The 57,671-nt window shown below is 53.7% G+C and carries 51 protein-coding genes, 1 pseudogene and 1 riboswitch (2 of these 53 cut by a window edge); of the genes and pseudogenes, 31 read left to right on the top strand and 21 right to left on the bottom strand.

All coding sequences use genetic code 11. From position 1 onward, the window contains the following. The 3 genes from metK to metF form a co-directional block, all read left to right on the top strand. Positions 1 to 22, top strand: the 3' end of a protein-coding gene (gene metK / locus BLP78_RS01645; protein ID WP_090455796.1) for a methionine adenosyltransferase. Its footprint begins 1,160 nt before the window's first position; 22 of the gene's 1,182 nt are visible here — the last part of the coding sequence; its start codon lies off the left edge, out of view; the stop codon is at positions 20 to 22. 51 nt (positions 23 to 73) lie between these two features. Further along, positions 74 to 152: riboswitch (S-adenosyl-L-homocysteine riboswitch) on the top strand. Between the two features lie 17 nt (positions 153 to 169). Continuing rightward, positions 170 to 1,636 carry an adenosylhomocysteinase gene (gene ahcY / locus BLP78_RS01650; RefSeq protein ID WP_090455798.1) on the top strand — a complete coding sequence of 489 codons (1,467 nt, stop codon included), beginning with the start codon at positions 170 to 172 and terminating at the stop codon, positions 1,634 to 1,636. Between the two features lie 304 nt (positions 1,637 to 1,940). Next, a complete protein-coding gene (gene metF, locus BLP78_RS01655; RefSeq protein ID WP_090455800.1) occupies positions 1,941 to 2,786 on the top strand; it encodes a methylenetetrahydrofolate reductase [NAD(P)H] in 846 nt (281 codons plus the stop codon). A 220-nt stretch (positions 2,787 to 3,006) separates the two neighbouring features. Here the strand turns inward: metF and BLP78_RS01660 are convergent, their stop codons facing one another. The 7 genes from BLP78_RS01660 to BLP78_RS01690 all read right to left on the bottom strand — a co-directional run bounded on the left by BLP78_RS01660 (position 3,007) and on the right by BLP78_RS01690 (position 11,222). Continuing rightward, entirely contained in the window at positions 3,007 to 4,248 is a 1,242-nt protein-coding gene (locus tag BLP78_RS01660) for a pyridoxal-phosphate-dependent aminotransferase family protein (protein ID WP_090455802.1), read from the bottom strand. Between the two features lie 319 nt (positions 4,249 to 4,567). Continuing rightward, positions 4,568 to 5,680, bottom strand: a complete 1,113-nt coding sequence (locus tag BLP78_RS01665) for a septal ring lytic transglycosylase RlpA family protein (RefSeq protein ID WP_090455804.1) — start codon at positions 5,678 to 5,680, stop codon at positions 4,568 to 4,570. After that, complete coding sequence (rodA, locus tag BLP78_RS01670; protein WP_090455806.1) at positions 5,677 to 6,777, bottom strand: rod shape-determining protein RodA; 1,101 nt, start codon at positions 6,775 to 6,777, stop codon at positions 5,677 to 5,679. Before rodA ends, BLP78_RS01665 begins: the two co-directional genes overlap by 4 nt. Then, complete coding sequence (gene mrdA / locus BLP78_RS01675) at positions 6,770 to 8,680, bottom strand: penicillin-binding protein 2 (protein WP_090455808.1); 1,911 nt, start codon at positions 8,678 to 8,680, stop codon at positions 6,770 to 6,772. Before mrdA ends, rodA begins: the two co-directional genes overlap by 8 nt. Continuing rightward, positions 8,677 to 9,198 (bottom strand): rod shape-determining protein MreD, encoded by a 522-nt coding sequence (gene mreD / locus BLP78_RS01680; RefSeq protein ID WP_090455810.1) that lies wholly within the window; start codon positions 9,196 to 9,198, stop codon positions 8,677 to 8,679. The genes mrdA and mreD overlap by 4 nt, the downstream gene beginning before the upstream one ends. Beyond that, positions 9,185 to 10,090: a rod shape-determining protein MreC gene (gene mreC / locus BLP78_RS01685; RefSeq protein ID WP_090455812.1), complete on the bottom strand. Its 906-nt coding sequence runs from the start codon at positions 10,088 to 10,090 to the stop codon at positions 9,185 to 9,187. Before mreC ends, mreD begins: the two co-directional genes overlap by 14 nt. Positions 10,091 to 10,163: 73 nt before the next feature. Beyond that, complete coding sequence (locus tag BLP78_RS01690; protein WP_025041307.1) at positions 10,164 to 11,222, bottom strand: rod shape-determining protein; 1,059 nt, start codon at positions 11,220 to 11,222, stop codon at positions 10,164 to 10,166. Between the two features lie 111 nt (positions 11,223 to 11,333). On the opposite strand from BLP78_RS01690, the gene gatC reads away from it, so the two are divergent. The 6 genes from gatC (at position 11,334) to BLP78_RS01720 (ending at position 17,787) form a co-directional block, all read left to right on the top strand. Beyond that, a complete protein-coding gene (gene gatC / locus BLP78_RS01695; protein ID WP_090455814.1) occupies positions 11,334 to 11,621 on the top strand; it encodes an Asp-tRNA(Asn)/Glu-tRNA(Gln) amidotransferase subunit GatC in 288 nt (95 codons plus the stop codon). Positions 11,622 to 11,694: 73 nt separating this feature from the next. Then, the gene (gatA, locus tag BLP78_RS01700) at positions 11,695 to 13,155 is read left to right on the top strand and encodes an Asp-tRNA(Asn)/Glu-tRNA(Gln) amidotransferase subunit GatA (RefSeq protein ID WP_090455816.1); all 1,461 of its coding nucleotides are present in this window, start codon (positions 11,695 to 11,697) and stop codon (positions 13,153 to 13,155) included. Between the two features lie 412 nt (positions 13,156 to 13,567). Beyond that, positions 13,568 to 14,344: a hypothetical protein gene (locus BLP78_RS01705; protein WP_143002863.1), complete on the top strand. Its 777-nt coding sequence runs from the start codon at positions 13,568 to 13,570 to the stop codon at positions 14,342 to 14,344. Continuing rightward, complete coding sequence (locus BLP78_RS01710) at positions 14,341 to 15,414, top strand: hypothetical protein (protein ID WP_143002864.1); 1,074 nt, start codon at positions 14,341 to 14,343, stop codon at positions 15,412 to 15,414. The genes BLP78_RS01705 and BLP78_RS01710 overlap by 4 nt, the downstream gene beginning before the upstream one ends. 162 nt (positions 15,415 to 15,576) lie before the next feature. Further along, the gene (gene gatB / locus BLP78_RS01715) at positions 15,577 to 17,055 is read left to right on the top strand and encodes an Asp-tRNA(Asn)/Glu-tRNA(Gln) amidotransferase subunit GatB (RefSeq protein ID WP_090455822.1); all 1,479 of its coding nucleotides are present in this window, start codon (positions 15,577 to 15,579) and stop codon (positions 17,053 to 17,055) included. 198 nt (positions 17,056 to 17,253) lie between these two features. Beyond that, the gene (locus BLP78_RS01720; RefSeq protein ID WP_090455824.1) at positions 17,254 to 17,787 is read left to right on the top strand and encodes an REP-associated tyrosine transposase; all 534 of its coding nucleotides are present in this window, start codon (positions 17,254 to 17,256) and stop codon (positions 17,785 to 17,787) included. Positions 17,788 to 18,105: 318 nt separating this feature from the next. Here the strand turns inward: BLP78_RS01720 and BLP78_RS01725 are convergent, their stop codons facing one another. Continuing rightward, positions 18,106 to 18,846 carry a pteridine reductase gene (locus BLP78_RS01725; RefSeq protein WP_090455826.1) on the bottom strand — a complete coding sequence of 247 codons (741 nt, stop codon included), beginning with the start codon at positions 18,844 to 18,846 and terminating at the stop codon, positions 18,106 to 18,108. Positions 18,847 to 19,001: 155 nt separating this feature from the next. Here BLP78_RS01725 and BLP78_RS01730 point away from each other — a divergent pair, with 155 nt between their 5' ends. Beyond that, the gene (locus tag BLP78_RS01730; protein ID WP_090455828.1) at positions 19,002 to 20,216 is read left to right on the top strand and encodes a class I SAM-dependent methyltransferase; all 1,215 of its coding nucleotides are present in this window, start codon (positions 19,002 to 19,004) and stop codon (positions 20,214 to 20,216) included. Between the two features lie 176 nt (positions 20,217 to 20,392). Then, positions 20,393 to 20,836, top strand: coding sequence for a CBS domain-containing protein (locus tag BLP78_RS01735; protein WP_090455830.1), 444 nt, complete (start codon positions 20,393 to 20,395; stop codon positions 20,834 to 20,836). 15 nt (positions 20,837 to 20,851) lie between these two features. Here BLP78_RS01735 and BLP78_RS01740 read toward each other — a convergent pair. Continuing rightward, positions 20,852 to 21,420: pseudogene (locus BLP78_RS01740) on the bottom strand (TMEM165/GDT1 family protein). A 221-nt stretch (positions 21,421 to 21,641) separates the two neighbouring features. Here BLP78_RS01740 and BLP78_RS01745 point away from each other — a divergent pair. Both BLP78_RS01745 and coq7 read left to right on the top strand, forming a co-directional pair. Next, a complete protein-coding gene (locus BLP78_RS01745) occupies positions 21,642 to 23,033 on the top strand; it encodes a (Fe-S)-binding protein (RefSeq protein WP_090455832.1) in 1,392 nt (463 codons plus the stop codon). Positions 23,034 to 23,059: 26 nt separating this feature from the next. Then, positions 23,060 to 23,686 carry a 2-polyprenyl-3-methyl-6-methoxy-1,4-benzoquinone monooxygenase gene (gene coq7 / locus BLP78_RS01750; protein WP_025041298.1) on the top strand — a complete coding sequence of 209 codons (627 nt, stop codon included), beginning with the start codon at positions 23,060 to 23,062 and terminating at the stop codon, positions 23,684 to 23,686. 177 nt (positions 23,687 to 23,863) lie between these two features. Here the strand turns inward: coq7 and BLP78_RS01755 are convergent, their stop codons facing one another. The 5 genes from BLP78_RS01755 to ilvD form a co-directional block, all read right to left on the bottom strand. Then, positions 23,864 to 24,280 carry an OsmC family protein gene (locus tag BLP78_RS01755; protein ID WP_090455834.1) on the bottom strand — a complete coding sequence of 139 codons (417 nt, stop codon included), beginning with the start codon at positions 24,278 to 24,280 and terminating at the stop codon, positions 23,864 to 23,866. Positions 24,281 to 24,442: 162 nt separating this feature from the next. Then, on the bottom strand, positions 24,443 to 25,198 hold the full coding sequence (locus tag BLP78_RS01760) for a YdcF family protein (RefSeq protein WP_090455836.1): 756 nt from the start codon (positions 25,196 to 25,198) through the stop codon (positions 24,443 to 24,445). Positions 25,199 to 25,346: 148 nt separating this feature from the next. Then, positions 25,347 to 25,658 (bottom strand): c-type cytochrome, encoded by a 312-nt coding sequence (locus BLP78_RS01765; protein WP_090455838.1) that lies wholly within the window; start codon positions 25,656 to 25,658, stop codon positions 25,347 to 25,349. A gap of 48 nt (positions 25,659 to 25,706) precedes the next feature. Continuing rightward, positions 25,707 to 27,779, bottom strand: coding sequence for a thioredoxin domain-containing protein (locus tag BLP78_RS01770; protein WP_090455841.1), 2,073 nt, complete (start codon positions 27,777 to 27,779; stop codon positions 25,707 to 25,709). 420 nt (positions 27,780 to 28,199) lie between these two features. Beyond that, positions 28,200 to 29,873 (bottom strand): dihydroxy-acid dehydratase, encoded by a 1,674-nt coding sequence (gene ilvD / locus BLP78_RS01780; RefSeq protein WP_090455845.1) that lies wholly within the window; start codon positions 29,871 to 29,873, stop codon positions 28,200 to 28,202. A gap of 491 nt (positions 29,874 to 30,364) precedes the next feature. Here ilvD and lgt point away from each other — a divergent pair, with 491 nt between their 5' ends. The 7 genes from lgt (at position 30,365) to BLP78_RS01815 (ending at position 35,734) form a co-directional block, all read left to right on the top strand. Then, on the top strand, positions 30,365 to 31,231 hold the full coding sequence (lgt, locus tag BLP78_RS01785) for a prolipoprotein diacylglyceryl transferase (protein ID WP_090456015.1): 867 nt from the start codon (positions 30,365 to 30,367) through the stop codon (positions 31,229 to 31,231). 13 nt (positions 31,232 to 31,244) lie between these two features. Then, positions 31,245 to 31,865, top strand: a complete 621-nt coding sequence (locus BLP78_RS01790) for a class I SAM-dependent methyltransferase (RefSeq protein WP_090455846.1) — start codon at positions 31,245 to 31,247, stop codon at positions 31,863 to 31,865. A gap of 53 nt (positions 31,866 to 31,918) precedes the next feature. Further along, the gene (locus BLP78_RS01795; RefSeq protein ID WP_090455850.1) at positions 31,919 to 32,563 is read left to right on the top strand and encodes an SRPBCC family protein; all 645 of its coding nucleotides are present in this window, start codon (positions 31,919 to 31,921) and stop codon (positions 32,561 to 32,563) included. A gap of 134 nt (positions 32,564 to 32,697) precedes the next feature. Beyond that, on the top strand, positions 32,698 to 33,030 hold the full coding sequence (locus BLP78_RS01800) for a YnfA family protein (protein WP_090455852.1): 333 nt from the start codon (positions 32,698 to 32,700) through the stop codon (positions 33,028 to 33,030). A gap of 239 nt (positions 33,031 to 33,269) precedes the next feature. Further along, the gene (locus BLP78_RS01805) at positions 33,270 to 33,611 is read left to right on the top strand and encodes a DUF4156 domain-containing protein (RefSeq protein WP_090455854.1); all 342 of its coding nucleotides are present in this window, start codon (positions 33,270 to 33,272) and stop codon (positions 33,609 to 33,611) included. A 307-nt stretch (positions 33,612 to 33,918) separates the two neighbouring features. Next, positions 33,919 to 34,287, top strand: a complete 369-nt coding sequence (locus BLP78_RS01810) for a thiol-disulfide oxidoreductase DCC family protein (RefSeq protein ID WP_090455856.1) — start codon at positions 33,919 to 33,921, stop codon at positions 34,285 to 34,287. A gap of 166 nt (positions 34,288 to 34,453) precedes the next feature. After that, the gene (locus BLP78_RS01815; RefSeq protein WP_090455858.1) at positions 34,454 to 35,734 is read left to right on the top strand and encodes an NRAMP family divalent metal transporter; all 1,281 of its coding nucleotides are present in this window, start codon (positions 34,454 to 34,456) and stop codon (positions 35,732 to 35,734) included. Between the two features lie 170 nt (positions 35,735 to 35,904). Here the strand turns inward: BLP78_RS01815 and BLP78_RS01820 are convergent, their stop codons facing one another. Beyond that, on the bottom strand, positions 35,905 to 37,782 hold the full coding sequence (locus tag BLP78_RS01820; RefSeq protein ID WP_090456017.1) for a potassium transporter Kup: 1,878 nt from the start codon (positions 37,780 to 37,782) through the stop codon (positions 35,905 to 35,907). 525 nt (positions 37,783 to 38,307) lie between these two features. Between BLP78_RS01820 and BLP78_RS01825 the strand changes: the two genes are divergently transcribed. Next, positions 38,308 to 38,724: a response regulator gene (locus tag BLP78_RS01825; RefSeq protein WP_090455860.1), complete on the top strand. Its 417-nt coding sequence runs from the start codon at positions 38,308 to 38,310 to the stop codon at positions 38,722 to 38,724. 40 nt (positions 38,725 to 38,764) lie between these two features. Here BLP78_RS01825 and BLP78_RS01830 read toward each other — a convergent pair whose 3' ends face one another. From BLP78_RS01830 to BLP78_RS01850, 4 genes are all read right to left on the bottom strand, one after another. Then, on the bottom strand, positions 38,765 to 39,259 hold the full coding sequence (locus tag BLP78_RS01830) for a hypothetical protein (RefSeq protein WP_090455862.1): 495 nt from the start codon (positions 39,257 to 39,259) through the stop codon (positions 38,765 to 38,767). 183 nt (positions 39,260 to 39,442) lie between these two features. Continuing rightward, positions 39,443 to 41,251 (bottom strand): DNA helicase RecQ, encoded by a 1,809-nt coding sequence (recQ, locus tag BLP78_RS01835; protein ID WP_090455864.1) that lies wholly within the window; start codon positions 41,249 to 41,251, stop codon positions 39,443 to 39,445. Between the two features lie 126 nt (positions 41,252 to 41,377). Beyond that, the gene (pyrC, locus tag BLP78_RS01840; protein ID WP_090455866.1) at positions 41,378 to 42,436 is read right to left on the bottom strand and encodes a dihydroorotase; all 1,059 of its coding nucleotides are present in this window, start codon (positions 42,434 to 42,436) and stop codon (positions 41,378 to 41,380) included. A 261-nt stretch (positions 42,437 to 42,697) separates the two neighbouring features. Beyond that, entirely contained in the window at positions 42,698 to 43,876 is a 1,179-nt protein-coding gene (locus BLP78_RS01850; protein WP_090455870.1) for an NAD(P)/FAD-dependent oxidoreductase, read from the bottom strand. A gap of 334 nt (positions 43,877 to 44,210) precedes the next feature. Here BLP78_RS01850 and BLP78_RS01855 point away from each other — a divergent pair, with 334 nt between their 5' ends. The 10 genes from BLP78_RS01855 to rng all read left to right on the top strand — a co-directional run bounded on the left by BLP78_RS01855 (position 44,211) and on the right by rng (position 54,537). Beyond that, positions 44,211 to 44,867 carry a hypothetical protein gene (locus BLP78_RS01855; protein WP_090455873.1) on the top strand — a complete coding sequence of 219 codons (657 nt, stop codon included), beginning with the start codon at positions 44,211 to 44,213 and terminating at the stop codon, positions 44,865 to 44,867. 588 nt (positions 44,868 to 45,455) lie between these two features. Continuing rightward, positions 45,456 to 46,313 (top strand): bifunctional methylenetetrahydrofolate dehydrogenase/methenyltetrahydrofolate cyclohydrolase FolD, encoded by an 858-nt coding sequence (gene folD, locus BLP78_RS01865; protein ID WP_090455877.1) that lies wholly within the window; start codon positions 45,456 to 45,458, stop codon positions 46,311 to 46,313. A 50-nt stretch (positions 46,314 to 46,363) separates the two neighbouring features. Beyond that, positions 46,364 to 49,030: a pyruvate dehydrogenase (acetyl-transferring), homodimeric type gene (aceE, locus tag BLP78_RS01870; RefSeq protein ID WP_090455879.1), complete on the top strand. Its 2,667-nt coding sequence runs from the start codon at positions 46,364 to 46,366 to the stop codon at positions 49,028 to 49,030. 81 nt (positions 49,031 to 49,111) lie between these two features. Next, positions 49,112 to 49,288, top strand: coding sequence for a hypothetical protein (locus tag BLP78_RS15470; RefSeq protein WP_176752752.1), 177 nt, complete (start codon positions 49,112 to 49,114; stop codon positions 49,286 to 49,288). Continuing rightward, positions 49,264 to 50,640: a dihydrolipoyllysine-residue acetyltransferase gene (gene aceF / locus BLP78_RS01880; protein WP_090455883.1), complete on the top strand. Its 1,377-nt coding sequence runs from the start codon at positions 49,264 to 49,266 to the stop codon at positions 50,638 to 50,640. The genes BLP78_RS15470 and aceF overlap by 25 nt, the downstream gene beginning before the upstream one ends. Positions 50,641 to 50,710: 70 nt before the next feature. Then, a complete protein-coding gene (gene nadD / locus BLP78_RS01885; RefSeq protein ID WP_090455885.1) occupies positions 50,711 to 51,385 on the top strand; it encodes a nicotinate-nucleotide adenylyltransferase in 675 nt (224 codons plus the stop codon). Next, positions 51,382 to 51,864 (top strand): ribosome silencing factor, encoded by a 483-nt coding sequence (gene rsfS, locus BLP78_RS01890; protein WP_090455888.1) that lies wholly within the window; start codon positions 51,382 to 51,384, stop codon positions 51,862 to 51,864. Before nadD ends, rsfS begins: the two co-directional genes overlap by 4 nt. Before the next feature lie 12 nt (positions 51,865 to 51,876). Further along, the gene (rlmH, locus tag BLP78_RS01895; protein ID WP_090455892.1) at positions 51,877 to 52,347 is read left to right on the top strand and encodes a 23S rRNA (pseudouridine(1915)-N(3))-methyltransferase RlmH; all 471 of its coding nucleotides are present in this window, start codon (positions 51,877 to 51,879) and stop codon (positions 52,345 to 52,347) included. An 83-nt stretch (positions 52,348 to 52,430) separates the two neighbouring features. Beyond that, positions 52,431 to 53,054: a Maf family protein gene (locus BLP78_RS01900; protein WP_090456019.1), complete on the top strand. Its 624-nt coding sequence runs from the start codon at positions 52,431 to 52,433 to the stop codon at positions 53,052 to 53,054. A 31-nt stretch (positions 53,055 to 53,085) separates the two neighbouring features. Further along, positions 53,086 to 54,537, top strand: a complete 1,452-nt coding sequence (gene rng, locus BLP78_RS01905) for a ribonuclease G (RefSeq protein WP_090455894.1) — start codon at positions 53,086 to 53,088, stop codon at positions 54,535 to 54,537. Positions 54,538 to 54,588: 51 nt separating this feature from the next. Here the strand turns inward: rng and BLP78_RS01910 are convergent, their stop codons facing one another. Both BLP78_RS01910 and BLP78_RS01915 read right to left on the bottom strand, forming a co-directional pair. Next, positions 54,589 to 55,803, bottom strand: a complete 1,215-nt coding sequence (locus tag BLP78_RS01910) for an ammonium transporter (protein ID WP_090455896.1) — start codon at positions 55,801 to 55,803, stop codon at positions 54,589 to 54,591. Between the two features lie 243 nt (positions 55,804 to 56,046). Next, a protein-coding gene (locus BLP78_RS01915; protein ID WP_090455898.1) for a DUF1302 family protein crosses the window boundary here: on the bottom strand, positions 56,047 to 57,671 show its 3' portion. It continues 40 nt past the right edge of the window; the window shows 1,625 of its 1,665 coding nt (coding positions 41-1,665); the start codon falls outside the window, past its right edge; its stop codon occupies positions 56,047 to 56,049.

The raw sequence follows: 57,671 nt of genomic DNA on the forward strand, positions 1-57,671 counted from the left end.
CAAAACCGCGGTAGAGGCTTAGGCAATGACGCGTGCTCAGGCTTGAATTTTCAGATTAGCTTCATCCCTTCGCCATGCCGAGGAGCGCTGCAACGGGTACAGTCCCGCGAGGCTCGGCAGGGAAGGATCGTAACAAACGGCGCTCGTTCATCTTTCAGGAGATAATTTCATGAACGCTGTGCTCAGTCCTGCATCCGCATCTGCCTCCACAAGCAAGGGCAGTGAATTTACGGATTATAAAGTTGCCGATATGTCCCTCGCGGAATGGGGGCGCAAGGAAATTGCCATCGCCGAAACCGAGATGCCGGGTCTGATGGCGCTACGCGAAGAATACGCTGGCGCCCGGCCTCTGGAAGGTGCGCGTATTGCCGGGTCCCTGCACATGACCATCCAGACGGCGGTATTGATCGAAACGCTGATCAAGCTGGGTGCGCAGGTGCGCTGGGCGTCATGCAATATTTTTTCCACGCAGGACCATGCAGCCGCGGCCATCGCGGCGGAACGCATACCCGTATTCGCCTACAAGGGCGAGTCGCTGGACGATTACTGGGAATATGCCCACCGCATTTTCGAGTGGTCCGGTGATCAGGCATCGGATGCGAGCAGCGCCCCCAATATGATCCTGGATGATGGAGGCGACGCGACGTTGCTCGTTATCCTCGGCAGCCGCGCGGAAAAAGACCCTTCAGTCATAGCCAACCCGACCAACGAGGAAGAACGTGCGTTGTTCGCAGCGATCCGGAAACGGTTGAGCGTCAGCCCCGGTTGGTACTCCAGCAAGCGCGACGTTATTCGCGGCGTGACGGAGGAAACCACCACCGGTGTCCATCGTTTGTACGAGATGCAAAAAAAAGGCGAGCTGCCGTTTCCCGCTTTCAACGTCAACGATTCGGTGACCAAATCCAAGTTCGACAATCTCTACGGTTGCCGCGAGTCGCTGGTGGATGGTATCAAACGCGCCACCGACGTCATGATTGCCGGCAAAATTGCGCTGGTATGTGGATATGGCGACGTAGGCAAGGGATGCGCCCAATCCTTGCGAGGTCTGGGCGCCACGGTCTGGATAACCGAGATAGATCCGATATGCGCACTGCAAGCGGCAATGGAGGGCTATCGGGTCGTATCCATGGACGAAGTTTGCGATCAGGCTGACATTTTCGTCACCGCCACCGGCAATCTGCGCGTTATTACCCATGACCATATGCTGAGAATGAAAGACCAGGCTATCGTGTGCAATATCGGCCATTTTGATTCCGAAATCGATATTGCATCGGTCGAGAAATACCAATGGGAAAATATAAAACCACAGGTGGATCACGTCATTTTCCCCACAGGTCGCCGCATCATCGTGCTGGCGCAGGGGCGGTTGGTGAACCTCGGCTGTGCCACCGGCCATCCCTCGTTTGTCATGTCCAGTTCATTTACCAACCAGGTGCTGGCGCAAATGGAGTTATGGCAAAATGGCGCCAGCTATGAGAAAAACGTCTATGTGCTGCCGAAGTACCTGGATGAAAAAGTGGCACGATTGCACATCAAGAAACTGGGCGTCAAGCTCACCGAATTGACCGACGAGCAGGCAAGCTACCTGAACCTGGACAAGAACGGGCCGTACAAACCTGCAATGTACCGGTATTGATTTTCGGCTTTCAAGCGGGAGGAGGAGATGAAGCGAGTAGTTAAACCTTTATCTTCTTCGCCAGCGTAGTCTGGTCAAATACGCCAAACAAAAATGTCATAAGCCGGTATGAGTATCGTATCGGCCAAGGGCACCGGGATCCTGTTTCTATCCTCAGCGTGCTTGCATGCCACAGGCTATCCCGGATCCGTTTGCGCCCCGCTTCCTGAAAACACTATCCGATAGTCGACAATGTGCCGATAGCCGATAGGCTTGCAACCACCTTGCGTCACACTACCCCTGTGAATCATCCCGGCGAGTAAAAATGGAATCGCAAAAGAAATTTTCCCCCACCTTCAGTTTCGAGTTTTTCCCGCCGCAAACGCCGGAGGGAATCGAGAAGTTGCGCGCGACGCGCAAGCAACTGGCACAACTCAACCCGAAATTCTTTTCCGTAACCTTCGGTGCAGGGGGATCCACCCGCGACCGAACCCTTGAGACAGTTCTGGAAATTCAGGCAGAGGGTTATGTAGCGGCACCCCATCTTTCCTGTATCGGCGCGACCAGCGAAAACATCCGCAGCATGTTGCAAAAATACCGTGATGGCGGTATTCGCCATGTGGTCGCACTGCGAGGAGACCTTCCCTCGGGCATGGCACAAGGAGGAGAATTTCGTTATGCAAATGAACTGGTGACGTTTATACGTGAGGAATTTGATGACGCGTTCCACATTGATGTCGCGTCTTATCCGGAATACCATCCGCAGTCCAACTCCGCTCAGGAGGATTTGCAGAACTTCAAACGCAAGGTTGAAGCGGGGGCGGATTCCGTCATTACCCAGTATTTCTATAATGCGGACGCCTACTTCAGTTTCATTGATGCATGCGAAGCAATGGATATCCGTATCCCTATTGTGCCCGGCATCATGCCAATCAATAAATTTTCACAACTGGCAAGATTTTCGGATGCTTGCGGCGCGGAAATACCCCGCTGGATCAGAAAAAAACTGGAAGGCTACGGCGACGACAGCGCATCGATACGCGCGTTCGGACTCGATATCGTGACCGATTTATGCGACCGGTTGTTGAATGCCGGCGCGCCGGGATTGCACTTTTATACGTTGAACTCGGCGGGACCGACGACTACCATCTGGCAACGGCTGGGGTTGTAATTCAGTTTTTACCCTGTTTCAGATCAGCCCTCTTTGATCAACGAATGCATTGAGCTGAAAGAGAATCCCCTTTTATGGATGTCGCTACCTGATAGAGTAGCTTTTGCAGGATGAGTGAAGGCTGCCGAACCGCAACCCATCATTAAAAACCGATGGGTTGCGCTACGCTATGTTCCACCTATCCTGCCGCGGAGGATAGGATTCAGGTTCAAACGTTGAATCAAGCCGCCTGGGCAGCGTTTTTACTTTCCAGAGGTAATGGGTTAGCCGCATAAGCATAATGTGCGGCGGATTCTGCCGCGCCATGCTCAATTTTCTTGCCCATATCGGATAATACCGTTTCCAGCGCACCCAGGCTCAGCATGACATTTTCCATTCTGCTGGAATAACCCATCAGGCCGAAGCGCCAGATCTTGCCGGCGAAGTCGCCAAGGCCGGCACCAATTTCGAGGCTATAGTCGGCGAGCAGCCTGCGGCGCACCTCTTTTTCATCGATGCCATCCGGTACACGCACAGAATTAAGCTGTGGTAGGCGCGATTTCTCCTCCACAAGATATTCCATGCCCAGCGTTTCAAATCCCGCCCTGAGCGCCTCGTGGTTGCGTTGATGGCGCGCCCAGGAGTGTTCCAGCCCTTCCTCGTGCAGCATTACCAGTGATTCGTGCAGTGCATAGAGCGCGTTTGTGGGGGCGGTATGATGGTAAGTGCGGGCGCTTCCCCAATATCCGAGAAGCAAATTCAAATCCATAAACCAGCTTTGTACTTTTCCCTTGCGATTTTTGACCAGTTCCACCACACGTTCGGAAAAGCTGACAGGCGACAGCCCCGGTGGGCATGAAAGACATTTCTGGCTGCCGGAATAAATTGCGTCGATCTTCCATTCGTCAACCTTGAGCGGTGAACCACCCAGGGAGGTGACGGTATCAACGATGGTCAAGCAGTTGTGGCGATGAGCGATCTCGCAAAGGGTTTTTGCATCTGACAGCGCGCCGGTGGAGGTCTCGGCGTGAACAAAGGCGACAATCTTCGCGTCAGGATTCTGCTTCAATGCATCTTCCAGTTTTTGCGGATCAACCGGCGCTCCCCATTTGTCTTCAACCACCACTGCCGTACCGCCGCAGCGTTGCACATTCTCGATCATGCGTCCGCCAAATACGCCATTGCGACAAACAATCACCTTATCGCCGGGGCTGACCATGTTGACAAAGCACATCTCCATCCCGACCGAACCTGGACCCGAAACCGGAAAAGTCAACAGATTTGCGGTTTGAAAGGCATAGCGCAGCAAGCTTTTCAGCTCTTCCATCATGTCCGTGAACACTGGATCAAGATGTCCCAATGTGGGGCGGGCCATGGCAGACAATACGCGCGGGTGGGTATCGGATGGCCCCGGCCCCATCAAAGTGCGTTGTGGTGGATAAAATGTACTGATTTTTTTGGCTGGGCCGAAGTGTATTGTCATAGCTGATCCTGAGTTGGGTGGGCGGAATGATTGAGAAGGAAGACCGATTTTATCAAGTGAGCAGAGAATTGGCTATCAAGATGCCAGAACCGGCCCGTTTTTCTTCCCAGGACATTGTTGCGATTCACTACAGACCGCATGTCGGCGAGGCCCTTGAACCCAGATAATTCATTAGGCGGCTCTGCGAGCTTACCCGAGTGCTGGTGGTCAGTTTGCGGTCATTTTCGCCGTTTGCTCGACGTCCATAGACTAAGCTATGGATTTCTCTCAATCGGCAAAACTGTCTCGCAACCTGCCTCGCCATAGATAGATTGGGAATCTACCGCACCAGCAACATTGGCCTGATGGAAAGGCTGCGGGCGATCTTGTCGGCTGCCTGCCTGGCCACCACCTGATCCGGATAAGGGCCCGCATGGACCTTGAACAAGCCATCTTGCGGGACGATACCGAGCGCATCGATTGAGGGAAGCTCGCTGCGCATGCGTGCAAGGAAATTATCGGCATTATCATAGGCACTGAACGCGCCCAGTTGCAGATAGATGCCCCTTGCATCCGCGGTGGCGGGAGCGGCGGTGCTGCCGGATACGGATGCGCCTGACTCCATGGGTGAGTATGCAACTTCGAACAAGCCCGGTCCGGCCGCTGCCTCCTGTTGCCCTGCACCAGCAGGTGCATCTGTCTTTTCGCCGGCGACGGCGGATACTGGAACAGGTGCGGGGGGACCTGCGGCAAAGGTGCGGACCGTATTCGGGGCAACGGCAGGCGCCGATGCAACCCGCATGGCAGGATCGGAACCCGGCAGGATGGTTTCCACTTCGACCCAGGCGCTGCCGCCACCCAGTACATCGAGCTTATAGGCGACGGTATAGGAAAGATCGATGAGGCGATCCGAAAGGAAGGGTCCGCGATCGTTGACCCTTACTACTACGGATTTTCCGTTCCTGATGTTGGTGACGCGAACATAGCTGGGCAATGGCAAGGTGGTGTGCGCTGCCGTCATGCCATACATATCGTAGACTTCACCGGAGGCGGTTTTTTGCCCATGGTACCGCCGGCCGTACCACGAAGCGATTCCACGTTCCCTGTAGGATTCCAGGACAGTCATCGGCGCATAGGATTTCCCCAGCGCGACATAAGGGCGCATATTGGCCTGACGCAAGGGCTCGTCGCGGGGAACGGCATCGGGAATGGAGGCGAGATCAGCGGGTGGATTATCGCCGGGGCCATCGTCCAGGTAATAGCCACCTCCCTTTTTCAGGCCGATGCCGAATAACGTCGATGCGCCGGTCTTGTCTCTCTTATCCTGTTTCAGGATGGTGCCGCAGCCGCCAACGAAAGTAAGAATAAAGATCGCGATAATCCAGGCTGCCCATTGCCGAGTAGGGGGCAATGGATTCGACACGGATTCTGATCTCGAATCAATATTCCTCATGTCTTCACCAACTTGGGATGCGTCTGTATGCTCATCAAAATACCAAATCCCAGCAGCATTGTCACCATCGATGTACCGCCGTAGCTGATCAGAGGCAGCGGTACTCCCACCACGGGCAGAATGCCGATGACCATGCCTATGTTGACAAAAATATAAGTGAAAAATGTCAGCGTGATCGAGCCGGCGATAAGGCGCGTAAACTGGGTTGAGGCATTGGCAGCGATAATCATGCCGCGGCCGATAACCACCAGATACAGCAGCAACAGCAGCGAGTTGCCGATAAGCCCGAATTCTTCGGAAAATACCGCAAAGATGAAATCGGTGCTTCTCTCGGGAAGGAAATCGAGATGGGTCTGGGTACCATGCTGCCAGCCCTTGCCAAGAATGCCTCCGGAGCCAATAGCAATGGTGGATTGAATGGTGTGATAGCCTGCGCCGAGCGCATCCTGTGTCGGATCAAGCAAGGTCATGACGCGCCTTCGCTGATAGTCATGCATCGTCGACCATAGTATCGGCAGGCTTCCTGCCCCGGCGACGAACAAGGTGCCAATGATGCGCCATGACAGTCCTGTGAGGAACAGTACGTAGAAGCCGCTCGATGCGATGAGCAGTGCTGTGCCCAAGTCCGGCTGGCGTACGATCATCAGTACGGGAAGTATCAGCAGCAGCGTTGCAACCGCATAGTCCCTCAGCCGCAAGGTGGCTTCATGTTTATCGAAATACCACGCCATCATCAGCGGTACGGCTATCTTCATCAACTCGGACGGTTGAATACGGGTAAAGCCGATGTTCAACCAGCGCCGAGCGCCATTGTTTATCTCACCGAACAGCGCCACGCCAAGCAGCAGGAGAACGCCGGCTACATATATCGGCAGGGCAATGCGCATGATATGTTGCAATGGAATGTTGGCGACCAGCCACATGATGCCCAGTGCGACCAGCATATTGATTGCCTGATTGATGACGCGGCCGAGGTTGGCATCGGTTGCGCTATACAGCGTGAACAAACCGGTCAGCATCAGCAGCAATATTCCGCTCAGCAGGAAGCTGTCTACATAACGCGTAAGGTAATGCCACAAGCGCATGGGTTCAGTCATGCTCGTCCTCTTCTTCATTCGGCTCGACAGCTTCTGCCGCCGCTTCTGTGGGCAACTTGCCAAGCAGGAAGTAGTCCATCACCATCCTGGCGATCGGCGCAGCGGTAGACCCGCCATGGCCGCCGTTTTCCACCAGTACCGAAAGCGCTATTTTCGGGTTCTCGGCGGGGGCGTAAGCAATGAACAGCGCGTGGTCGCGAAAACGTTCCCGGATCTTGCTTTCTACGTATTTCTCCCCTTGTTTCATGCCGATCACTTGTGACGTACCGGTCTTGCCCGCAAAAACATAGGCAGCGTCGGCGCCGGCGAGTGCCGCGGTGCCGCCAGGCCGGGTAACATCTATGAGCGCGTTTCGCACCGCCTGTAAATTATCGGGATTGAGATTGAGCGTGTATAAGGGCTCCTTGGCGATTTCCCGCACCACCTCCTTGTCGTTATTCAGGACCTGCTTCACCAGATGTGGGCGAAATGCTGTGCCATTCCCCGCCAGTATCGCGGTAGCAAAGGCCAGTTGTAGCGGAGTGGTCAGATTGTAGCCTTGGCCTATGCCCACCGAAATCGTGTCGCCGGCATACCACTTCTGCTTGTGCCGCCGCATTTTCCATTCTTGTGAGGGCAACAGGCCGCTAGCTTCTCCCTCGATATCGAGGCCGGTTTTCTTCCCCAATCCAAACTGGCTGACGAAATCGAAGATGTTGTCAATGCCGAGGTCGTTGGCAAGCCCGTAGTAGTACGTGTCACACGATACGACCAGAGATTTGTGCAGGTCCACAATTCCATGGCCCCCGGCTTTCCAATCGCGAAAGCGGTGCGTGCTGCCGGGCAGGCTGAAATATCCGGAGTCGTTGATTGCATGCCGTGGCCAGCGTTTTTTCAGCTCCAGGCCGGCCAGTGCCATAAATGGTTTGAACGTGGAGCCTGGCGGGTAAAGCCCGCGCAATGCGCGGTTGTTTAAAGGCCTGTCGATGGAATTATTCAGTAAATCCCAATTTTCAGAATCGATGCCATCGACAAACAGATTGGGATCGAATCCCGGTTTACTGACGAACGCGAGCACCTCGCCGGTAGCAGGTTCAATCGCGACCAGCGCGCCGCGCCGATCTCCAAAAGCTTTCTCGGCGACCTCCTGCAATCTGGCGTCGAGCGAAAGTGTCAGATCGTTGCCGGAGATCGCCGGCGTACGGGATATCACTCTTATCACCCGGCCGGCTGCATCCGTTTCCATTTCCTCGAAACCCGTGATACCGTGCAGTTCTTTTTCGTAACTTTGCTCGATACCGATTTTACCCATGTGGTGGGAGCCTCGATAATTGGCCAAGCCGTCGCTGGCTTCCAGTCGCTCAAGATCCTTGTCATTGATTCGGCCGATATAGCCGACGACATGAGATGCGCTTTCCCCCTTGGGGTACTGGCGGAATAAACGTGCCTTGATTTCCACCCCTGGAAAGCGATAGCGGTTGGCTGCAAAACGGGCGACTTCCACATCCGACAACCGGGTACGGATGGGCAGGCTTTCAAATCTCTTGCTCTCCTCCATCAACTTTTTGAAACGTTTGCGGTCTCTCGCGGCTATTTCGACAACGGTAGCCAATTCGTTAATGAGAGCCTCAAGGTCTCCAACCTTGCTGGGCACGATTTCAAGTGTATAAGCAGAGTAGTTATGCGCCAGCACTTCACCATTACGGTCGAAAATCAAACCCCGATTGGGCACGATAGGTGAAATGGAGATGCGATTGGCTTCCGCCAGAGTATGATAGTGCTCGCGCTGCGATACCTGGAGGTAAGAGAAACGCGCAAACAGCAAAAGGAATAGCAGCAGCACGAATCCCGCGCTGAAGGCAAGCCGCAACTGGAAGTTTTTCAGTTCACGCGGATGGTTACGAAGCTCTACTGTACGGCTCATCGGGCATCGGATTCAAACCTGGGCTTCTGTGGTATTCTCAGCAATGAAGAGAAAAACGGCCACAGCAATGTGCCGGTAACGCTCGCGAGAAAGAAATTCCAGCCGGGAAAATGGGACCCATCCAGCAGCCCTGTCAGAAGTATGATGAGCTGTCCCAAAAGCAATATCAATCCTATCTGCGGAGCTTGCTTGAGCAATTCAAAGTTGCTCAGGCGCCGGTGAAACAGCAGTGCGACAAAAGCCATGATGCTGTATGCCAGGGCATGCTGGCCAAATGTGGTGGCATCGCCGAAATCCATTAGCAGGCCCATTACAAACGCGACGCTGATACCGACACGCTGCGGTTGGCTGATACACCAGTAAAGTATCGCCAAGGCAATGAAATCCGGCCATAACGCCAGCGCGATGCCTTTTAACGGCATGAGATTCAGCAATAACGCCACCATCAGGCTGACGACGATGAACGAGCCCCTGACAGACAGCAGAATTTCATGTTTGGGATGATTAGCGAACGCCACCTTTTTCTCGCTTTCTGCCCTCGGGCTTCAATTCGAACGCCTCCACCGGAATTTCCGTAACGGGCGCCAGCGTGGACAATATCAACAACTGGCGGTTATGACCTACTCCGGCAACAGGTGTACAGGTAACACGGGCAAAGACATACGTAGGATTGCGTTCGATCTTTGAAACCACCGCGACGGGAAGACCAGGGGGATAAACCCCATCTATTCCGGAAGTAACCAGGGAGTCTCCTTCCTGTATGTCGGTATTGACAGCCAGGTAACGCAATTCAAGCATCGCATCCTTTCCCGTGCCCGATATCACCGAGCGAAGGCCGTTACGCACTACCTGCACCGGCACGGAATGATCCTTGTCGGTAATGAGCGTGACTTCGGATGCCCATGGATAGTCGCGTGTAATCTGCCCCACCACGCCAATATCATCCACCACCACCTGACCTGGCTGAACCCCGCTTTGGCTACCTTTATCAAGCATGACCTTACGGTTGAACGGATCGCGCGGTACATGCAGGATTTCAGCCATCACCGCCTTGCTTTCAACCCGCTGCGTGGCTTCCAGAAGCTTGCGCAACTGGGCATTTTCAGCTTCCAGGGCGCTCAATTGCTGGAGTTGGCCCCGGTCGACAAGGTGCCGCTGCTTGAGATGAATATTCTCGTCGGCCAGATGCCCGCTAAAGAGAAGCTCGCTTGCACTGTCGTAGATCGTTCCCGGTACATTGGCTAGTTTCTGTAGTGGATAGACCACGGTAGAGAAGGCCTGGCGAATTTCGAGAAGATATTTAAACCGGGCGTCGACGGCCATCAGCACTAATGACAGCATTACAAAAAAAACAAGCCGCGCCAGCAGACTGGGACCATGCCTGAAAAACCGCGGATTCGTTTCCGTCATGTCTCTCGGGTTTCACGATGGACGATTCAATATGCGCTCGGCCGGGACCCGACCGGACGTCCTCGACAACCCGCTAGTCACTGGCAAAAACGCCAACCAACTGATCCATATTTTCCAGAGCGACACCTGATCCCCGCACAACACAGGTGAGTGGGTCTTCAGCGATGATAACCGACAACCCTGTTTCTTCCATCAATAGGCGATCGATGTCTCTTAGCAGTGCCCCGCCACCGGTCAATACCATGCCTTTTTCAGCGATATCCGCACCCAACTCAGGCAGCGTATGCTCAAGCGCCGATTTGACCGCGCTGACGATGCTATTCAGCGGATCCGTCAGCGCTTCGAGGATTTCGTTGCTGGAAATAGTGAAGCTGCGCGGAATTCCTTCTGCCAGATTGCGTCCCTTGACTTCCATTTCCCGTACTTCCGAGCCGGGGAAAGCGGATCCTATTTCCTTCTTGATCAGTTCGGCGGTAACTTCACCGATCAGCATGCCGTAATTGCGGCGAATGTAATTGATGATTGCCTCGTCGAACTTATCGCCTCCGACGCGTACCGAATTTGAATAAACGATGCCGCCGAGCGAAATTACGCCCACCTCGGTAGTGCCGCCACCGATATCGACCACCATCGAACCAGTCGCTTCCTCGACTGGCAAGTTGGCGCCGATCGCTGCCGCCATCGGTTCCTCGATCAGTTCGACCTTGCGTGCGCCGGCGCCATAAGCGGCTTCGCGAATGGCGCGACGCTCCACCTGAGTGGATCCATAAGGTACGCAGATTACAATGCGGGGATTGGCGGAAAACAGTCGCGGTGGATTTACCTTCTTGATGAAGTGCTTCAGCATCTGTTCGGTTACGGTGAAATCGGCGATAACGCCGTCCTTCATAGGACGGATCGCGGTGATATTACCGGGGGTCCGTCCCAGCATCTGCTTGGCCGCCAGCCCTACCTGCTGAATTACTTTTTTGCCGTTTGGGCCGCCATCCTGGCGTATTGCGACTACGGAAGGTTCATTTAGTACAATACCCTGGCCGCGTACGTAAATCAGCGTATTGGCGGTTCCCAGGTCTATCGCCATATCGGTTGAAAAATAACCCTTCAATACATTATTGTTTATAAAATTAAGCATGGTTTACGAAATCCGTTGCAGATGGCGATGATAAAGCGCGGAAAAGGATGCGTCACTCAGGCGGGCTATGATACTCTATTACCTATTTGAATATAAGGGATTTGGCGGTCAATGTCATTGTCTCTGGATGAGGTAAAGCGCATCGCCAACCTGGCGCGCATTGAAGTCAGCGAGGATGAGGCGAGTACCACGCTGACTCAGTTATCAGGTATCTTCAACCTGATCCAGCAGATGCAGGCGGTGGATACATCGACCATAAAACCTGTGTCCCATGCGCAGGATTTGATGCAACGGCTGCGCCCGGATATCGTGACGGAGGTCGATCAGCGCGAGTTGTTTCAATCCATAGCACCCCAGGTAGAGGCGGGTCTTTACCTCGTGCCAAAGGTTATCGAGTAAAACCCGGCGCGTCCCTGAGCTCTCCTTCCACGTTTGTAATCTTTTGCAAGATTTGCTTCACCCCGCGAATAACATGTTGAACTCCAGTCTCAAGCAATTTTCCACGCTCCTCGCCGCGAAAAAAATCTCCAGCGTTGAATTGACCGATGAATTCCTCAAGCGTTCCCGGGCGCTGAATCCAGGCTACAACGCCTTCATTACCATCAATGAAGAGACTAGCCTGACTCAGGCGCGTGTCGCGGATAGGATTATCGCATCCGACCGGGCCCAGCCGCTTACGGGTATTCCGATCGCCCAGAAGGATATTTTTTGTACCAAGGGGTGGCTCACTACCTGCGGATCGAAAATGTTGTCCAATTTCGTTTCCCCTTACGATGCTGCCGTGGTTGAACGTTTCAATGCGGCAGGGGCGGTGAATATCGGCAAAACCAACATGGATGAATTCGCCATGGGATCCAGCAACGAAACCTCCTATTACGGACCGGTAAAGAATCCGTGGGATATCACAGCCGTGCCGGGCGGCAGTTCGGGGGGTTCCGCTTGTGCGGTTGCCGCACGCATGGCTCCTGCCGCGACGGGCACGGACACTGGCGGTTCGATTCGTCAGCCGGCCGCGTTATGCGGCATTTCCGGGATCAAACCCACTTATGGACTGGTTTCGCGCTACGGTATGGTTGCTTTTGCTTCCAGCCTCGACCAGGGCGGACCGATGGCAAAATCAGCAGAAGACCTGGCATTGATGCTGAATGTCATGACAGGATTCGATACACGTGATTCGACCAGTTTGCAGCGCGAGGCGGAAGATTACACGCGCGATCTGGAAAGGCCGCTCGAAGGGCTGCGTATCGGCCTGCCGAAAGAATATTTCGTGAAGGAAATAAACGATGACGTAGCGCGCGCGGTGGAAGCCGCTATCGCGGAATATCGCAAGCTTGGCGCAAAAACGGTGGAGGTATCGCTACCTAATACGAAGCTGTCGGTTCCTGTTTACTATGTGCTGGCCCCGGCGGAAGCGTCGAGCAATCTGTCCCGGTTCGACGGCGTGCGTTACGGCTATCGTGCCCCGGAGTATATCGACCTCGATGATATGTACCGGAAAAGCCGCGCGCAGGGTTTTGGCGCAGAGGTGAAGCGCCGCATTTTAATCGGAACTTATGTGTTGTCACATGGATATTACGATGCATACTACATTCAGGCACAGAAGCTCCGGCGTCTGATAGCACTGGATTTTGCCGAGGCTTTCAAGCAGTGCGACATCATCATGGGCCCGACTTCGCCCACCGTAGCATTCGATCTCGGGGAGAAAAGCAGCGATCCGGTGCAGATGTACTTATCCGATGCCTACACCATCGCCGTCAACCTGGCCGGCTTGCCCGGCATGTCTATCCCGGTGGGTTTTGGCAACAAAAACCGGCCGGTGGGACTGCACATCGTTGGCAATTATTTTACGGAAGCGCAAATGCTGAATGTGGCACATGAATACCAGCGGGTAACCGATTGGCATTTCCAGATGCCCAGCGGATCCGAAGTGTGAATTGAGCCTGGCTGACTTGTATCGGCGTGGTTTACGCCTCTGTGGAGAAAGCGCGAAGAATTCCACTATTCCGGGGTTGACCAAGAACCTGGTCTAAAACCAGCTATGGCGTACTTTCCACGTCCCTCGATAATGTGTGATGCAACCGATTCAAGAGCACATGCCTGTCATCCTTGCACCCAAGGCCGGAAGACATAGCGTGATCCGAAGCTCAAGCAGGATGGCTTCTGCTATTCCTGTTCAAGCCGCCTGATGCACCCCGAATGCAGGTTTGGGTCATATCGGTGGGAAAAGTGGCGAACCAGGACGAGGGTTGATTTGTCCGATTGTTTTAGAATGAGCTACCCATCTTCTTAGAATCTTATTACATTCAAGCAATCTCCCTTCTCGTAAAGAAAGGGTTTACACCAGTATGAGCAAGATCCTTCATGAGCCTTTCTCTTATCCATTCGACATAGCACGGTCTTGCTTCTCGGTAACAGAAAGCAATATAGGGTATGCGCCAAAACTTCACATTTCGAATAGCGAGCTTATGTTTTCAACAATAGCTACTCGTCTCTCTTCTACAGTGCCAGCAGGGGCGCCGGCAATAAAAACCCCGGTAGGGCTGCTTACCTGCGGATCCAACGCAAGTCCGACGCGCCTTAAGGAGAAATTAGCTACTGTAGCAGTCCCTCTAGCCTTCGCTATACGTCTTCAACTGAGAGAATGGATCCCTGTCTATGCAGCTACATTGTCTTATTATGGTGCGATCCCTGCCACCTTTGAGCGCATACCGGAAGCATCCGGCGAACCGTTCCTGATCGTAACAGATATAAAAAATCTGAACGATCTTATGCTGAGTGAACAACTTACCGGAAACTATGATGCATATGAAGTTACTCGGGGCACCACCGATATCAATACCGATTTTCCCGTCTTGGCGTTCATAGCTAAATATGGTGCACTTCGTCTCGGTGAGAAACTCTTGCCGTTAAAGGAGTTTCAACCAGCTAGCGCATCAGATGATCTTCCCACTCAGAGAGAAGTCATCAAACTTGTTCTATCAAGCATGAATATTCCCCTAACTCTCAAGGAGTATCACGAAAGAATTAATAATGCCTCATTTGTTCTAGATCTACGAGAGCGCATAATTGCCGCCTTTGGAACAACGCCCAATGTGCCCGGTTGGCTCAAGGTGAGTCTGTGACACAAAATATGATTTCGGATTTTCCAAACGAGCATCGCGTTTGTATCAAAGCGACATTGGGGCGGACTAGGACGGCAGGCTACTATGTAGAGGTGAACCGAGACACGGCCAAAAAACTTAAGCTGACAAAGTGGGCGGTTATTGCGTTCGAGCATCCCGCCCTCGAACAAAATGAGACACTTGCAAATCGGTTTCAATCCTACTTGGCGATCCATTGTCAAGTGCGAATCGTAGATGGATTGGACAATAAGATAATTGCCGTAGATCAGACTCTGCGGAACGCTCTTGGGGTACCTTTTGAGATATTTAAGAGTTCCAAGAGCTTTGCTTCCTATCCTTTTTACCTCATGCCTGCTCGCCGCAAGTTTTGGCATTGGATTCGAACCGGAAGTTCTTCCATTTTTGGTGTTCGCTATTTAGCTTTCCGCACAAAATCAGCAGACGTTGCAGACATCGAGAAAGGTTATGTGCGCATTCAGACCGAGGTTCTAAAGACTTTAGGTGTTCAGGAAGCGGATGATCTCATCATAGAACGACCATTTGCGCTGGTGACAGATGGGCTGGTTAGAGAGTTTGAGATTGGATATACCAGACTAAGTGTTTTTGGGGCAAGTGATCGTATGTTAGATCAACGAAAAAGCCTACAGAAAGATTATCGAGACCGTTATCCGAATGCTCAGGAGATACTTTATAACTATGATTGTTTCATTTCATCCGAATCTTTAACCGAAGGGGGAAAACAGGAAAGAGGAGCTACAACATTACCTGAGCCCGACGTGCCTCCAGTTTTTATGGACTATGACGCGCGGAATTCTGGAGTTGCGCAGTATCCTCACAATGGTACAGCTGATTATCTTACTCCGCTCATGGTTCGGCGCAGCATAACTTCAGCAATTTGTAGGGAATCAATCCAGACTGGTATGACTTTTGGGATCGCCTTAATTAATGTTACATTGGCTTTTACACGTGGTATAGATCCAATCTCCCCCAGCGATATCGTATTCGCGTCGGTAATTTCAGCAATAATAACGATTGCTCTGCTCATCGCTCGTCTGCGACAGCAGGTATAACTTAATATATTTGTAGGCAGCGCGGTGACCAAGAATGCCGTCCACAGTTGACTTTTACTGACGCACCAGGTCCTGAGGCCCCTATCTGCCAGGGTTGTCCCGCGCCCTACCTTGAAGAAGCAGGTCGTTCCAGAATAAACACTATTTAAAAAGGTTCTCGCAATGCAATGGGAAATCGTCATCGGTCTTGAAGTCCATGCGCAGCTCTCGACCCACTCGAAAATATTTTCAGGCGCCTCGACCGCTTTCGGTGCGGCGCCCAACGCAGAAGCTTGCGCGGTCGACTTGGCGCTGCCGGGCGTGCTGCCGGTATTGAATCGCGGCGCGGTCGAGCGGGCAATCAAGCTGGGTCTGTCGGTTGGGGGAAAAATCAATTCGCCGTCAATTTTTGCCCGAAAGAATTATTTTTATCCCGATCTCCCCAAAGGCTATCAGATCAGTCAATATGAACTGCCGGTGGTTGAAGGCGGTAACGTGACAATTCATGTGGGCGAGACCGAGAAAAACATACGTCTTGTCCGGGCACACCTGGAAGAAGATGCGGGCAAATCATTGCATGAGGATTTCCACGGCATGACCGGCATCGATTTGAATCGTGCGGGCACGCCTCTGCTCGAGATCGTTTCCGAACCAGATATGCGCAGTAGCGCTGAAGCGGTGGAATATGCCAAAACGTTGCATTCCCTGGTGCGCTGGATCGGCATCTGCGACGGCAATATGCAGGAAGGTTCCTTCCGCTGCGACGCCAACGTATCCGTACGTCCACAAGGGTCGGACAAGCTTGGCACTCGCTGCGAAATAAAAAACCTCAACTCGTTCCGTTTTCTCGAGAAGGCTATCGATTACGAGGCCCGACGCCAGATAGCGCTTCTGGAAGATGGCGGCACCATCCATCAGCAAACCCGCCTATACGATCCTGCAAAGGATGAAACCCGTGCCATGCGAAGCAAGGAAGATGCGCAGGATTACCGTTATTTTCCCGATCCGGACTTGTTGCCGCTGGAAATCCCTGCAAGCTGGATCGCGGAAGTGAAGGACGGGCTACCGGAACTGCCACAGCAAATGCGAACCCGCCTTGAGCGCGACTATGGGCTTTCTGCTTATGACGCGGCGGCGTTGACGGCCGATCGGGAGATTGCAGAGTACTTCGATGCGGTTGCAGATAAACTTCCATCTGATCCAAAACTCTGCGCAAACTGGATAATGGGAGAAATATCCGCTTATCTCAATAATGAAGGAAAGCTCTTTGATAGCTGCCTACTGTCTCCGGCACAACTCGCGCAACTTCTAGGGCGTATCAAAGATGGCACCATCTCGGGAAAAATCGGGAAGGAAGTATTGAGACAAATGTGGACCCAATCCGGTGAGCAAGCTGGAGGGTGGAAGCGCCATGATTCGGAACCGAACGAGAACCTTGTTGACGAAATCATCAAATCGCAGGGATTGAAGCAGATCTCGGATTCAGGCGAACTGGACAAACTCATCGCCGAAGTTATTGCCGCCAACTCGAAATCTGTTGAAGAATTCAGATCCGGCAAGGAAAAAGCCTTTAATGCACTCGTCGGCCAAGTGATGAAGGCCGCCAAAGGCAAGGCGAACCCCGCGCAAGTGAACGAGATACTGAGAAAAAAACTGGCTTGATGATCAGATATCGGTTGTGCTGCGCTTGCTCCCAAGTACCATCGAAAGTTCTGATTTTGATTGAAGGCGCGGTAAGATGCTACTCCAATTGTCATTGTAGTAAGTAGGTTGGGGTGAGGTACGAACCCCAACGTTATTTCCCTTGAGATGAAGCGTTGGGGTTCGTACCTCACCCCAACCTACTTAAGGATGCAATGCATGCGCTATCGACGCGCGGATGTGAAAGGCGGAACATATTTCTTCACTGTTAACTTGTTGGAACGAAATCGCACGTTATTAGTGGATCATGTGGATGTATTGCGCAAGGTGATGCGGGAAGTCAAAGGCAGACACCCATTCCAAATAGACGCGATGGTAATTCTGCCTGACCACCTGCACGCGATGTGGACAATGCCGGAAGGCGATGCGGATTTCCCGAAGCGCTGGATGTTGATCAAAGCGGGATTCTCACGCCGAATTTCGGAAGGAGAACCTCGCAGTGCCAGCAGACGGGCAAAAGGAGAGCGTGGAATATGGCAACGACGTTATTGGGAACACCTCATCCGGGACGAAAGGGATTTCGCGGAGCACGCTGATTACATCCATTACAACCCCGTCAAACATGGCCATGCGTGTACGATAGCGAATTGGCCGTACTCGACGTTTCATGAATACGTGCGGCGAGGAATTTATCCGGCGGGATGGGGCAAAGCTGTTACACAGCATCCCACAGGAAATGCATTTGGCGAATGATATTGTTGGGGTGCGCTAGCTTATCTCGGCCCAGTTCGACAGAAAAACCGCTCAGCACTGTGTCGCTCTGCCAACTCGATATCGGTGGAAGCACAAGCAACCGTAGGTTGGGGTGAAGCATGAACCCCAACATTCGTGGCATCGAAAATAAACGGTGGGGTTCCTTTGTACTCCAGGTTACATGAAGGATAAATAATGTGCACTATTAATATCCTTATGGAAAGGGTAAAAGTGTTCTTAGTCAACCCAAGAGGACACTCCAGATCCTCGACTTAGCCATTAAGCGCTTTATACCCTCCTCTCAGCCTTTGTCTCTACCTACAGATTAACGCTACGTCCTCCATCCACGGCAATGATCTGGCCGGTAATATAAGGCGCGTCCGCAATCAGGAAAGCCACCGTTCTGGCGATGTCTTCCGGCTCGCCGGTTCGCTTGAGCAGTGTCCTGCCGATGATGTGCTGGCGAGATGCTTCATCTGCCCACTCACCCTCTTCAGGCCATAAAATAGGACCGGGAGAAACGCCATTTACCCGGACTTCGGGCGCAAGCTCCTGCGCAAGCGATCGGGTAAGCGAGGCCAGGCCGCCCTTTGCAGCGTTGTACACCACGTATCCTTTCAGCGGCCATTTCTCGTGAATATCGACAATATTGACGATGCAGCCATGATGTTCCCTGAGTTGCGGCGCCGCCGCCTGCGACAGAAACAGAGGGACCTTCAGATTGGTGCCGATCAGATCATTCCACATGTCCTCCGTGATTTCTCCCGGAGGAGTAGGGAAAAAGCTGGAAGCGTTGTTGACAAGCGCGTCGAGTTTTCCGAAATGCTTTATGGTCTCGTCGATCAAGTCGGGCAGCCGCCTGATATCCAGCAGGTCGGCCTGAGCCAGCGCCACCGAGCCGGACCGGGCCTGATTAAGTTCGGTCTGCAAGGCCCGAGCGGCTGTCTCCGATGCGCGATAATGTACCAGCAGATTTGCGCCCTGCGCATGCAATCTGCGACAGGTGGCTGCACCCACGCGTCTGGCGCCCCCCGTGACGAGTATCACTTTCCCTTGCATCGCTATCTCCTCTACACTTACGAATCGATTCTATTTTTTATCATTCATAGCGGTTCTCAAATAGAGCTTACAGAAGATCGCTGGATTCCCGCTAGCGAGAAAGACGATGCCCCCATTTGATAGACGATCTTATATTACAGAGTAGCATAGAGCCAATGCAGCCACTACCGGCACTCCCTATACCGAGCGAAGCGGCTCTCCGGCACAGCCGTGCCTTGAAAGAACTCATCCATGCCGAACTTGCTGCCGCTGGCGGCTGGATTTCATTCGAACATTACATGAGATTAGTCTTATACGCACCAAGCATGGGTTATTACAGCGGCGGTGCGGCAAAATTCGGCGAAGCGGGAGATTTTGTCACCGCCCCGGAAATTTCTGCGTTATTCGGTAGAACCCTGGCGCGGCAGGCTGCGCAGGTTCTTGAACTCGTGGATGATCATGCGGATATTCTCGAATTCGGGGCGGGTACGGGCAAACTCGCGCTCGATTTACTGCTTGAACTGGAAAAACTCGGCAGCTTGCCCCGCCGGTATTTTATTCTTGAAGTCAGTGCAGAACTACAACAGCGACAGCGGGAATTATTTGAGAGAGCCGCGCCGCATCTCGCGCCGCGAGTTGTCTGGCTGGAACATTTGCCTCCCGCGTTCGATGGGCTGATACTTGCCAATGAGGTACTAGACGCCATGCCGGTACATCTGGTTGCCTGGCATGGAGCTGATCTGTTCGAGCGTGGTGTGATGATAAAAGGGGGCGATTTCGCATGGAGCGATCGTCCTCTTGTAGAGGGAGTCCTTTTTGAGATTGCTCGTGAATTGAATCCTCAGGCGGATGCTGCGAGTGGCGACGTCAGCCGTGGTGTTGGCAACGATATCAGCGAGTATGTGAGCGAGATCAATCTTTCCGCTCGCCATTTCATGCATAGCCTCGCCGCTGTTTTGCAGCGGGGCGCAATCATATTGATTGACTATGGTTTCGGACGTAATGAGTATTACCATCCCCAGCGAGCTTGCGGCACATTGATGTGTCATTATCGCCATCTAGCCCACGACGATCCTTTTTATCTGCCGGGTTTGCAGGACATCACCAGCCATGTTGATTTCAGTTCTGTCGCCAGCGCCGCTATCGGTTCGGGGCTGGAGTTGCAGGGTTATACAACCCAGGCATATTTTCTCATCAACTGCGGGATAACCGGGATTCTGGCGCAAACCCGAGCGGAGAACACCAGGGACTATCTACCGCTGGCGAACCAGTTGCAAAAGCTGGTGAGCCCGGCAGAAATGGGTGAGCTGTTTAAAGTCATCGCATTCGGCAAGCATATCCACCAGTCACTGACTGGATTCGGCAGCGGGGATAAAAGCCGTATGTTGTAGCGCATGCGCGCTGAGGCTGGAACACTGCGGTTACGAACAACAGCAGCTACCTTGTCCGCAAGCCAGGTGCACTATTCGAAGTAGGGAAGCAGCCCAGGTTTTTCTCCTCGCATGCTATGATTAACTCAACTGATAAAGAAATCTTCGAACATTCGAAACTCAAATAGGGGAATGCCGTGGCGACCGTGAGGCAATTACTGCAGGGCAAGGGATTCGAATATGCGAGCATCGAGCCGGACAAATCCGTATACGACGCCATGCAATTGATGGCTGCACAAAACATCGGTGCATTGCTGGTGCTGCAGGATGGAAAACTGACCGGTATCTTCACTGAAAGAGATTATGCGCGTAAGGCATACCTGCTGGATAGATCCGCGAAAGATATCCCGGTTAAGGAAATCATGACTTCGCAAGTGGCATATGTAACCCCCGACTATTCGGCTGAAGACTGCATGGCATTGGTTACCGCGATACGGGTACGGCACTTGCCCGTGCTTGAAAACAATACAGTGGTCGGCATTATTTCCATCGGCGATCTGGTCAAGGAGGCCATTTCCGGGCGCGAGTTCGTTATTCATCAGCTCGAACGTTACATATACGGAATTACCGGACCGGATTAATATGTCAATGGTACGTCAATGAGGCGGTGTTCCGCCCGCCAGTGACCATATTCCCAGCAGCAAAAATGACGCAGCCGCGAACCATCGCATCAGTGTCATATTGATACGGTCTGCAAGTACCTTGCCCATCCAGACGGCGGGTGCGTTAGCAAGCATCATGCCAGCGTGGTTCCCAACACAACCGCTGTCAGCGCATCATAGCGGGCGGCCAATGCCACCGTTGCAAGTTGCGTCTTGTCTCCCATCTCCGCCAGAAAGAAAGCAATTAGCGTGGTGACAAATGCCCCGGCGCTAAAAAAACGCAGGTTCCCTTCCAGTGCATCTGGTTTGAGCGCCCAAAGCCCGCATCCGATGAACGATAGCCCGACGACCCAACCGAGAAATTGAGGAGAGATCAGGCTCGCCAGCCATGCGCCGACCGACGCCGCGAGCGCATGGTTGAATAGCGTGGCCACGAAGATACCGGCCATTATCGGGTAGGGCCGCCGTAGCTTGGCTGCAAGTACAAATGAAAGAAGCTGAGTCTTGTCGCCGATCTCAGCCAGCGCTACCAGCACGGTGGAGGTAAAAAATGCTTCCAAGATAGGGGGCAGTGTATCAAAAATGGAGGTTCGGAAATTGTAGCGTGGTTTTGTTGTCCTAAACCACGTGCTCTCTCCAGTAATTGATGCCTGATAAGAACTAGTCAGACGCTTTTGCAGCCGATTTCCTTTAAGTCCGACAGGCTGCTAGACTCTCCGAATGTCAGCAGCGCCAGCAAAAACATGAAAAATGTGTCTACGGCCTTTTTTGGGTCGATGCGATCATGAAACCCACTGATCTTCCGTCCGATTTTTCTCTGGATTCGCTGATCGCCGAAGCCAACCGTTGTGTTGCATGCGGTCTGTGCCTGCCGCATTGCCCCACCTATCGCGTAACGCAATCGGAAGCCGACTCGCCTCGAGGGCGCATCGCTCTGATGAGTGGGGTTGCCGGCGGGCGTATTCCAATGAACGAGCGCTTTGCGCTGCACATTGACCGGTGCCTCACCTGCCGCGCCTGCGAGTCCGTATGCCCCAACCATGTGCGTTTTGGACAACTGATAGACGGGACCCGTGCGATGATGGCATCCCCATCCAAACCGCTGGGAGGAAGTACACAGACCCCAAAATCCTGGTTTCGCCGGTGGGTAGAGCATGAAGTAATCGGCAAACCCACGCGTATCGATATGTTGCGCCCCCTCTTACGTTTTTATCAGCGAAGCGGTATGCAGAAGCTGTTGCGTAAGTCCGGTTTATTGGGAAAAACGAAGCTGATTTTGCTGGAAGCGCAGTTGCCGCGCATCGATAAGCCTTATTCTTTGCCCGGTGGATCAAATTTCTCGGGATCATGGCAAGCAGTTTATCCCGCTACTGGACAGCCACGCGGAGAAGTCGGCCTGTTCCTCGGTTGCGTGGCACGACTGACGGATATTGCAACGCTCAACGCGACAATAGTCGTCCTCAATCGTTTGGGTTACACGGTGCATGTGCCGCCCGCGCAGACCTGCTGTGGTGCTTTGCACCAGCATAGCGGTGACAGGCAAACGGCGGCGCAACTTGCACATCGGAACATCAGTGCTTTCGATGGGCTGAATCTGGAGGCGATTATCAGCACGGCGTCGGGTTGCGGCGTGCAGTTGGCGGAGTATTCCATTTTGTCCCCATCGCCAGGCTCAAAAGAGTCTGCGGCAGAATGGGAAGCCGGGAACGGGTGCGCCGGGGACATGCTGCCGAGCAAGCGGTTTTCGGCCAAAGTCATGGACATCAGTGCGTTTCTGGCAATAGCTGAGGGATGGGATGGCATAACGCTTGCGCCATTGGCGCATAAAATCTCAGTGCACGAACCCTGTAGTTTACGCAATGTGTTGCGCGGTTCCGCCTCTTCCTATGCGCTGCTCGCGCGCATTCCTGGCGCGCAGATCGCTCCGCTGGCTGGAAACGATCAATGCTGCGGTGCCGCTGGGACCTATTTTCTCGACCAGCCGGAGGTGGCAAAAGTGCTGCTGCATGATAAAATCGCCGCAGTAAATGCAAGCGGGGCTCGTTATCTCGCCACATCAAATGTAGGTTGTGCCATGCATGTTGCAAGCGCGCTGCGCGAAGCCGGATCAGTAATTGAAGTGTTGCATCCGGTTACGCTCATAGCGCGGCAGATGAATGTAACCTCTCGAATTTAATTTAGTATCGTTTGCTTAGGACTGCCATGCCGAATCTGGATAAATTCATTATCGGTTTCGATCACGCACTGCGCACGCTGTTGACGCCGGCACAAACACTGCGGCCCGTTCCAGGAGCTGGGCTGCCCGAAGTCGAATTGAGCGATTCGGAGAAAAGTGAATCCAACGCACTGATGCGCATCAATCATACCGGCGAAATTTGCGCGCAAGCGCTATATCAGGGACAGGCGCTGACTGCGCGTAACGTAGAGGTGCAACATACCCTGGCGCAGGCGGCGCGCGAGGAAACCGAACATCTTGCCTGGACCGAGCGGCGTATTGCGGAATTGAGCGGGCGCAAGAGCCTGCTGAATCCGTTATGGTATGGCGGATCACTCGCCATGGGCGCATTGGCGGGCACACTCGGCGATAAGTGGAACCTTGGTTTTCTTGCGGAAACCGAACGCCAGGTGACATCCCACCTGGCTGGGCATTTAAAACGCTTGCCGCATAACGACGGGAAAAGCCGCGCCATCGTCGCACAAATGCAAATCGACGAAGCGGGTCACGCTACCGCCGCCATGTCGCAGGGTGGCGTGGATTTGCCCATGCCCGTGAAGCTGATGATGAAGCTGGGTTCTAAAGTGATGACGAAAACGGCATATTGGGTTTGAACCAAAGGCTTGAACTGCGTCCCGCAGTTGACCGCTCATTTTTCAGCGCATTTATCAATTCAACGCCATCACCCGGAAGAGTTTTTGTGCTCATGAACCTCACCTTTTTGGTGAGGCCCACTCTACCCCTTCCGATTGCTCTTCCAACCTGCGGCATTCAGGTTTAACGAAGACTCTTCAGCTCTCCACGATTTCAAAGTCGTGTGTTAGTTTCGCCGTTTTTCCCAGCATTATCGAAGCTGAACAGTATTTTTCTGCGGAAAGAGTGATCGCCCGCTCTACTTGCTGGGGATTCAGCTTTTTTCCAGTCAGGATAAAATGGAAATGAATATGGGTGAATACCTTGGGTTCTTGCGGAGCCCGTTCCGCCTCGATTTCCACCACGCAATCGCTGATATCCTGACGGCTCTTTTTCAGAATCAGTACCACGTCGAAAGCTGCGCAACCGCCGGTCCCCATCAGCAACATTTCCATCGGACGCGGCCCGAGATTTCTGCCACCGGCTTCCGGTGGCCCATCCATCAGCACGACATGGCCGCTGCCGGATTCAGCCAGAAAGCTCATGCCATCGTTCCATTTAATACGTGTTTTCATGCTGGTTTTTCCAAAAAGTATCCGGGTGTTATTTTAATCCTGGTTCCAGGCAACAGCGAATAACATAAGTTGCTGATCAGCGACGCAATCGCTTGGCTTATTGCACTGCGGCGCGCTGCGAACATGCACGAGTAAATCGCAGCTTCGTTCGAAGAACGACGTTTACCCGGAAGCCGACGTCAGCCGATACCACGCTATGCCGATGACTTCATGGAAGAACAGGCTGCTTTTTTGCAGCGCGGCCGCCGTGGGAATGAATGCGAATATATCCGTTTTATAGCGGGTAGTGTATGCAGTCGCAGCAGGGACAATCTTGAAGCCGGCCTGTTCGAATTCCCTGGCCGCTCTCGGCATGTGCCAGGCATGAGTAACGAGTGCGATCCGCCTGATCTCGTCCCTGTTGAGTATCACGAAGCTCTTGTAGGCATTTTCACGGGTGTTTCGCGAAGCGCCTTCTGTCCACTTGACCGGAACCTGAAACTCCTTTTCCAGTACCGCTTTCATTTGCGCCGCTTCAGATGATTCGCTTCCCAGCGGAGTGCCGCCCGTCGCCAGGATGGGTTTGCCTGTGCGGCGGTGCAGTTCCGCCGCGTAGCGTATACGCTGCAGGCTATAGCGGCCGACAGTGTCGCTGCCATATTCCGGCGCATGGTAGTAAGTGCCGCCGCCCAGTACCACGATTGCCTGCACATCGTTATCAAAGGGATTGTGTCCGGGCGGCGTCTCCAGTCTTTGCAGAAGGGCCTCGGCGACGAACGGAATGGATAGCAAATAAAGCAAGGTCAGCGCTGAAAATACCATAAGCTTACCTAACTCCGGCCTACGTTTCAGAAGCAAAATCCCTGCAGCGCCTAAAAGAATGACGCTGAACGGCGGCATCAGGAATGCACTCAGCAGGTTGGATGCGAACCAGCTCATGTGTTACCCATGAACAAGCACACAAAAGCATTTTTTATAATTCGGAATAAATTGCAGGAAAGCATCTTTACTCCACGCCGCCGCCTTGCGCAATGGCAAACAAAAAAGCCGGCACATCAAGCGCCGGCTTTTTTAACTTAACCCGGGTTTATTTGAGCGACAAAATAAACTGTGCCAGGGTTTTGGCATCGGCATCATTGACCTTTGAATTCGGCGGCATCGGAATCGGACCCCAGACTCCCTGACTTCCCTTCTGTATTTTCACTGCCAGCTTGTCTGCGGCAGCCGGGTCAGCTTTATACTTGGCGGCGATATCCTTTAACGCGGGTCCGACCAGTTTTTTGTCCACCGTGTGGCAATTCAGGCAGCCACTACTTTTTGCCAGGTCCGCGTTTGCTTGCGCGGTACCTACCATTAACAGGGCTGATGCCGCAACCATTCCTATCCAGACAGCTTTCATACTCTCGCTCCTTTATCCGTTGATTAATTTTAGAAAGGCGGACCTATCTTACCTCATTTCGCAGATGCTCAGCAATTGCTGCAAGTCAGATATCTCCGGTAAACACTTAACGCCGTGGCAGACCCAGGCGTTGACAGCACTACTCGTTGCTACAGGTTTATTCAGACTTGGCGGTAGCCCGACAAGTTCCAAAGGCAGCGCAAACACAAGGGTGTATGGAGAAATGCACCGCAACGCATTTTTCCATTCTGCCAGCGCATGCCGCTGACCTCGCAGGATGACGATTTGTGGTGGCGTCAGCGATAGCTCCAATGCCGTCAGCAGGCTGCAACAGGAACTCGCGTAGTGGGAAATGGCGGGATAGAACAAGCCCAGCGTGCGCTCTGCTGCCTGCAAATAGCGGAATTCTCCGAGCAGATGCCCTAGTCGCTGCAGAGCATGCGCTGCCACGCCGTTGCCTGAAGGCGTGGCGTTGTCGTGAGCAGGCTTGGGACGATATATCAGTTTTTCGTGATCATGGCTGGTAAAGAAAAAACCACCCGCCTGCTTGTCCTCGAATTGCTCCAGCAACACCTCTGCCAGTGCAACGGCGAATTCCAGGTCAGCTTGACGAAACTCAGCCTGCATCAGTTCCAGTAATCCATCCAGCAGGAAAGCATAATCGTCGAGATATGCGTTGAGATGTGCCTTGCCATCCTTGTAGGTGGCAAGCAGGCGGTTGTCTCTCCATAGCGTGGAGCGAATGAAATCAACTGAGCGGGTAGCCGATTGCACCCAATCGTCCCGCTCGAATACACGGCCGCAGCGCGCCATTCCCTTGATCATCAGCCCGTTCCAACTGGTGAGAATTTTTTCGTCACGGCCAGGATGCACGCGCAATTCCCGTTTGCGGAAAAGTTTGCTCCGCGCCGACTCGAGCCTTTGTTGCGCTTCCTCCTGGCTGATACCGGCATTTACAGCCAAGGCCGCAAGCGGCTGTGCAATTTCCAGATTCCAGTACTTGTGCTCGAAGTTAGGGTTATCCAAAAGGCCGTAATAGGGCGCAACCACGGCATATTCTTCCGGTGACACGGTTTGCGCCACCTCATCGCGGTCCCACACGTAGAACTTGCCTTCCTCGTTTTCGGAATCGGCATCCAACGTCGAGTAATAACCGCCACCGATGGTTCCTCCACCCGTTCCGTTTTCCCCTTGCGACTGTATCTCCCGCATTACCCATGCGGCTGTTTCCTCCACCACTTGTTCAAACAGGGGATTACGGGTGGCGAGCCACGCATCGGCATAGAGCCGCAGTAATGGTCCATTGTCATAAAGCATCTTCTCGAAATGCGGAATATGCCAGTACTCATCGGTGCTGTAGCGGCAGAAGCCGCCGCCCAACTGATCATGGATGCCGCCCTCCGCCATCTTTTGCAGGGTATGGGATGCCATGTGCAAGGTTTGGGCATTCCCTGCGGCAAAGTAGCGGCGCAAACAAAACTCCAGTTCCGTGGGGTGGAGGAATTTTGGGGGGTCTCCAAAGCCGCCATTGACTGAATCGAAGCGGTTTTCCAGCTCCGCCAGCGCCTGGTCGAGCGGTTGTTCCGAAAATGCCGGTGCTTCCGGGTTTCCTGACGGAAGCATGTTGGCAAGCGACTTCAGCAGCGATTCGCCTTGCCGCTCGATCTGCTCACCTCGGACCTGATATGCCTCTGCCACGCGTGGCAATAAATCGAGAAAACCCGGCAGGCCGTGCCGAGGTGCTTTAGGAAAATACGTGCCGCCGAAGAATGGTTTTTGATCCGGCGTCAGAAATAGCGTCAGCGGCCATCCGCCGTTACGCCGGGTTAGTATGTAAAGGGCTATCTGATAAATCTGGTCGATATCGGGACGTTCTTCGCGATCTACCTTGATATTCACGAAATGCTGGTTCATCACCATGGCAACTTGCGCATCTTCGAAACATTCATGCGCCATGACGTGGCACCAGTGACAGGCCGAGTAGCCGATCGAGAGCAGTATCGGCCTATTCTGCGCACGAGCGAGTGCCAGTGCTTCCTCTCCCCAGGGATACCAGTCCACCGGGTTGTTCACATGTTGAAGCAGATAAGGACTGGTTTCACCGGAGAGATGGTTGAGCATGATAATCCTAAATCCGGTAGTTGACCGCTCATTTAATAGATCAGTGTTATGATTAATAACAACATTTCTTATTATTTGACGCTCACCTTCCGGGTGAGGGCGCTACGGGGTGAATTGCACGGTTTTGCGGCACATGGCTGCGTTGCAACTTCTTGGAATGGAACGGCGCCCCGAAGCGTCGCCCGAGGGGGCCTCGCGCAGCGGGGATCGGGCAGCGCAGGGGATGCCGCGATCGCGCTCCACACGCAAGGGGGCGCCCGCATCCCGCTTCGGGGTCGCACCTTCCTGCGGAAGGCACTGCTTCGCCCTGCGCGGTCGCATTCCGCGTCGTTGCGCCTTGCCCTGCACCCCAAAAACCATACACTTCCCCCGTCCAACTACCGGATTTAGGATAATTGGACCACGCGGAGAAGCTTGCGATTAATCTGTTATTGCTCCTCGGCTGGCGCTCGAAACCAATTTCGCATATTTGGCAAGGACTCCGCGCGTATAACGCGGATGCGGCGGCTTCCATTCGGCGCGGCGCCGTGACAGTTCTTCGCCGGAGACGTTGAGTTGCAGCAGCCGCTGTTCGGCGTCGATGGTAATGGAATCGCCTTCATGCACCAGCGCGATAGTGCCGCCCACGAAAGCTTCAGGTGCCACGTGGCCGACCACCATCCCGTAAGTACCTCCGGAAAAGCGGCCATCGGTGATGAGCCCGACCGAATCTCCCAGACCTTCTCCAATAAGGGCGGAGGTGGGGGAAAGCATTTCGCGCATTCCAGGGCCTCCCTTGGGGCCTTCGTAGCGTATCACGACGACGTCGCCGGGCTGGATCTGCCGTGCAAGAATGGCCGCCATACAGGTTTCTTCGGATTCGAATACCCGTGCCGGGCCGGTAATCTTTGGTGTTTTCACCCCGGTTATTTTGGCTACACAGCCCTCGGTGGCAAGATTACCCTTGAGTATGGCGAGGTGACCCTGCGCATACATGGGATTTTCCCATTGCCGGATGACATTCTGATCCTTGCGCGGCGTCGACGGGATATCCTTTAATACTTCCGCCACGGTCTGGCCACTTATGGTTACGCAATCGCCATGCAACAGGCCGTGTTCAAGCAACATTTTCATTACTTGGGGAACGCCCCCCGCTTTATGCAGATCGGTGGCAACATACCGTCCCGAGGGCTTCAAATCGCACAGCACCGGCACCTTGCCGCGCATGCGTTCAAAATCGTCGATGGTCAACGTTACTTCCGCCGCATGGGCAATGGCCAGAAAATGCAGGACGGCATTGGTCGAGCCACCCACCGCCATAATCACGGCGATGGCATTTTCGATCGATTTTCTCGTGATGATGTCGCGTGGGCGGATCTGCTTCCTGATGGCATCCACCAGGACTTCCGCAGAGCGGGCGGCACTCACGTACTTTTCGTCATCCTCTGCCGCCATGGTGGAAGAGTAAGGCAGGCTCATTCCCATCGCTTCGAAGGCTGACGACATGGTATTGGCGGTAAACATGCCGCCGCAAGAACCAGCGCCGGGGCAGGCGCGGCGCTCTACTTCGAGCAGTTCCTTCTCGTCTATCTTGTGCGCCGTATACTGTCCGACAGCTTCGAAGGCGCTTACGATGGTGAGATCCCTGCCGTTGTAGTGGCCGGGCTTGATGGTCCCGCCGTACACAAAAATGGCGGGAACGTTCATTCGCGCCATTGCAATCATTGCGCCCGGCATGTTCTTGTCGCAACCTCCGATCGCAATGACTCCATCCATGCTTTCTGCCTGCACCGCTGTCTCGATCGAGTCCGCAATCACTTCGCGCGACACCAGCGAGTACTTCATTCCTTCCGTGCCCATGGAGATGCCATCGGATACGGTGATCGTGCCGAACATTTGCGGCATCGCCCCCGCTTCTTTCAATGCACGCTCGGCATTAAGAGCTAACTCGTTCAGTCCCTTGTTGCAGGGGGTAATGGTGGAAAAACCGTTAGCTACGCCCACGATAGGTTTGTCGAAATCTTTATCGCCGAAGCCGACCGCCCGCAGCATGGCGCGGTTGGGGGAACGCTGCGCCCCCTGGGTTATCGCGCGGCTGCGTTGATTGTCTGACATGAATACTCCTTGAGAATATTGATAAACTTTGAAAAGCCCCGAGTCGCGGGGGAGCATTAAGGAAGTGATTTAACCTTGATCGGTGATATAACCCGGATGTTTCATAAATTGACGCGCGCCCTTGCTGGTCTTTTGTTTCGTATGAAAATTTCGTTCAGTCGGGCGTATGAATAACTACGCCACTCTTTCACAAAATCTCCCTACAAAACAAAATCCTGCGCAATCATCACGCGAATTTATGAAACATCCGGGATAAAAAGAAGCGCGTTCTTTTTATGTGTCTTCTGCGGTTAATAGCGATTGGCCGTATGTATAATTATTGCCCGGAGAGAAACCCGTTTCGTGATTATGGCTAGCTGGATCCATACAGCCGGCAAATAAATTTTATATGGTACGCTTTGGATACCGGCCTTCGCCGCTATCGCGCTGAAGCGGCTATATTGTCCGCTCGCCAAATCAACAGTTATTTTACCTCAAAAAAGCGGAAGCCCATGCTCGTTCACCCGCAGTTCGACCCCATCGCCATCCATCTCGGGCCGCTTGCCATTCGATGGTATGGACTTATGTATCTCATCGGATTCGCGTCGTTCATCCTGCTGGGGCGCCATCGCATCAAGCAAAACCCTCAAGGCGTATTCACAAGCGCCATGCTCGACGACATGCTGTTTTACGGCGTGTTGGGTGTGATATTGGGTGGCCGCCTGGGTCATGTATTATTTTACCAGTTCGGCTATTATCTACAGCATCCGCTGGAGATCCTTGCGGTTTGGCAGGGTGGAATGTCCTTTCACGGCGGTTTTCTCGGCGTAATATCCGCAATGGCGCTGCTGGCCCGAAAATATAAATTGCCGTGGCTGGCCGTAACGGATTTCATTGCACCGCTGGTACCGCTGGGCCTGGGTGCCGGCCGGATCGGTAATTTCATAAACGCCGAGTTGTGGGGGCGCCCGACCGATGTCGCCTGGGGCATGATCTTCCCTAACGTGGACAGCCTCCCGCGTCATCCTTCGCAACTCTACGAGTTTGCATTGGAGGGGCTGGCTTTTTTTGTGCTGGTATGGATTTATTCGGCGAAACCGAGACCGGTCGCAGCAGTGTCCGGCATGTTTCTTATCGGTTACGGCGTATTTCGTTCGGCCGCCGAATTTTTCCGCGAACCGGAGGATGGCTTCATGGGGGTAATGACGCTCGGTATCAGCATGGGTCAATGGCTATCGTTGCCGATGATTGTCGCAGGAATAATCATGATTATTTGGGCCTATCGTACCCAGCCTATCCTGCCGCAGAGCCCAGTGCGATCCAATAAGCCGGCCAAGCCTGCCAAGCCCGCTGCGGCCGGGAAGCGGAATCGAAGCTAGGAAAAAATCCCTCATGTCCTTGCGCCATTCCTACACGATTATCGCGCCGCTTTACGATGCTTTTCTAGCGGCTGCAGGCACCGGTCTGCGTGCAGCAAGCCTGGCACAACTACCGCAACAGTCCCGGCAAGGTGGCCTCAACATCCTGATCAGCGGTATTGGGACGGGCCTCGACTTGCCCTATCTCCCCCCAGGCCATACTTATACCGGTCTGGATCTTACCGCCGCCATGCTGGAACGCGCGAAACCCCGGATCGGAAATCTGCATTTGAATCTCGTTCGTGGCGACAGCATGGCGCTTCCATTTGCCGGCGCTTCCTTCGACTATGTGGTGTTGCATCTCATTCTGGCGATCGTTCCCGATGCGCGTTCATGTTTGAGAGAGACGGCGCGCGTGCTGAAGCCGGGCGGCCACGTGCTGATACTCGACAAGTTCCTCAAGCCGGGTGAGACCGCGTGGCTGAGAAGAGCGCTGAATCTGCTGTCGCAGCATATTGTTACACGGCTCGATGTTATATTTGAAGAGGTGCTGGAAGGCGTTCCTGAATTGAAAATGGAAACGGATGTGCCGGTACTGGCGGGCGGCTGGTTCCGTAGTATTCGCCTGACCAAAGACCGGCCGGATGCCGAATAGAAGCACTCTTTACACATGACGAAGCTGTCAACCCAATATTTATCGGGAGTTCCATGCGCTGCATTGCTGTTTTTGCCGCAGCTGCTGTATTCGCTGCCATACCTGCGCAGGCGCTCGACGTGAAGAGCCCTGGGCCGGACTGGACGGAGGCTTATCGTACCAGCGAACTGGTCATTTTTATAAAAGACGTGGATGAGGGTCGTAGAATCGTGGCAACTGGCGAGGTGGAGGTCCGGCCAGAGGTTGTTTTTGATGTTCTCAGCGACTTCGAGCATTACCCGGATTTCATGCCTTATGTAGAGGAGTCACGCATACTCAGCCGCAAGGGAAATAGCCAGGTTGTCACTTACGCGCGTATAGCGCCGCCGCTCGTCAGTGAGCGCGACTATCTACTCAGGGTCAGGATGACACGCGGCACGGCCTCAAACAGTGGCGTATTCAAGATTGAGTGGGAGGCAGTCCCCGAGGTGCAACCCGAGATCGAGGGGGTCGTGCGTGTCAAGCTTAACGAAGGCTCCTGGCTTGTGGCACCGCTTGATGGCGGCATGCGCACACGGTTAACCTACACGCTGCTGACGAATCCCGGCGGTCTGATTCCGGACTTTGTCGCAAACATGTCGAATACGATCGCCATACCTGAACTCTTCAAGGCGGTAGGGAAGCGTTCCGTTCAAGAAGCGAATGCAAAAGGGGAGTAAAAGAAAAATAGCAGATTGCGCCAGTCAGTGTTGTGCATTATTCATCACTTTGAATGTACGCATTGCACCGCGATCAGCTTATACGTTCTGTTTGCAAGAGGTGTCGTTCGGATGTGATTGTTGAGGTGCCCGATATGTTTGAACTAAAGATCCTTTTTCTTTTCCTGGCTACGGCTGTTGCCGAGATTATAGGCTGCTATCTGCCTTATCTCTGGCTCAATCAGGGCCAGAGTGCCTGGTTGCTGATACCCGCTGCCGTAAGCCTCGCGTTATTCGCATGGCTGCTCACTCTCCATCCCACAGCGGCAGGCCGTACCTACGCCGCGTATGGAGGTGTCTATATTTTTGTTGCGATTCTCTGGCTCTGGGCTGTCGACGGCATCAGGCCAACGGCATGGGACGTGGCAGGGTCTCTGGTGGCGCTTGCGGGCATGGGCATTATCATGTTTGGGCCAAAACATGCATAATCACATGCATAGTCCAAAAGTGTGAATCACATCTCTTACCATCGGGAGCTTTGGTGGCCATTACCCGGTTGAATTTGTACTTAGAACCTGCAATCTTCTTTTCAAAATTGTTTATGAGCCGGTTCCAAACAGGGCGCAAGCGGGAATCCTGAAATCTTCTCCACAACTGCCTGATGACCGACTCTATGTTTCAGCGAACGATGATCAAAAGACCAAAAATATCGTATAGGGGAGAAAAAATGATCATGAAAACAGGTGTCGTGGTATCGGTTCTTATTCTTGTCGGCTGTTCAGCGATTTCGCCGACGCCGGCAGGAAGGTCCGTTGAGCTTCTGACTGAAAAACCAACCGGCAATTGCAAAGCGCTTGGCGACGTCGTCGGCTCTCAGGGCAATTGGTTTACCGGCGACTATACATCAAACGAAAATCTACTTATCGGTGCCCGAAACGACCTGCGCAACAAGGCATCTAAAATGGGCGGAAACTACGTTTGGGTGCAAGACTCCAGTAATACCAATGCATGGGGCAGCAAAGGCACATCAAACACCACGGTCCTGGGTGTTGTCTATCGCTGTGAGTGAGCCGGGACGCGTGCGTTCAAGGTGGCTCTGTTCCTGTTTCGTTTGAACCTAAATCCGGTAGTTGGACGGGGAGAAGTGTACGGTTTTTGGGGTGCAGGGCAAGGCGCAACGACGCGGAATGGTCGTTCCATTCCAAGGAGTTGCAACGCAGCCATGTGCCGCAAAAACTGTGCAATTCATCCCGTAGCGCCCTCACCCGGAAGGTGAGCGTCAAATAATATGAAATATTGTTATTAATCATGACACTGATCTATTAAATGAGCGGTCAACTACCGGATTTAGGTTGAAATAGATGGGGTCGAGGAAAATGTCCAGCAAGGTCTATTACAACAGCGCATGCCCCGTTTGTAATGCGGGAATCAAGGATCAGCGCAAGCGTATGGAAGCGTGCGGTATCAAGGACATCCAGTGGATCGATGTACATGCTCATCCGGAAGCGGCGGAGGAGACAGGCGCGCCGTTGGAGCAGGTGCGGGAGCGGCTCCACGTCAGGAGTGCGGATGGCAAGCTCAGCGTAGGCGCCGATGCGTTCGCTCGTCTGTGGTCACAGACGCCGGGTCAGCGCTGGTTGGCCGCATTACTGCGTTTACCGGTGTTCAGGCAACTTACGCAATTGGCGTACAATTTGTTTGCCCGCCTGCTGTATCGCTGGAACCGTGCAAAGAGACACTGGTGATCCACGCCTGATCAGGCGGTTCAGGCGGGAACGTCCCGAAAAGGCGAGTTTTATCTTTTTCAAATAAAGATCCATTCTTCGAGGTTCAAGCTTGGCGCAATGGCGCAGCCATTCGTTGTCAGGGCATACGGGAGCGATAGAGGCCGACGACTTCGAGAGAACCTGTATGAAGGAGGAAGAGACTTCCGTTTTACATAACGGCCCGGTCTGGAAAAAACTGGGCCCCGGGCTTATCACCGGCGCAGCGGATGACGATCCGAGCGGAATTGCCACCTACTCGCAGGTAGGAGCCGGATTCGGCTATTCGATGCTGTGGACGACATTCTTGACTTTTCCCCTTATGGTGGGCATCCAGATTGTCAGCGCCCGCATTGGACGGGTTACCGGTAATGGGCTTGCGGCCAATATTCGCGAGCATTATTCTCCATGGGTTCTGCACGGCCTCGTCTGCTTGCTTGTGATCGCAAACACAATCAACATTGCTGCCGATATCGGCGCAATGGCTGCAGCGCTCAAGCTCCTGATCGGTGGGCCGGCGCATCTGTATGGGGTGGCATTCGCCGTGGTGTCCCTTGTGCTTCAGGTTTTCATACCGTTTCCACGATATGCGCCGATATTGAAATTATTGACGCTGTCGCTTTTTGCTTATGTCGCCACGGTTTTCGCCGTCGAGGTTCCATGGGGTGACGTCTTTCGCAGCATAATCACCCCTTCCGTCTCTTTCGAAACTGATTATGTGGTGGCGGTTGTTGCTGTGTTCGGCACCACCATCAGTCCCTATCTGTTTTTCTGGCAAGCTTCGCAGGAAGTTGAGGAACAACGGGCGTCAAAAGGTGAGAAGCCCCTTAAAGACGCACCGGAGCAGGCGCGCGATCATCTTCAGCGTATCAAGATGGATACTTACGTCGGGATGGGATTTTCCAACCTGATCGCGTTTTTCATTATGCTGACGGCAGCGGTCACCTTGCATCAACATGGTGTCAAGGATATCCAGACGTCTGCACAGGCGGCGGAAGCGCTGCGTCCCATAGCAGGTGAATATGCGTTTTTGTTATTTTCGGCAGGCATAGTAGGTACCGGATTGCTTGCCGTGCCGGTTCTCGCAGGCTCGGCCGCCTATGCTGTGGCGGAATCCTTCAGATGGCGTATCGGCTTGGGCCGCAAGCTCCTGGAGGCCACGGGTTTTTATATGACCCTGATCGCCGCAACGCTTTCAGGCGTGATGCTCAATTTTACTTCCATCGACCCAATCAAAGCACTGTTCTGGAGTGCTGTCATCAATGGCGTTATTGCGGTGCCCATCATGGCAATAATGATGTCGATGGCCGCGAAACCGGAAATAATGGGGAAGTTTATCGTCACGTCCCGGCTTCGGATACTCGGTTGGCTTGCGACAGCTGTGATGGCGCTTGCGGTGATTATGATGGCCGTAGCCTCATTTGCATAAAATCCTTATCCTGGGCCTACTTGTTGGTGGTAGAGCGTTGGCCTGTATCGGTTCTCAAGTTTATCAGTCCAATGGCAGCTAACGCTTCTATCCCCAAGTCATGCGTGGCATATCATGAGGTGCGGCGCGAAGCGTATGTTCTCAAATAAAGGTAATGCCTCTACCTACGCTCAAATCTCGACTTGCGTCCCCAGCTCAATTACACGGTTAGGTGGGATTTGATAGTAATCCGCTGCGCCGCGAGCAATACGCGACATACCGATAAAGAGATGCTCCCGCCATCGGGCCATTCCCGTCCCTGGACTCGAGAGAATGGTTTGGCGTGCGATGAAGAACGACGTGGCCAGCATCTCGAACTCCAGGCCATATTGCTTGCATAGTTCCAATGCTTGTGGAACGTGCGGCTCATCTTTAAAGCCGTATTGAATGATGATCTGGTAACACTGATTGCCAAGTTCTTCTATTTGTACCCGTTCGGATACAGGCATCCAGGGAACTTCAACCATACGTACCGTCAGAAACACGACGCGCTCATGCAATACCTTGTTATGCGCCAAATTATGCAGCAGCGCGTGGGGGACGCCATCGATATCACCATGCAGGAAGATCGCGGTGCCAGGCACGCGCATTGGCGGCGTTTTGAAGAGTGACCGCAAAAAATCCTTGAGGGGGATGGCATGTTTGTTCAGGTTCTCAAAAACCAGTCGGCGTCCCTGCTTCCAGGTCAGCATGATGGTGAACAGGAAAAGTCCCAACAGTAGCGGGAACCATCCGCCATGCAATATTTTGAGCGTGTTGGCGGAGAAGAATGCAAGATCGATCACCAGAAAGAAACCCGTGCCAAGCATGGTTAAAGCAAGGTTATATTTCCAGCGGTAGCGCAGGACAAAGAAGGTCAATATCGTCGTTACGAGCATGGTTGCGGTGACGGCGATTCCATATGCTGCGGCCAAATTGGAAGATGAACCGAATCCTGTCACGGCAATTAATACGGCAGTCAGTTGCAGCCAGTTAACAATCGGGATGTAGATTTGGCCGATCTGCATGGCCGAGGTGTGCACGATCTTCATCCGGGGCAGGAAGCCAAGTGCTATGGCTTGCCTGGTCATCGAGAAGGTGCCTGAAATCGTTGCTTGTGAAGCAATGACGGTTGCGACCGTCGATAAGATAACCAGGGGATAGGTACTCCAAGCACCCAGTTGGTGAAAAAAAGGGTTGCTCACGGCACCTGGATTGGACAGCAATAATCCACCCTGCCCCAGATAATTGAGTGCCAGTGCCGGAAACACGATGGAAAACCATGCCAGGCGTATAGGCTTGGCGCCGAAGTGGCCCATATCAGCATACAAGGCCTCAGCGCCGGTAAAAGCCAGAACCACCGCACCAAGGGCAATAAAGGCGATCAAGCGATTGTCATTCAAAAAAATGATTGCGTGCCACGGATTGAGCGCAACCAGAACTTCCGGCGCTTGAACGATATTGACGATACCCATGGCAGCCAGCGTAAAAAACCAGACGAGCATGATCGGACCGAACCAACTGCCTATACCGGCAGTACCTCTGGATTGCAGCGCATACAGCCCTACCAGGATGGCGACAGTGAGCGGTACGACATAGGGTTTCAACACGGGCGTGGCGACTTCCAGACCCTCGATGGCGGAGAGTACCGAGATCGCCGGGGTAATGACGCTGTCACCATAGAACAGCGCTGCGCCAAACAAGCCTATCACCGTTACCGGGAAATACCAGCGCGACGCCTTGCCCACTGAAGATAGCGCCAGTGCCATCAGCGCCATGATGCCGCCCTCTTCCCGATTATCCGCGCGCAGGATGAGGGTGACGTACTTGAGGGATACGATGAGGATGAGGCCCCAGACAATCAGCGAGACGACACCCAATAAATTGGGGGTATTGAGAACAAGACCATGTTTTTCCGAGAATACCTCTTTCATGGTGTAGAGGGGGCTAGTGCCTATATCGCCATAAACGATCCCTACTGCCGCCACGGTCAATGCAGTGAGACCACTTTTCTTATGTTGCGATGTCAAAGAAGCCCTCACTGATTCTGTCGAGTCAATATTCAACCCAGATAATCCATCAGGCGGCTCTGCGAGCCTACGCGGGTGCTGGCGGTCGGTTTGCAGCCATTTTCGCCGCCATTTTTGCTACCTGCGCGGCGTCCATAGACCAAGCTATGGACTTCTCTCAACCGGCAAAACTGTCTCGCAACCTGCCTCGCCATCATCTCGCGTCCTAATGGATTATCCGGGTTCAATAGAAATGTGTGGGGTTATGCTCGGTCAACGCCTCATGCCCTGCGGTGTCCAATAACATTGAAAGCATAGGAGCGGCGTCCTTGTTGTCATCAACTATCATGATGCGCAATGTTTTGGAAAATGCTTCTGTTCTGGTCGATTGTTCATGAAGAGTGCTCGCTATGTGGCTAAACGCACGGTGCCATCCGGAATTAAATGCAAATATACAAACGGGTTTAATAGCCCATGGTGTGCATATACTTGGCACGTGTCGGCAGGAATGGAATCGTCTGCATCGCTTCACAAAAAAGGTTATGAATGGATAGCAAAGGTCCTACACTTTTCGGAGTGAAAATACTGATCGTGGATGACGAGCCGGATGCGCTGGAGTTGACCAGGCTCATGCTGACTCTCAACCACGCCTGTGTGATTGCGGCTGGCAACGCTGCCGACGGATTGGAACAGGTACAAATACACAGGCCGGATGTCATCGTCAGTGACATCGGCATGCCCCGGGTGGATGGCTACCAATTCATTCGTGAAGTAAGGAATCTGCCTGCGCATACCGGCGGGCAAACCCCTGCCGTTGCGCTTACCGCATTCAATCGCGCGGAAGATAAAATAAGAGCGATCAACGCCGGTTTTCAGAAGCATCTCTCCAAGCCCTTCGAATTGCGCGCCTTAATTGACGTGATTGCAAGTATGACAGGGAAAAATAAGCCATTAAACGGATGATCTTGCATTCCTGCTTCACAACCCTATCAAGATCCCAGCGCTACTCTTTGAACGTCCAGGCCCCGACCGGCGTGATGGCGCCGTTTTCGATCAGGTAGGCGCGCGCCAGCACAGCGCGGCCGATTATCATTGTGATACGGGAAAAATCTTTACCCGAATGGTTGAGTACGTAGCGCAACTCGATACCTGGTTTGGCCGCGAGTGATTCTTTGGGCATGTTGTCGTCAGCCGGTTTTGGCGAAAATGCCGCGCCAAAGGTATCCGGCGGCATGATCCGGGATCTTTCTTCGGTTTTTTCAGACAGCACATACCCTTTGGCGCGCAACCGGTCCGCCAGCAGCGCCCCAAAACTCTCGGGGTCGGAGACGACCAGGCTGAATTGCGTCTTTGCCGGCGGATAGAGTCGCGCAAGCTGGTTGACGGTGTCAGTAGCAATTTTTTCATCGAGGGCGGCGAAGGGGTTGCCCCTGGTCAAGGGCTGGAATGCGCAGGCGCCAAGGCATGCGCACAACAACGCGATAAGCAGGATGCGCATTTTTATTTCCCTTTTTGAATGGTGACGCGATTCTGGCTGAAGCCGACGCGCGACAAGGATGGCCTTGTCAAAATACTGTCAACGATATAGTGCCAGCCTCAGCCAGCGCGATCAGGGTTGCACAAACTTGCCTTGCTTTTTTGTCGCACAGGTAGTGCCGGTGCGATGCTTTTATCGTTTTTTTCAGCTTCGAAGAATCATAAGCAGATCATCGCCATAACTCTCCAGTTTTTTTGCGCCGATACCGGGTACTTCGCGCAGTTCATTTTCCGTCTTTGGGTGCAGGCGTACCAATTCCGCCAGTGTTGCATCGTGAAACACCACATAAGCGGGAACGCCGTGTGTCTTTGCAGCTTCGGTGCGCCATGCACGCAGGCGCGTCCATAGTGCACGCGCCGCGAGGCCAAGCGTGGCGATTTTATCTTCGCGCGCCGCCTTGGTCTTGGCCGTAGCCTTCTTTCGCTCTGGTTGCAGGCGCAGACGCACCGTTTGATTTCCAGTCAGCACTGCGCGGCTGGCTGCGGCAAGACGCAGCGAACCATGACCTTCACTGTCTGCGGCGAGCAAGCCGAGCGCTGCCAGTTGGCGGAATACGGCTCGCCATGCTTTTTCATCCAATTCCTTGCCGATACCGAAGGTGCTGACCTTATCGTGAGCCCATTGTCTCACGCGCGCGGTATCGTTGCCGCGCAGCACGTCAATCAGATGCCCGGCACCAAAGCGCTGGCCGGTGCGAAATGCACATGACAGCGCCTTCTGTGCGGCCACCGTCCCGTCCCACACCTGTGGCGGATCGAGGCAGACATCGCAATTGCCGCAAGCGGCACTGGCTGGCGCTTCGCCAAAATACTCGAGCAGGCGCGCACGACGGCAAGTGGTGGCTTCGCACAGTGCCAGCAGCGCATCGAGCTTGGCCGACGCGCTGCGTTTGAATTGTGCTTCCGCTGGGGAATCCTCTATCATCCGCCGCTGCTGTACCACATCGCCCAAGCCGTAAGCCATCCATGCGCTGGCGGCTTGACCGTCGCGCCCGGCACGGCCGGTTTCCTGATAATAGGCTTCCACGCTCTTGGGCAGATCGAGGTGAGCCACGAAGCGCACATCCGGCTTGTCTATGCCCATCCCGAATGCGATGGTGGCGACCATGACAATGCCCTCTTCGCGCAGAAATTCTTCCTGGTTGCGGCTGCGATCCGGCGCACTCATGCCGGCATGGTACGGAAGGGCACGTATACCCTTTTCGACCAGCCAGGCCGCTGTTTCCTCGACTTTCCTGCGCGACAGGCAATAGACGATACCGGCGTCGCCATCATGCTCAGCGCGGATAAAAGCGATTAACTGGGCCTTGCCGTTTATTTTGTCGACGATCTGATAGCGAATGTTGGGGCGGTCAAAACTTGAAATAAAAATTTCGGCGCCATCGAGGCCAAGACGCCGGATGATTTCCTCACGCGTCACGCTATCCGCGGTGGCTGTCAGGGCAATGCGTGGTATGTTGGGAAATCGCTCATGCAGGATTGAAAGCTGGATGTATTCGGGGCGGAAATCATGGCCCCATTGAGACACGCAGTGCGCCTCATCGATGGCGAACAGGGAAAGCGGCGTGCGCGCCAGAAGATCGAGAAAGCGCGGCGTCAACAGCCTCTCCGGCGCCACATAGACCAGATCGTATGTGCCGGCGAGCATGCCTCGCTCGACCATGGCCGCTTCCGTCTGTGGCAGGGAGGAATTGAGAAACGCCGCGCGCACTCCGGCTTCATGCAGCGCTGCTACCTGATTCTGCATAAGCGCAATCAGCGGCGAAACCACTACCGCGACACCGTCGCGCAATAACGCCGGAATCTGATAGCACAACGATTTTCCGCCCCCGGTCGGCATCAATACGAGGCAATCCCCGCCTCCGGCAACATGCGCGATCACCTCGGCCTGCCGACCACGAAAAGCGGGATAGCCGAAGATATCCTTCAGAAGGGTGAGAGCGCCGGGCGCCATGCTCAAGGAAGTTTCAAAAACAAGGGAGTTTCAAAGTTAAGGAGGTTTCAAGAATTGCCACGCTTCCGAAGACGATATGTGGAAAACGCGGATGATACAACTCGGGCGTAATCCGCACCTTGCACTTTAACCGATTAATTTCCATGCCAGGCTTTCCCCCGCACGCAGGGGGATCAATGCTTCGTTTCCAAAACCCAGTTGCGACGGCACGCTCCAGCTTTCTTTCTTCAGCATAATACTGTCCTTGTTGCGCGGCAGTTTATAGAAATCCGCACCATGGAAGCTGGCGAAGGCTTCCAGCTTGTCCAACGCCCCCGCTTGTTCGAAGGCTTCCGCATAGAGTTCAATCGCCGCATGAGCGGTGTAGACGCCTGCGCAGCCGCAGGTGCTTTCCTTGGCAGACCGGGGATGAGGCGCGCTATCGGTGCCCAGAAAAAACTTCGGGTTTCCGCTGGTGGCGGCTTCGACCAGTTTCTGGCGATGGGTTTCACGTTTCAGCACCGGGAGACAGTAGTGGTGAGGCCGGATGCCGCCCTGGAACATGGCGTTGCGGTTAAGCAGCATATGATGGGCGGTAATCGTGGCTGCAATATGCGCCGGTGCGCCGGTAACGAACGCGACCGCATCCTCGGTAGTGATGTGCTCGAACACGATCCGCAGTTGCGGGAACCGTTGCGTAAGAGGCATTAATACCCTGTCGAGAAAGGACTTTTCCCTGTCGAATATATCTACCGCCGGATCAGTCACCTCTCCATGCACGAGCAGCGGCATACCCGTCTCTTCCATTGCCGCCAGCGTCCCGTAACACCTGGCGATGTCAGTAACGCCAGCAGCGGAGTTTGTCGTGGCGCCGGCCGGATAATATTTCACGCCATGTATTGTACCGTTTCTCCTGCCTTCGAAAATTTCGGAAGGCGCAGTGTTGTCGGTAAGGTAGAGTGTCATCAGAGGTTCGAAGCGCATACCCGGCGGCAGCGCGGCAAGGATATGTCCGCGGTATGCCAGCGCCATTTCTACTGTGATTACCGGCGGTTTGAGGTTGGGCATGATAATGGCGCGGGCGAAGCGCCGTGCCGTATCCGGCAGAACTGCGCGCATTTGCTCGCCGTCACGCAAATGAAGGTGACAGTCGTCCGGCCGGATGAAGGTAAGGGTAAGGGTAAGGGTAGGGGTAGGGGTTTTCAAGATGACGCGTGCCAGTTATTTCTCTGATTTACCCGGTGAGAATATAGATGAATTTCGCCATTCTCGGGGATCGATCTGGATTCCAACCCAAATCAACAATAAACGGCATGCTGTAGCCGCCTTGGATACCGTCCGTATATGCACTGCTCGCGTGGATCAATAGCAAGATTTCCTGGCACGACCGAACCAAGGTCTTGCATTCCAGCTCGTCTTTTATATCCGCAAGAAGGGATAGCAAGAAAATCGTGACTGACTGTCTGCCTAGCCGGTGATGCGGCCCATCAGGGTTTCGCTGGAGTGTACCGTTTTTTTGGCAATTAGCTGCGTAGCGGCATCGACCTGTCCCCATGTGTTCCAAAGCAGCACGCCGCGCACGAGTCCATCGCGTAAATAATAAATGACGCCTTTACGGAAAGGCTCTTCCCAGTCTTCGACGATATCCATGCGGGAATCCAGTTCTCCCACTGCTTCATAACCCAGGTCAAACAGGTCGGAATAAAAGAAAGGCTGATGACGGTAGGTATCCGATTGCCCGGCCATATTCCGACCTGCCATTTCACCCATCACATTGGCATTATCCTCATGCTCCACGCGCATACGCTTATCCAATAGCGCGCTATGGAAGTTCGCCACGTCCCCCGCCGCGTAAATGTCCGGATTGCTCGTGCGCAACTGATCGTCCACGACAATGCCGTTATCCACCGCCAGTCCGGCCTGCGTGGCCAAGTTGGTGTTGGGTGATATCCCCAGTCCCGCAACGACGCCATCGGCGGAGATATCCGTGCCGTTTGCCGTGGTTACAATTGTTTTGGCGCCTTCAGTCCTCACCGATTTAACCGTTTCTGATGCAAGCACGGTGACGCCTTTTTCGCGGTAGTATGAATTCAGGAATTCAGCGAGAGGCGGTGCATAAACACGCGCGCCAATACCGCTTTCCGGGAAAATCATCGTCACCCGCTTGTTGTTCATCGCAAGCGCAGCGGCAATTTCGGAACCGATGAAGCCGCCTCCGATAACAACGAAATCCGAACCATGCTGACTCAACTCCCGCAGCTTAAGATAGTCATCCGCGGTTCTGTAGTAGATCATGCTCTCGCCAAAAGCCGGGAAACGCCGCGCCGTGCCGCCAGTGGCGAGCAAAAGCTTTTCATACGTATAGACGTTCCCGACATCATCCGTTGCGGTTTTTTTTGATGGATCGACGGCCACCACTTTTTTTGCCAGATGCATGGCAACGTTCAGGCCGTGTGCATTCCGCCAGATGGATTCGTAAGCCGAGCCTTTCCAGAGAGACTTTGTCAGGGGTGGACGATCATAAGGCAGATGCCGCTCCCCGCAAATCATGGCAATGGCCCCGTCTTGATCGATCTTGCGAATACCGTGAACAGCGGAATCAGCGGCCATTCCACCGCCGACGATAAGGTATTTATGATGTTTCATAATCTTCCCCATTAATATACGCGCGCAAGCGCACATTCAGAATTGACCGGATTACGATATTTCAAAAAACTCTTCTTACTGTTCAGGAAAAAGGTCGCTACCGCATATTGGGGAACTCGGTATGGATCGCCTTATCTAATTGTAGATCAGTCTGAATTCTTTGGTGAATTCCTTTTCCTGGAAGCATGGCAGCACGCCGGATTTATCCGGAACCGGATCGGACAGCTGTCCAGGCGCGGAATGATTCATCCTTCTTCAACGAGCTTTTGCCAGTATATAATGCGTTCCTCTACAAATTCAAAGTTAAGGTTGGGCATGTCCCGTTATTACGACAATGAATGACACGAAAACTGACTCTGAAACGACTGTAACTGAAGTCTGCGTGCTGTGCGCGCGCGAGGTGCTGGAGTCTCAGCTTCCGAAAATTAAAGACAAAGGATATGATTTCGCGCCACAGTTCAGGCAACTGACGATTCAGCTCTATCTGGTAGGTGTCATGTGGCGCCAGGGTGAGAATCTCGGTTTACCAGCCAATGCTCGCGACCATGCCTTTGCGGCACTCGAGTCGATGCTCATCAGCGACGGCATGAAAAAAAAGGATGCTCAAAAACGAGTGGCATTTCTGAGCAAAATGTCAAGAGTGGAAGGCGGCGGCGACTCGCTTGCCGTAAGCATGGGCTACCAGGCTATGCCCAACGATGACAGCATCGTGGCGGTTTTTGATGAATACCGAAATGAAACGCGCGTTTCCGGCTCATTGTGGCGACTGTATGAGCGTGGTAAAAAGATCATGGTTATCGGCGGCGCGGTGGCTGCTTTCCTGACGGTTTGGGTTGTCACTATTTTTCTTCCAAAAACCGAGGGAATTGACGTGCTGGCGGCTGGACTCGTGGCTGCTGCGCTGGTTGTCCTTCCAACTTTTCTGGTGGGGCTGCTGATTTATCGAATGAAGATCAGAAAAGCAGACTCGCCGGGCGTGCGTCAATCTTGATCGTGGAGAACATTGGCACCATTGATGGTGCCGGTTTACACGTAGTCGCCTAATAGGATGCCTGAATATAGCTTCGCCGTCATTCGCCTATCGGGTGATCCACTTTCATTTTCACTACGGATCGGCCTGGCGCTCGCACGAGCTTGTTCCCCGGCTCCTTGGCGTATAATCCTAAATCCGGTAGTTGACCGCTCATTTAATAGATCAGTGTCATGATCAATAACAATATTTCATATTATTTGACGCTCACCTTCCGGGTTAGGTCGCTACGAGGTGAATTGCACAGTTTTTGCGGGCACATGGCTGCGTTGCAACTTTTTGGAATGGAACGGCGCCCCGAAGGGCCCCGCGAAGCGGGGATCGGGCAGCGCAGGGGATGCCGCGATCGCGTTCCACCCGCAAGGAGGCGCCCGCATCCCGCTTCGGGGTCGCACCTTCCTGCGGAAGGCACTGCTCCGCCCTTCGCGGTCGCATTCCGCGTCGTTGCGCCTTGCCCTGCACCCCAAAAACCGTATACTTCTCCCCGTCCAACTACCGGATTTAGGATAATTAACTACCCATTATCCGCTTAAGGCGATCCAAAAAACGATGAATGCCAAAATTATGGATGGGAGTGCGCTTGCCCGCGAACTTCGAGCGGACTGGAAGATTCGCGCCGCGCGCTTGACGGAAAAAGGTATGCAACCCGGGCTGGCGGTGGTTATTGCCGGTGATGATCCAGCTTCACGCATCTACGTGCGGAACAAGGCTAAAGCGTGTAGCGACACGGGGATTTATTCAGAAATACATGAGTTTTCCGAGAATGCGAGCCAGGACGAGGTAATGGAGCGTATTCAGGAACTGAACCGGAATCCCGGAATTCACGGTATCCTCGTGCAGCTGCCGTTACCGCGACGCTTCGAAAGCGATAAAGTAATTGCATCCGTTGCGGTGGAAAAAGACGTGGATGGATTCCATCTTTACAATGTAGGATCGCTGGTTACCGGTAATGCGATTTATCCACCCTGCACACCTCATGGGGTGATCAAGATACTGGAAAAATACAGCGTTCCAATTGAAGGGCAGCACGCGGTGGTGGTGGGCCGCAGCAACATCGTCGGCAAGCCCATGGCGCTGATGCTCTTGCAAAGAGGCGCGACGGTTACCATCTGTACCTCAAAGACGCGCGATCTGGCCGAACATACGCGTCGGGCCGATATCCTGGTAGTGGCGACCGGAAAACCGCATATGATTACCGCCGGCATGGTGAAGGACGGCGCAGCGGTGATAGATGTTGGCATCAACCGCATGCCGGACGGTAAACTGGCGGGTGACGTGGAGTTCGAGTCGGTCAAGGAAAAGGCAGGTTACATCACGCCTGTGCCGGGCGGCGTGGGCCCGGTGACTATCGCGATGTTGCTGTATAACACTATCGAGGCTGCCGAGCGCGCATACGCACGGGCTTAATTGCGACGCAGACCGATCACATCGGTAACCCCAACAATTTCGAGACGAAAATGGAACCCATTCCCGACATAGATCCATCTGAAACACAGGAGTGGCTGGACGCCCTGGAATCCGTGCTGGAGCACGAGGGAACCGAGCGCGCGCATTACCTGCTGGAAAGGCTGGTAGAAAAAGCCCGGCGTTCAGGCGCATACCTTCCCTATAGCGCCACCACGGCCTATATCAATACTATTCCACCGGGCAAGGAAGACCGCTCTCCCGGTAATCATGCACTGGAACATCGCATTCGCTCTTATATCCGTTGGAACTCCATGGCAATGGTGTTGCACGCCAACAAGAACTCCAATGTCGGTGGCCATATTGCCAGCTTTGCGTCCGCGGCGACGCTCTATGATGTCGGCTACAATCACTTCTGGCATGCGAGATCGGAAAATCACGGGGGAGACCTGATATTCGCGCAGGGCCACTCGTCACCCGGTCTTTATGCCTATGCTTTCATGCTGGGGGAGTTGACGGAGGACCAGCTCAATAATTTCAGGCGCGAGGTGGACGGCAAGGGACTGTCCTCTTATCCGCATCCTTGGCTAATGCCGGACTTTTGGCAGTTCCCCACGGTATCGATGGGGCTCGGGCCATTGATGTCGATTTACCAGGCCCGTTTCATGAAATATCTGGATAGCCGCGGGCTGGTCAAGACCAACGGCCGCAAAGTCTGGGCTTTCATGGGTGACGGCGAAATGGATGAGCCGGAATCGCTGGGTGGCATTTCTCTGGCCACACGCGAGAATCTGGATAATCTGATTTTTGTGATTAACTGTAACCTTCAGCGCCTGGACGGGCCGGTGCGTGGAAATGGCAAGATCATCCAGGAACTCGAAGCCGCCTTTCGCGGTGTCGGCTGGAATGTCATCAAGGTGATATGGGGCTCATACTGGGATCCATTGTTTGCCAAGGATACCAAAGGCCTGCTGCAGAAACGCATGATGGAATGTGTAGACGGCGAATATCAGACTTTCAAGTCGAGAGACGGTGCCTATGTTCGTGAACATTTTTTCGGCAAATATCCGGAGTTGCTGGAAATGGTCGCCAATATGTCGGACGATGACATCTGGCGCTTGAACCGCGGAGGTCATGATCCGCATAAAGTCTATGCGGCTTATGCAGCCGCGATACGGCATACGGGACAGCCCACCGTGATCCTTGCCAAAACCATCAAGGGATACGGGATGGGTGAAGCGGGCGAGGCGCAGAACATCACCCATCAGCAAAAAAAGATGGGTACCACTTCGCTGAAAGCGTTTCGCGACCGCTTCGGTATTCCAATTGCAGACGACAAGATAGACGATATACCGTATCTGACATTCGATAAGGCTTCGCCCGAGTATATGTACATGCATCAGCGGCGTGAGGCGCTGGGCGGTTTCATCCACCGGCGCCAGCGAAAGGCGGAAGCGCTGCAGATTCCACCGCTATCCGCATTCGATGCCCTGCTCAAGGCGGGCGGCGAGGGACGGGAATCTTCCACCACCATGGCTTTCGTACGCATACTCAACATTCTGGTAAAGGACAAGAGCATCGGTAAGCGAGTGGTGCCCATCGTTGCGGATGAGTCGCGAACTTTCGGTATGGAGGGGATGTTTCGACAATTGGCCATCTGGTCGTCGACGGGGCAGCTCTACAAACCCGAGGATGCCGATCAACTGATGTATTACAAGGAAGACAAGAACGGCCAGATTCTGCAGGAAGGCATCAACGAGGCCGGGGCGATGTGCTCATGGATGGCGGCGGCAACGGCTTACAGCAATCACGGCGTGCAGATGATCCCGTTCTATATTTTTTATTCCATGTTCGGTTTTCAGCGTGTGGGAGATCTTGCCTGGGCGGCTGGAGATATGCGTTGCCGTGGATTTTTACTGGGAGGCACCGCCGGACGCACAACGCTTAACGGAGAGGGATTGCAGCATGAGGATGGCCACAGTCATCTGGCCGCATCCACTATTCCAAATTGCATATCCTATGATCCGACGTTTGCGTATGAGATCGCCGTCATTATCCAGGATGGCATGCGGCGCATGTATGAAGAGCAGGAGGATGTCTATTACTATATAACGGTAATGAACGAAAACTATTCGCATCCGGGGATGCCTGCCAACGCGGAACAAGGGATACTGAAAGGAATGTACTTGTTTCGGGAAGGTAATACGACAGGGAAAAATTCCGGGCTCCGGGTACAATTGCTTGGTTCGGGGACGATACTGCGCGAAGTGATAGCAGCAGCAGAAATACTGGAAAAGGAATATGGCGTCGCGGCCGATATCTGGAGCGCCACGAGCTTTACCGAATTGAGACGTGAAGCACTGGATGTTACCCGATGGAACATGCTGCATCCCGCCGAAGCGCCAAGATTGTCCTATGTCGGCACGTGCCTCAAGGATCGGAAGGGGCCGGTGATAGCCGCCACAGACTACATGAAGATTTTTGCCGACCAGATCCGGGAATTCGTGCCGGGGCGGTATAAGGTTTTGGGCACAGATGGGTTTGGCCGCTCTGATACACGTGAACAACTACGGCGGTTTTTTGAAGTGGACCGTAATTACATTACGGTAGCGGCGCTCAAGTCGCTGGCCGAGGAAGGTCAGATCACGGCGGATAAGGTGGCACAAGCGATAAGCAAGCTTGGCATTGACCCGGACAAGCCCAATCCGGTAACAGTGTGAAAGGCCGGAAAATGACAAGCGCAAAATGCGCGAGTTGATTTGCATTCGAAGCGCAGGCATGAACCGATTCGCGCTTCGGTAATGTTTTTCCACTACATCGGTAAGAAACAGGGTGGCGAGGGTGACGGGATAGGCGGTGTGGATATGCCGGACACCAGAGTCGCAGATGAAGCCGGTACAGTTGCCATTTTCATTGCAGATACCGCACGTAAAACACGAATGAAGGAAGAGGCGTGGCAGAGACCAAACAGGTATTGATCCCCGACATTGGCGATTTTAAAGATGTCCCCGTGATAGAGGTTCTGGTGAAACCCGGTGATTCTGTCGAGGCGGAAGACCCCTTGATTGCGTTGGAGTCGGATAAGGCAACGATAGAAGTGCCTTCACCATTTGCAGGCATCATCAAGGATGTATCCGTAAAGGTGGGTGATAACGTTTCTGAAGGTACGCTCGTTTTGGTAATGGAAGTCTCCGAAACGGATAGCGCGTCACCCGATGCTTCGTCTGCCTCAGGCACAGAATCGGCAGCGACGCCGGCTCCGGCTCCGCAGTTGTCCGTCCAGCCCCCGCCCTCCGGTGCGCCTGCCGAGGCTCATAATGCCGCGCCCGAGTCTGGAACCCAGCCACCAGAGCCAGTTTTGGCACGCCAGCCGGCTCGTCCATCGGTAAACCTTGCCTCCGAGACAGACGAAGCCCCCTTTGCAAATGCGCATGCCAGCCCATCGGTCAGGCGATTTGCGCGGGAACTTGGCGTGAATCTCGGTCGGGTAAAGGGCAACGGCCGCAAACAGCGCATCCTCAAGGAGGATGTTCAAGCCTACGTCAAGGCTGAATTATCGAAGCCGCATGGCGGCACCGGCGCGACACTTGATCTGCTGCCGTGGCCGGAGGTCGATTTCGCAAGATTCGGGCCGGTGGAGTTGAAACCGTTGTCGCGTATTCAAAGAATATCAGGAGCCAACCTGCACCGTAACTGGGTAATGATCCCGCATGTTACGCAGTTCGAAGGGGCTGATATTACGGAACTGGAGGCCTTACGCAAGGAATCCAACGCGGAAATAAAAGAAGAGGGTGTGAAAATAACGGTACTGGCTTTTTTAATGCGGGCATCCGCAGCAGCGCTGAAAAAATTTCCCGAGTTCAATGCGTCGCTCGTCAGTGACGGTGGCGAGATGAGCCTGGTCATGAAGAAGTATTGCCACATCGGGTTTGCAGCAGATACACCCAATGGATTGGTGGTGCCGGTGATCCGGGATGTGGACCGAAAAGGCGTGGTTGCCATTGCTAAAGAGATGGCTGATCTGGCGGCGCTTGCACGCAGCGGAAAGCTGAAACCCGCCGACATGCAGGGCGCAAGTTTTACCATCAGCAGTCTGGGAGGCATCGGCGGCACCGCATTCACGCCTATTATCAACGCACCCGAGGTTGCCATCCTGGGCGTATCCCGCGCCAATATGCAACCGGTTTATCGGGATGGACAGTTTGTTCCCCGTTTTATACTGCCGTTGTCGCTATCCTATGACCACCGCGTGATCGATGGAGCAACTGCCGCGCGCTTCACTTCTTTCCTGGCCGAGGCCCTGGCCGACCTGCGGCGATTATTGCTCTAACTACCATGATAAGGGCAAGAATATCCTAAACAACTTTTCTCCGCTTCCATGTGTCTGATTTTATCGGCCCATGCATAGTTCCGAGCATTCGCTCATCGGTATTTTCGGCGGAACCTTTGATCCTATTCATTATGGTCATTTGCGGATAGCTGAAGAGATTGCCGAAATGATCGACGTGCGAAAAATGCATTTTATTCCCGCTGGATGTCCTCGCTTGCGCCACTCTCCCGAGGCATCGCTGCAGCATCGGGCTGCCATGGTCGGTTTGGCAATCCAGAGCAATGCCAGGTTTATTCTGGATGAACGTGAAATCCGGCGTCCCGGGGTAAGTTATACCGTGGAGTCGTTGCGCGAGCTCAAACAGGAATTGGGGAAGGATGTTGCGCTATGTTTTGTTACCGGAGCAGACGCTTTCATGAATCTTGCCGCCTGGCACAATTGGCGTGAACTGTTCGGGCTATGCCACTTTATTATTGCCGCCCGCCCGGGTCATATGCTTACGGTGAATCCCGATATCCTGCCGAAGGAATTAAACGCAGAGTGCGCGCGGCGCTGGGTATCGAGCGTGGATAGCCTCAAGCACGCAACCAGCGGCATGATTTTTATCGCTCAGACGACGTTGCTGGATATTTCAGCAACGGTCATTCGCGCACGGGTCGCCGCAGGGAAAAGCATTCGTTATTTGATGCCCGACGCTGCGCTCGACTATATTGCAGCAAATCACTTATATTCGGAAAAAGGATGACGCTCACTAAACTGGTGAAAACGATTGTTGCTGCCCTGGAAGAAATCAAGGCACGAGATGTTGAAGTGCTGGATGTGACAAAAATAACAGCATTATTTGATCGTATGATTATTGCCAGCGGGGACTCTACTCGACAAACGAAAGCGATTGCGAATAATGTGGCGGAGAGCGTCAAGGCAGCCGGAGGTACGGTTTATGGCATGGAAGGCGAACAGAACGGCGAATGGATATTGGTCGACTTAGGCGATGTGTTGGTGCATGTCATGCAAGTGGCTGTGCGCGCGCACTACAACCTGGAAGAATTGTGGGCAGAAGGAATAAAAATAAACAAGGCTTCCGCAAGGTTGGCCAAGAGCAAGGCTACTGCCGAGCCGCCTGCCGTCAAACGCCGCGCCGCGCCAGCTAAAGCTAAGGCGGTTTCCCCAGTTGAAAAAAATAAAACCGCCAAGACAAAGCTGGATTCCGCTGACGAGGCTTGAACCCCCTATCGTATGAAGTTCATTATTTGTGCGGTGGGTCATAAAATGCCGGAGTGGGTCGCGACCGGGTTTGAAGAATACGCCAAACGGATGCCGCATGAGGCTGCTGTTGAATTGCTTGAAGTCAAGCCGGAAAAACGCGTCGGCGGCAAAAAGGTCGAGCAGCTGCTGGCAGCGGAGGCAATCCGCATCCGGGCGGTGCTGCCGAGCAAGCATTATATCGTCGCATTGGATGAGTGCGGCAGGCAGCAGACCACCATCAAGCTGGCCGATTCTATTACCCGGTGGATGGCGGCTGGGGGAGATATCATTTTTCTCATTGGTGGCGCGGATGGGTTGGACGCCAACATCAAAAATTCGGCTGACGAAGTTCTGGCATTGTCCGCGCTGACGCTGCCGCATGGCCTGGCGCGGGTACTGCTGGCGGAACAGTTGTATCGTGCCATGTCGTTTATCAAGGGACATCCCTACCATCGAGCATAGAAAGGCCATGCTCGGGTAAGATCAGGCATTTCCTGGAGAAAGGGTAATCCGGCTTATTCCGAATGTCTCTCGGCACTTCCTACATGACTCTATCAGAAAATCGCATTTATCTTGCTTCCCGAAGTCCACGCCGGCGGGAATTATTGAAGCAGATCGGCGTGAATTTCGGAACCCTATTGCTGCGTGAGGCCCCGCCGCGGGGAGCGGATATGGCCGAGATCGTGCTGTCAGGCGAGGCGCCGGCTGATTACACCAGGCGCATCGCCGTAGTAAAAGCTGAAATGGGACGAGCCCGGCTTTTGGAACGGAGGCTGACGGAACTGCCCGTGCTGGCGGCGGACACGGCAGTGGTGCTGGGGGAGCGTATTTTCGGTAAACCAGAAAATGTCGCCCATGCAAAAGAGATGCTGAGCGCACTCTCCGGCCAGACTCATCAGGTATTGACCGCGGTAGCGGTAGCTGCACAAAATGGCATACAAGTCAGTATGTCCCGCTCTGTCGTGCGATTCCGCGATATCAGCGAGCACGAAATCCAATGCTATCTCTCAGTGGGCGAGGCGCTCGATAAAGCGGGGAGTTATGCAATTCAAGGGATGGCCGCAGTTTTTATCGCGGAAATTTCCGGCAGCTACAGTGGTGTAATGGGATTGCCGCTATTCGAGACAGCGCAACTGTTACAAGAATCCGGTGTTGAAATATTTCCATAAACTTGAAAAAAAAACGACAGAAAAATCTTTCATGAACAGCGAAATTCTTGTCAACGTTACCCCGCAGGAAACTCGTGTGGCCGTAGTCGAGCATGGGGCGGTGCAAGAACTGCACATAGAGCGCACCAGCAGCCGCGGAATCGTTGGCAACATCTACAATGGCCGCGTGACGAGAGTCCTGCCGGGAATGCAGTCGGCCTTTGTGGACATCGGCCTGGATCGTGCTGCCTTTCTCCACCTCGCAGACATTTGGAGATTGCGCCAGAGCGAGGACGCCGGCAAGCCCATCGAGAAATTGCTGCACGAAGGCAAGAATATTCTTGTCCAGGTAATCAAGGATTCCATTGGTGCCAAGGGGGCGCGGCTGTCTACGCAGGTCAGTATCGCGGGGCGAATGCTGGTTTATCTGCCCCAGGTATCCCATATCGGCATTTCCCAACGGATTGAGGATGAAACCGAGCGAAAGTCGTTGCGCGAAAAATTGAAACACCTGCTGTCCCCAGATGAAAAAGGGGGCTTCATTATCCGCACCATGGCGGAAGCCGCCAGCGACCAGGATTTGCAAACGGATATCGAATATCTGAATAAATTGTGGCACGACATTAGGGAAAAATCCGCCACTGCTCAGCCCGGGTTGCTGTACCACGACCTGAACCTCAGCTACCGCGTATTACGCGATTTCGTCAACGACCATACGGCGCGTATTTTGGTGGATTCGCGCGAAACCTCACAAAAAATGACGGCGTTTGCCCAGGTCTACATGACCAATGTTGTGGGACGAATAGATCACTATGCCGGGGTGCGGCCGCTATTCGATCTTTACGGGGTGGAAGATGAAATCGAGAAATCCCTGGCGCGACGCGTAAACCTGAAATCCGGTGGATATCTGATTATCGATCAGACCGAGGCGCTCACAACCATAGATGTCAATACGGGGGGCTTCATCGGTATACGCAGCTTCGACGATACCATTTTTAAAACCAACCTCGAAGCAGCCCAGGTCATAGCGCGCCAGTTGCGCCTGCGCAACCTGGGCGGAATTATCATTATTGACTTTATAGACATGGAGAATGTGGAACACAAAAATGCGGTCCTGGCGGAATTCAAGAGATCGTTGATGAAAGACCGGACCCATATGACTGTGAATGGTTTCACGGCGCTTGGGCTTGTGGAAATGACGCGCAAGCGCACGAGGGAAAGTCTTGCTCACATATTATGCGAGACATGTCCCACCTGCCAGGGCCGCAGCAAGGTGAGAACCGCTCAGACGATATGCTACGAAATTCTGCGTGAATTATTGCGCGAAGCCCGTCAATTCGACGCGCACGAATTCCGCATTCTTGCTTCGCAAGAAGTCATTGATCTATTTCTCGATGAAGAATCGCAAAGCCTTGCACAACTGGCAGATTTCATTGCTAAAACAGTCAGCCTGCAGGTGGAGGCGGCCTATACGCAGGAACAGTATGACCTCATCCTGATGTAGCAGCTTGCTGATAGCTACACCAGAAAATTCGGCAATCGTCCGGCTTGCTCCTCAGGTTCGTGTCTCGACTTCGAGTTCTATATTTTCGATATCCGGCGTTTCACAGTGAGCGAATTCCTCGCTATCCTCATAGGCCAGTCGCGTCGTGCCTGTGGCTTTGATCGCCGCACCGGCGATGAGTCCGGTCACGAAGGCGAACACGACACTGAAGATAATGCCGATGAACTGAGCAGTTGCGATACCGGGCACCACCACGATGGCAGTCAACGCACCCAACAATCCGGGCATTCCGTGAAGATTATGGACGCCGCAGGTGTCGATGATTTTGAAGCGTGCTTCCAGCCTGGGCTGGATAAACACATAACCGATGACGCTGACAGCGCCGGCCAGCAGGCCGATTGCGAAAGCGCCTGTCGGTGAGACAATATTGCATGTCGATCCTATGGCTACTCCCCCAGCCAGGGCCGCATTTGCCATGTCGACCATTGACGTTTTTCCCTTGTGAAAATACGTGCTCAGGAAATAGGTGCTGAGGGTGGCGCCGCATAACGCAAGTACCGTGTTGACGACGGTTTGCGGCATTTCTTCAAAAGGAACGATGGCTGTGGCGAAGCTTGGCCAGAAAATCCACAATACCATGGAGCCGAGCATGGCAAAGCGATCGGAGGTGGCATCTGATTCAATCGGTTGACTGCGTTGCCGCGCGGTGGTCAATGCGAGAGATAATCCCAAGCCAAAATAAGCGCCAAAGGCATGGATGATGACTGATCCGGCAGTATCCTGATAACCTTCGGTCAAACCCATCCCATTGTCCAGTACCAGCCATTCGTTCATCAGATACGCCGGAATGAGGAAAAGTGCCAGTAATGCATATTGAAAAACCCGTAGACGTCCAAGTACGGCTCCCATGGCAATGAGCGCGGCAGCCACGGCGAATTCGGCAAACAGGAGCGCCTTGATTGTGTTCGGAGCAATTTCATGCGCAAAAATACCATTTGCACGCAGGAGCATGTAAAGGGGAAGGCCGACGGCTACCACAAGATAAGTGCCGGTCGTGGCGCCAAACCCGTATCTCCTGACGAACACCATCAGAAAACCGAAACCCACCAGCAACATCGCCAGGATGTGAATAACATAATTATACTGAGCCACTTGCCGAGCCTCATTGAGCTCAGAACCAGCGCCGCTTTCGCTCGCCCAGGCGCCGAAACACAGCAGAAACAGATTAGCTACACCACACAGCGTCAAGCAGAGTTTTTTTTTCATTTTGACTCTCCCCATATTTCGCAATAATCGGTCTACCCACGCAAAGTGTGAACCTCAATAGCCTTGAATACAATGGGGATATATCGAACGAGTTTGCGACGTTTGGAGATGAGGGTTGCCTGGAACAAGATATATGGCGCAGAGCCTTCGTGAAAGCGGCCGGAGATGTAGTGGACACAGAGGTGGTGGTGGATTACGTATCCAGGCGGAAACTGCGCCCGAGCCTTATCATATGCATAATCATCAGAACGAATAGCGTAACTCCGTATAGACGCGGTCACTCTGATCGAAACGGCCAAATAGTCCCGTAGGCTGCCCGCCGAAAACGTCGGCCCCGAGTGCTGCGCGCCAATTTCTCTCAAAATTCCAGGACAGCCTCGGACGGAACATCCAGTCGCTGCGATTCAGACTATGAATCAGCAATGCCTGCGCTTCAACGTTGTGCCAGACTTTGCCGTTGAGGAGTATGCTGGCTCCCTGCTCCAGCTTGTCGGTAACAAGGGCTGGGTCGTGCGTGAAAAAGACGCGTTGAAAGAACTGGAGATTCAAGCGGGTCTCGGCCGGTAAGCTGAAATCAAGGCCAAGTACGTAGTCGAGCGTATTCTGCCTGACCAGTCCATCGATCGCGTTGGGACGCGCGACGTTAAATTTGCGCCCATCCGTGTAAATTAGCTCACCTTTTAGCACGACTGAGCCGAAATCTTTCGCGAGCGTTGCGCCGACCTGGTCGATCTCATCGTGCCGTGCCTGGAAAACGAGTGGGTCGGTCGGCGCGCTGACGCGATAGAAGGTCGGGGCGGCATCCAGGCTGTGATAATAGAAACCTGAAATATCCCAGCCATTTTTAAGTTGCGATAAACGAACTCCGTAATTAGAGTGAGCAACGTTGCGCCCGGAACGGTCTTCAGGCAGAAAGCCGGCTGTTCCCCGCAGGGGACCCGGGTAAAAATCCGCGCCCGGTTTGCCGCTCTCGTCAAGAGTCGGTACCGGAATCCACACGACCTCAGCATGTATGTCATTTTTCGAATATTCCGCACGCATCGCCCATTGCGGTATTCGTATGATATCGAATGAGGGAAGGACGAACTCGCGCATATCCTTGGCCGACACCACATCTGCGAAAAACAACCCGACCATTTCGCCCCAGATGACATGCTGACGGCCAAGGCGGAAGTCGAAGTCGCCGGCAGAAACGTCCAGGTAATTCTCGCGCAGGAAAAACTCATAGCGTTGATCCCGGCGAACACCCGGGGGATAGAAATTGGATAGATCGTAGGCGGCGTCGTAATCAAAACGGCCACTGATCTTCCACTTTATGTGCTCACTGAATTGTCCGGTTCGGGACAATTCAGTTCGCAGCTTTGCTTTGGATAAATGCTCCGGATCAGCATAGGTATCCGCGATTTCGAGCTGGGAAAACCCTCTCCATCCCGTTGCCAACTGCTTCCACATCGGTACTGGGGACGGTTTCTCCTTCAGGGGCACGTTGCCCCCAAATAGCGATTCGCGCGATGTAAATCCGGTTTCGCCATCCTCCTTTCCCTCTGGAACCAGGTCAGCCATATTTTCCCTGATCGAGGGTTCGACAGAGAACAGGGAGAGGGAGGGGGATAAAGACATGTGCAGGTGCTCGCCGCTGGTCCCCCCTGGCAAGCCAGTTCCCTGACCGACAGCGACATCTGCTTTGCTGGCCGGTTTCACCACCCCGCGAGCTGAAGGTGAAGATAGGGATAAAGACAAGGTCAAGAACAAAGGTTCCTCATCAGTATCGCCCATTAGCGACGTGTCTGATGGTGGTTTCGCGCGGGCTGGGGAATCGGGTACCTCAGCGCCGGCAAAACCTCGTAGCGGCAAGCCCATCAATGCCG

The organism is Nitrosospira sp. Nsp1 (genome assembly GCF_900100985.1).
Taxonomy (GTDB): domain Bacteria; phylum Pseudomonadota; class Gammaproteobacteria; order Burkholderiales; family Nitrosomonadaceae; genus Nitrosospira.

Coding starts and splice junctions, on each gene's coding strand:
- mrdA (WP_090455808.1), bottom strand. CDS start 8,680: ATGAGCCGTACAGTAGAGCTTCGTAACCATCCGCGTGAACTGAAAAAC.
- BLP78_RS01765 (WP_090455838.1), bottom strand. CDS start 25,658: ATGAAAGCTGTCTGGATAGGAATGGTTGCGGCATCAGCCCTGTTAATG.
- BLP78_RS01855 (WP_090455873.1), top strand. CDS start 44,211: ATGAATGACACGAAAACTGACTCTGAAACGACTGTAACTGAAGTCTGC.
- BLP78_RS01660 (WP_090455802.1), bottom strand. CDS start 4,248: ATGACAATACACTTCGGCCCAGCCAAAAAAATCAGTACATTTTATCCA.
- rsfS (WP_090455888.1), top strand. CDS start 51,382: ATGACGCTCACTAAACTGGTGAAAACGATTGTTGCTGCCCTGGAAGAA.
- BLP78_RS01795 (WP_090455850.1), top strand. CDS start 31,919: ATGCGCTGCATTGCTGTTTTTGCCGCAGCTGCTGTATTCGCTGCCATA.
- coq7 (WP_025041298.1), top strand. CDS start 23,060: ATGCCGAATCTGGATAAATTCATTATCGGTTTCGATCACGCACTGCGC.
- BLP78_RS01720 (WP_090455824.1), top strand. CDS start 17,254: ATGCGCTATCGACGCGCGGATGTGAAAGGCGGAACATATTTCTTCACT.
- BLP78_RS01850 (WP_090455870.1), bottom strand. CDS start 43,876: ATGAAACATCATAAATACCTTATCGTCGGCGGTGGAATGGCCGCTGAT.
- BLP78_RS01665 (WP_090455804.1), bottom strand. CDS start 5,680: ATGAGGAATATTGATTCGAGATCAGAATCCGTGTCGAATCCATTGCCC.
- BLP78_RS01755 (WP_090455834.1), bottom strand. CDS start 24,280: ATGAAAACACGTATTAAATGGAACGATGGCATGAGCTTTCTGGCTGAA.
- BLP78_RS01770 (WP_090455841.1), bottom strand. CDS start 27,779: ATGCTCAACCATCTCTCCGGTGAAACCAGTCCTTATCTGCTTCAACAT.
- folD (WP_090455877.1), top strand. CDS start 45,456: ATGAATGCCAAAATTATGGATGGGAGTGCGCTTGCCCGCGAACTTCGA.
- aceE (WP_090455879.1), top strand. CDS start 46,364: ATGGAACCCATTCCCGACATAGATCCATCTGAAACACAGGAGTGGCTG.
- BLP78_RS01760 (WP_090455836.1), bottom strand. CDS start 25,198: ATGAGCTGGTTCGCATCCAACCTGCTGAGTGCATTCCTGATGCCGCCG.
- BLP78_RS01830 (WP_090455862.1), bottom strand. CDS start 39,259: ATGCGCATCCTGCTTATCGCGTTGTTGTGCGCATGCCTTGGCGCCTGC.
- metF (WP_090455800.1), top strand. CDS start 1,941: ATGGAATCGCAAAAGAAATTTTCCCCCACCTTCAGTTTCGAGTTTTTC.
- BLP78_RS15470 (WP_176752752.1), top strand. CDS start 49,112: ATGTTTTTCCACTACATCGGTAAGAAACAGGGTGGCGAGGGTGACGGG.
- BLP78_RS01790 (WP_090455846.1), top strand. CDS start 31,245: ATGTCCTTGCGCCATTCCTACACGATTATCGCGCCGCTTTACGATGCT.
- BLP78_RS01900 (WP_090456019.1), top strand. CDS start 52,431: ATGACTCTATCAGAAAATCGCATTTATCTTGCTTCCCGAAGTCCACGC.
- BLP78_RS01745 (WP_090455832.1), top strand. CDS start 21,642: ATGAAACCCACTGATCTTCCGTCCGATTTTTCTCTGGATTCGCTGATC.
- rng (WP_090455894.1), top strand. CDS start 53,086: ATGAACAGCGAAATTCTTGTCAACGTTACCCCGCAGGAAACTCGTGTG.
- BLP78_RS01810 (WP_090455856.1), top strand. CDS start 33,919: ATGTCCAGCAAGGTCTATTACAACAGCGCATGCCCCGTTTGTAATGCG.
- BLP78_RS01805 (WP_090455854.1), top strand. CDS start 33,270: ATGATCATGAAAACAGGTGTCGTGGTATCGGTTCTTATTCTTGTCGGC.
- gatC (WP_090455814.1), top strand. CDS start 11,334: ATGTCATTGTCTCTGGATGAGGTAAAGCGCATCGCCAACCTGGCGCGC.
- recQ (WP_090455864.1), bottom strand. CDS start 41,251: ATGGCGCCCGGCGCTCTCACCCTTCTGAAGGATATCTTCGGCTATCCC.
- ilvD (WP_090455845.1), bottom strand. CDS start 29,873: ATGTCAGACAATCAACGCAGCCGCGCGATAACCCAGGGGGCGCAGCGT.
- mreC (WP_090455812.1), bottom strand. CDS start 10,090: ATGACGGAAACGAATCCGCGGTTTTTCAGGCATGGTCCCAGTCTGCTG.
- BLP78_RS01725 (WP_090455826.1), bottom strand. CDS start 18,846: ATGCAAGGGAAAGTGATACTCGTCACGGGGGGCGCCAGACGCGTGGGT.
- rodA (WP_090455806.1), bottom strand. CDS start 6,777: ATGACTGAACCCATGCGCTTGTGGCATTACCTTACGCGTTATGTAGAC.
- rlmH (WP_090455892.1), top strand. CDS start 51,877: ATGAAGTTCATTATTTGTGCGGTGGGTCATAAAATGCCGGAGTGGGTC.
- gatB (WP_090455822.1), top strand. CDS start 15,577: ATGCAATGGGAAATCGTCATCGGTCTTGAAGTCCATGCGCAGCTCTCG.
- BLP78_RS01910 (WP_090455896.1), bottom strand. CDS start 55,803: ATGAAAAAAAAACTCTGCTTGACGCTGTGTGGTGTAGCTAATCTGTTT.
- ahcY (WP_090455798.1), top strand. CDS start 170: ATGAACGCTGTGCTCAGTCCTGCATCCGCATCTGCCTCCACAAGCAAG.
- BLP78_RS01815 (WP_090455858.1), top strand. CDS start 34,454: ATGAAGGAGGAAGAGACTTCCGTTTTACATAACGGCCCGGTCTGGAAA.
- BLP78_RS01690 (WP_025041307.1), bottom strand. CDS start 11,222: ATGCTTAATTTTATAAACAATAATGTATTGAAGGGTTATTTTTCAACC.
- BLP78_RS01705 (WP_143002863.1), top strand. CDS start 13,568: ATGAGCAAGATCCTTCATGAGCCTTTCTCTTATCCATTCGACATAGCA.
- BLP78_RS01730 (WP_090455828.1), top strand. CDS start 19,002: ATGCAGCCACTACCGGCACTCCCTATACCGAGCGAAGCGGCTCTCCGG.
- BLP78_RS01825 (WP_090455860.1), top strand. CDS start 38,308: ATGGATAGCAAAGGTCCTACACTTTTCGGAGTGAAAATACTGATCGTG.
- nadD (WP_090455885.1), top strand. CDS start 50,711: ATGCATAGTTCCGAGCATTCGCTCATCGGTATTTTCGGCGGAACCTTT.
- BLP78_RS01800 (WP_090455852.1), top strand. CDS start 32,698: ATGTTTGAACTAAAGATCCTTTTTCTTTTCCTGGCTACGGCTGTTGCC.
- gatA (WP_090455816.1), top strand. CDS start 11,695: ATGTTGAACTCCAGTCTCAAGCAATTTTCCACGCTCCTCGCCGCGAAA.
- lgt (WP_090456015.1), top strand. CDS start 30,365: ATGCTCGTTCACCCGCAGTTCGACCCCATCGCCATCCATCTCGGGCCG.